Origin of the sequence: uncultured Streptococcus sp., assembly GCF_963525625.1 — a bacterium.
Classification (GTDB): Bacteria; Bacillota; Bacilli; order Lactobacillales; family Streptococcaceae; genus Streptococcus.
This window is the reverse complement of the sequence record NZ_CAURLD010000008.1, coordinates 1-57,671: the sequence shown is the minus strand read 5'-3', so window position 1 is coordinate 57,671 and position 57,671 is coordinate 1. Positions and strand designations below refer to the sequence as shown.

Genomic DNA, 57,671 nt, shown 5'->3' with positions numbered 1-57,671 from the left:
CTTGCCAACAATCCCTTTCGATGAAATATAGACGTAAACTTGAGATAACAAACTGACTAGTATATAAACGATATAGCTAATATTAGCCATCTGCAGATTTTTTCTAACCAAAAAGACGATAGATGCTATTAACAGAGCCGTCATAACGAAAAAAATCAGCATATTCATTCCATTACGAAGAAATTCAAAATAAAGTCTATTAAACTGATTTGTCTGATCGCTCAATTCTTTTGAGAAATTTATTTTTGTATAATCTACCTCAGAAAACTTGGAGAAAAAACGACTCCATACTCCCAGTAAAGTTCCGATTGCTGACAAGCCCAGCAAAACATAAAGATAAATTGGTTTCTTTTTCATGAACGCCTCCTGTAAAGAAATATTTTCACTTATTATACACCGAAAAGAAAAAGCTGACAAGACCGAGAGGTTTTCACCTTGCCAGAAGCCCACACAATAGCTAAATCCTTATTCATTTCTTCGACTAAAAAATCAAAGCCGAAACACTGCTGTCTCGGCTTTTGTTTTGATTTAAAGAATATTAGCTATTCAAGTGCCATACTTCTTCTTCGTATTGAGCGATAGTACGGTCAGATGAGAAGAAACCAGCTTTGGCGATATTGACGATAACTTTGTCCATCCAAGCATCGCGGTCTTCATAGTCAGCCAGCATGCGCTCTTTGACTTGGATATAGTCTTCTAGATCCAGCAGGGTCATGAACCAGTCCTTGCTGATCAGTTCATTGTAAAGACGTTCCAAGCGTTCAGCTTTACCAACTGCCAATACTTCATCGCTGACGATAAAGTCAACCAATGGCTTGATAGCTTCACGTGCATAGTACTCACTAGATTTGTAAGCAGATTTTGCGTAGAGGTCAATAACAGTCTCAGAATCTTCACCGAAGATGTAGATGTTGTCTTCGCCAACCAACTCTGCAATCTCAACGTTTGCTCCGTCCATTGTACCAAGAGTCAAAGCACCGTTAAGCATGAACTTCATGTTACCAGTACCAGATGCTTCCTTAGAAGCCAGGGAAATCTGCTCAGAAATGTCACCAGCTGCAATCAAGAAGCTAGACGCTGTAACGTTGTAGTTTTCTACCATAACTACTTGCAGATGTGGAGCCACTTTAGGGTCATTAGCAATCACTTCTGACAAGCAAAGGATGAGGTGGATGATGTCCTGTGCAATCGTGTAAGCAGGAGCAGCCTTACCACCGAAGAAGACAGTGATTGGACGAGCAGGGATGTTGCCAGCCTTGATATCCAGATACTTGTGGATAACGTACAGAGCGTTCATTTGTTGGCGCTTGTACTCATGCAGACGCTTGATTTGGATATCAAAGATAGATTCTGGATTGATTTCCACACCTTGGGCTTCCTTCAAGTGACGAGCCAATTTACGCTTGTTGTGAGCCTTGATACCTTCCAATTTTTCTTTAACATTTGCAGCACCAGTGAATTCCAACAAGCCTTCGAGCTTAGTTGCATCATGGTGCCAGTCGCGGCCCAGCAACTCATCTAGGTAATGAGATAGACGTGGGTTGGCATGCATGAGCCAGCGGCGGAAAGTAATTCCGTTGGTCTTGTTATTGAATTTTTCAGGGTAGATATCGTAGAAGGCTTTAAGCTCAGAGTTTTTCAGGATTTCTGTATGCAGAGCAGCAACCCCATTGACACTGTATCCGTAGTGGATATCCATGTGAGCCATGTGCACACGATCGTCCTCATCAATGATTTGCACTGCTGGATCTGCGTATTTAGCTTTCACGCGCTTGTCAAGCTCTTTGATGATTGGTACCAGATGCGGTACTACTTCTTTCAAGAATTCCAAAGGCCATTTTTCAAGAGCTTCTGCCAAAATCGTGTGATTCGTATAAGCAGTCATCTTCTGTACGATGGCAATTGCTTCATCCAAATCCAAACCACGCTCTGTCAAGAGACGAATCATTTCTGGGATAACCAGAGATGGGTGGGTATCATTGATTTGGATGACAGCGTAGTCTGCCAAATCATGCAGGTTGCTGCCTTTTTCAATCGCTTCGTCAATAATCAGCTGAGCACCATTTGAAACCATGAAATACTGTTGGAAGATACGGAGCAATTCCCCTTGCTTGTCACTATCATCTGGATAGAGGAAGAGGGTCAAGTTGCGAGCGATATCTGTCTTATCAAAGTCAATACCGTCTGTGATGATATCCGCATCCACTGAGTCCAAATCAAAGAGACGAAGACGGTTCTTAGTTTCTGTCTTGTAACCTGGCACATCAATATCATAAAGAGTAGATGTCAGGGTGAAGTGAGCAAATGGCACTTGGTAGCTGCGACTAGAGCGAACCAACCAGTTTTGCTCTGTCAGCCAGAAGTTAGGAATTGTGGTCTGTTCGTTGTTTTTCAAAACCTGTTGGAAGAGACCGAAGTGGTAGTTCAGTCCTACACCATCACCATTGAGACCAAGTGTCGCAATAGAGTCCAAGAAGCAGGCAGCCAGACGGCCCAAGCCTCCGTTACCCAGAGACGGCTCCAACTCAACTTCTTCTACTTCAATCAAGTCTTTACCAGCATCTGCCAACTCTTGCTTCACATCATCGTAAAGTCCAAGGTTGATCAAGTTGTTAGACAAAAGTTTACCAATCAGGAATTCAGCTGAAATGTAGTAAAGTTTTTTCTTACCAGTATTAACTGGCTTTTGAGCGCTGGCTAATTTAGTGTAGTTCAAAAGAGCCAGGTAGAGTTCTTCGTTGCTGCAATCAGCAAGATTTTTTGAATAAGTATTTTTGATATAAGTTTGTAAGTTTGACATGATTACTCCCTTCAAGTCTAATTAGCTGTTCTTTATTTGTTAATTAAATCGGTATTCATACGACGGTAAGTCTTAGTCAAGCTATAAAGCTCACCTTCGACGATTGGATTCAGCTCTTCAGCTGTCATCCGCCAAGTCCAGTTCCCACCAATTGTGGATGGATAGTTCATCCGTGCTGCACTGTCTAATTCCAGCAGGTCTTGCATGGTTGCAATGGCCATAAAGCTGACTGAAGCAAAGATTGTGCGCAGCATTGCATGAGGTACTGTTTCGTACTCCTTACGGTTGGTATACTGTGCCATGTACTGGCGAGTAGCGTCGTCAATCTCATCCTTGTACCAGCCCAAAACAGTATTGTTATCATGGGTTCCTGTATACATGACTGAGTTGTTTGGCGCCAGATGCGGGCTGTCGATGCTTTCATCATCAGGATTGAAGGCGAATTGCAAGATCTTCATTCCTGGGAAACCAGTGCGCTCACGCAGCTCGATCACTTCATCCGTCATAAAGCCTAGGTCTTCTGCGATGATATTCAAATCACCCAAGGCTTCCTTAACTGCTGCAAAGAGCTTGTAGTCTGGACCTTTGACCCACTTACCAGAAGCAGATGTTTCTGAGCCAGCAGGTACTTCCCAGTAAGACTCAAAGCCGCGGAAGTGGTCGATACGGACAATATCGTAAATCTTGAAGCTTTCACGCAGGCGCTCAATCCACCAAGCATAACCATCCTTATCCATAGCTTCCCAGTCATAGATAGGATTGCCCCAAAGCTGGCCAGTTTCTGAAAATTCATCTGGCGGGCAGCCTGCCACACAGGTCGGCTTGCCAACAGCATCTGTCTTAAAGAAGTGCGGCTGTGCCCACACATCAGCACTATCAGCTGCCACATAGATTGGCATATCGCCGACAATCTCGATGTGATGTTCATTAGCATAGGCTTTTAATCTTAGCCACTGCTTAAAAAAGAGATACTGGGTCACACGATGGTAGGTCAGCTTGTCAGCCAGCTTCTCACGATAAGAAGCGAGACTAGCAGCCTCACGGCGACGGATGGCTTCATCCGGCCACTCTGTCCAAGCTAGATTATCAAAATGCTCCTTGATAGCCATGTACTCAGCGAAAACTTCCAACCAAGCTGCATTTTGCTCTACAAAGCTCTCATAGTCAGACAGATCGTCTGCTTTCAAGAAGCGAGCTACTGCTTTTTCCATGATTGGACGGCGAGCATCAAAAATCTTTGCATAATCCACTTTTCTAGGATCATCTCCAAAATCAGCTCCCTTAACATCCGCCTCATCCAGCAAACCTTCTTCTATCAGAATATCAAAATCGATAAAGTAGGTATTCCCCGCAAAAGCAGAGAAAGACTGATATGGAGAATCACCATAACTGGTAGTTCCCAGTGGCAAAATCTGCCAATAGCGCTGCTTGGTGCGAACCAAGAAGTCTACAAAATCATAAGCACTTTGGCCAAAAGATCCGATACCGTACTTGCCCGGAAGGGATGAAATGTGCATGAGCACGCCGCTTTGACGTTTTTTCATTTTGTCACCTCGTTATTTTTCCTCTACGCCTTTTCATTTTTACTTAATGCAAACGTTTGCGTCGACTTGATTATAACCTATTTTTTTTCTTAGTGCAAGGGGTTTTTGATATTTTTTTCAATTTATTGGTTAATGGATATAATGCTCTTTTAGGACTCTCCTACAGCCCCAATTATTTGCCGTTTTTCTCTTCTTGCAAGCGTTCTCTTTTTGTGTTAAAATGTTCTTACAAACAGAAAACGTTTGCGTTTACTGAGAAACTGCTTTATACTTGCTTTTTCAACCATAATAGTTAGGCAATATAACTGGTTATAATAGCCATTTTGGGCAGAGGTTTGCATGACTCATAGAAAGCAAGTGCTTCTACTACTAGATTTAAAATAGTTGATGATATATCAAGGATTTCCAGCAAATGCAGGCCTTTAGGAGGTTTTTATGCGAGTTACTATCAAAGAAGTCGCAAAACTAGCAGGCGTGTCGCCCTCTACTGTGACCCGCGTTGTACAAAACAAATCAACCATCAGTGAAGAAACCAAAAAACGGGTCCGTGCTGCTATGAAGGAACTGGACTATCATCCCAATCTCAATGCCAGAAGTCTGGTCAGCCAATCCAGCCAGGTCATCGGCTTGGTCCTACCGGACGACTCAGATGTCTTCTATCAAAACCCTTTCTTCCCAACTGTATTGCGGGGGATTTCTCAGATTGCTTCTGACTATGACTATGCCATCCAGATCAGCACGGGGCAAGACGAAGAACATCGCTTGGAAAATATGAAGCAGATGATTTTGGGCAAGCGAGTTGACGGACTGATTTTCCTTTACTCCAAGCAGGACGATCCTTTGGTCGACTTTGCAGTCAGAAACAACTTCCCCTTCCTCATCCTAGGGAAAGCTGTCTCACCTTTTATCTCTCTGGTGGACAATGACAATATCAAGGCCGGCTATGACGCGGCCAGATATTTCCTTGACAAGGGCTATCAGAAAATTGCCTTTCTAGCTGGGAATAAAGAGCTGGTCGTTTCCCAGGATCGTTACACAGGCTACAAGCAAGCCCTGAATGAAGCAGAACGACCTTTAGATGAACGCATTATCAAATTTGCCTTCGGCTTCCTTTTGGAAGACAATAGTTACAAGATTATGGAGGAGCTGCCGCTGGACGAGATTGAAGCCATCGTGACCTCTGATACCTTGGTAGCAGAAGGAGCCCTGCACTATCTCAAAGATCAGGACTACCAGATTCCCATTATCACCTTTGATTCTCTCAAACCGCGCATTGATGTGGATGCCTATATCGATATCAATGCCCTCGAGCTTGGGAAAGAGTCTTTCCGGACCCTCTTCCAAATCATCAAGGACAATAAAGAAGACAAGCAAATCTGCTATCGCCAGTTGATCCCGCATAGCATCAGCACTCGCTAATCCGAGTGCTTTTGCTCATTTATCAACGATTCACATATCGGCCTTTTCCTAAACCAGAGAAGAGCCTGAACTTAAAAGCAATTACCCGAAGAGAAACTGACAAAGAAAGAGGAAAAACATGGCCTTTCGTATTTTTCAAGCCTATTTAGATGACGAAAACATCATCACCATCGAACTGGAAAAGAACTTTGATGCCTATTCCATCCACTTTACACTGGAAGACAAGCACAGCTCCAGCCCCTTAACTATCAAAAATATCAACAATCAGGAAGAGCGAATTATCTACACCGTGTCGGCTAATGAGCCCATTGACCTGACGCAGTCCTACAAGGTCTATGACCAGGACCGCAACCATACCGACCTTCAGTACCGCCATATCGTGAAAAAGCCTATTTTCGATGAGATTTTTGACTATGCAGGTGACGATTTGGGAGCTCAATACAGTCCCCAAGCCACCGATTTCAAACTCTGGGCGCCGATTTCCGAAAAAGTCCTCCTGCATCTGAAAGACCAGGTTCACCATCTCAAACGTCTGGATAGGGGAGTCTGGCATACTCGGATTGAAGGAGATTTAGAGGGAGCCTCCTATTCTTATCTCCATAAGATCAATGGCAAGTGGATTGAAGTCCATGATCCCTACGCCCTATCCTCAGATGTCAATTCGGGAAACAGCTATGTCATCGATCTAGACAAGATTAAAAAGCCTATCAAACGAGCAAAAACACAGCTGAATCCGACAGAAGCCGTCATTTATGAAATGAGCGTCCGCGATTTCTCTATGCAGAAAGAAGCTGGTTTCTCCTATCCTGGGAAGTTTGCCTCGCTGAGCGAATCTCCAGTCGTCCACGGCCAGAAGTTCGGTCTGGACTATCTGAAAGAGCTAGGTATCAGCCACGTGCAGCTTCTGCCTGTCTACGATTTTGGCAGCGTTGATGAAAAGCATCCTGAACTCGTCTACAACTGGGGCTACGATCCTGTCCAGTACAATGTCCCAGACGGCAGTTTTGCCAGCGACCCACGAGACCCCTATGCCCGTATCATAGAGCTGCAGGCGGCCATTACTGCCTTCCACAATGCTGATATCAGCGTCATCATGGACGTGGTCTACAATCATGTCTATGATGCCAACAGCTATGCTTTTGAAAAAATTGTGCCCGGCTATTTTTTCCGACTCAATGACATGGGCTACCGGACCAACGGGACTTTCTGCGGCAATGATGTAGCCAGTGAGAAGGCCATGGCCCGCCGTTATATCAAGCAATCGGTCAAGCAATGGGTCAGTCTCTATGGCTTTGACGGTTTCCGCTTTGATCTAATGGGGATTTTAGATATCCAAACCATGCAGCAGATAGCTGACGAACTCAAGGCGCTCTACCCTAACATCTATCTCTATGGTGAAGGCTGGCAGATGGATACTGGACTGGCAAGTGAGCGATTGGCCCATCAGTACAATGCTGCCCAACTGCCAGATTATGGATTTTTCAGTGACCATTTCCGAGACAGCCTAAAGCAGACCATCGCCCAAGGTCGGCAAATCGAGAGCAAGACTCCTGCCAGTCAGCTTGAAAATGTCCTGACAGCCAATGTCGGACTAAAAGGCGAGACCCACTTCACTGCGCCCCAGCAGGCTATTAATTATGTCGAGTGCCATGACAATGCAACGGTTTTTGATTACTTTGACATCGTCAACCCTGCTATCACCCTGCGGGATCGGCTGGCCAATTCGCGGTTGGCTCTCCATCTCGTCCTGCTGGCTCAAGGTGTTCCCTTTATCCACAGCGGTCAGGAATTTTTCCGGACTAAAAATCTGATTGACAACACCTACAATATGCCTGACGAAATCAATAAACTAGACTGGCTACGCTCCCTGCATTACACAGAGGATATTGCTTTTGTTAAACAGCTGATTGCTTTTCGCAGAGCACATCCGCTGCTGCATCTAAAGACTAGCGCCGCCATCAAGCAAGCCTGTCAGGTCAATTGGCTGACAGACAGTTTATTGGAGTACAAGATTCAAGACAGCAAAGAAAGTATGACAATCGTCATCAACTTTGGCAACCAAGAGGCTGTCTATGAAAACAAAAACAAGCAAAGATTACATCTCAAGTATCCAGCCATTGATGCCCAAAAACCAATCGCACCACTAGCTGACAGTTACAGCCTAGCTGGCAAGCAGTTGATTGTGTTAAAATAGATTATAAAACATCAGCCAATGAATAAGCTGATGTTTTCGTTTTTTATAATCCCAAATAATCCTCGACTGCTACCTGCATTTGGTCTGCAGCGACCGTCGTTTTGTGGCGCACTGGGGCTGTTTCTAAGCCATCCACAGCTGGTGGCAGGGCTACGCCAGAAAGTTCGTGCAGTTGCTCCAAAGCCTCGAAGTCACTGAGTCCTGTTTGACCAGTCACAGCCTCAACAGCCACGACTGGGAATTTATACGGACTAGCGGTAGACGCGATAACAGTCTTGCGCTGATCAGCCGTTTCTGCCAGATATTTTTGATAGACAGCAGACGCGACAGCCGTATGAGGGTCTTCGATGTAGTCAGAGGCCTGATAGACCCGCTTGATTTCAGCAGCTGTTTCTTCTTCTGTCGCATAATCAGCCGCAAAGAGCTCTAAAATCTCAGCGTCAAAGTCCGTCAGTTCATACTGACCATGCTCATTCAAAGCCGCCATCAGGGCAGCTGTTTTCTCAGCGCTGTTACCAGACAGGTGGAAAATCAAGCGCTCCAAGTTAGAGGAAACCAGAATATCCATGGACGGACTAGACGTCACCTTGAAGCTCCGCTTCTTGTCATAAACCTGAGTCTTGAAGAAGTCCGTCAGGACATTGTTCTCATTCGATGCACAGATTAGCTTGCCAACTGGCAGACCGATTTGCTTGGCATAGTAGGCCGCCAGGATATTACCAAAGTTCCCCGTCGGAACGGTAAAGTTGACCTTGTCTCCTGCTGTGATTTCTCCCGTCTTCACTAGCTGAGCATAGGCATAGACATAGTAGACAATCTGCGGCACCAAACGGCCGATGTTCATGGAATTAGCTGATGAAAACTGGAGTTTGTGCTCCAAGAGACGAGCTCGTAGGTCTGTGTCATTGAACATGTGCTTGACATTGGTCTGGGCATCGTCAAAGTTGCCGTCAATGGCCACCACATGCGTATTGGCACCTGTCTGCGTCGTCATTTGCAGCTCTTGGACCTTGCTGACACCGTCTTTCGGATAAAAGACGATAATCTCAGTCCCAGGAACATCCGCAAAACCTGCCATAGCTGCCTTACCTGTGTCGCCAGAAGTCGCCGTCAAAATGACAATTTTGTTTTCCAAACCGTGCTTTTTAGCTGCAGTTGTCATCAAGTGAGGCAGGATAGACAAAGCCATGTCCTTGAAGGCAATGGTCGCTCCGTGGAAAAGCTCTAGATTGTACTGACCATCCAGCTTGACCAAGGGAGCAATCGCCGCATCATCAAACTTGCTGTCATAGGCATGGTTGATACAGTAGTCCAGCTCTTCTTCAGAAAAATCGTCCAAAAATGCAGACAAAACCAGCTTGGCTACTTCCTGATAAGAAGCGTCTTTGAGCTTGGCAAAGTCCAAATCGACCTGCGGATAGGTAATGGGCGTAAAGAGCCCGCCGTCTGTCGCCAAGCCTTGCAGAATCGCCTGGCTGGCTGTTACTCTATTCTTTTCGTCGCGTGTTGATTGATAAACTAAGGTCATTCTCTCTCATCCTTTATCTATAGTTCGCTTTATTATACCAAAATTTATCAGAAAATTCTCGCTTTTTCACAGAGAATATAAGAAAAAGCCCATTTCTGGGCTTGTATTCATCTTATTCATTCATAGATACGTGAACGTGATCGTAGTGGTTTTCAGTTACACTACCACGATCTGGCATTTGGTTCCAAGTATTAGCTGGTCCATAAACGCTTTCAAATGGCGCATAGAATTGTTGTTGCCAGATAACGTAAGAGATGCCTCTTTCAGTCATGTTAGAAGTGACATCGGCTGCGACCTGATTTCCTAATTCAGTATTGTCACCAACGATAAAGTCAGCCGCCAAGCCTTTACCATGGTCACCACTATCACCTGGACGGTAGAGACTAAATTCTGTAATGCCATATTTAGCTGCTATCTCTTCTTTCAGAGCTGCAGTTTGTGGCTGAAGACCCTCATTAGCAGGATTGTTAGTTGTCACGCTAGCAGCGTCTGTTACAGCTGGAGCGTTGTAAGTTGTAGGTTCAACTGCAGCAGTTGCTTGACTGACTTGGTCTTGGCCTAATTCAGTCACTTCAGGAGCTGCCTCTGCTGGTGCTTCTGGACTTGCAGCAACTACTGGCTGTGGTGCTGCTTCTACTGGAGCTGCTGCATTTGCTTCCGCAGTTGGGGCTGCTTCACTTGCAACTTCTGCTACTGGGGCAGGAGCTTCTTCAGCAGGCGCTGGTGCTTGGTCTGCTGGAGCTGCAACAGCTTCCTCAACAGCTGGAGCTGGAGTTTCTGCTGGTTGAGCAGGAGTTGCGGGTGCTGCTTGCTCAGTACCAAAAATCTCGTCAGCTGTATAACTTTCTGTTACATATCCTGCGTTATTTCCTGCTTGGTAGCTTTGGATTTCTACAGAGGCAATTTCATTTTGTCCATTTGTTGTAACGGTCAAAACAGTACCTGGGAAAATCAAGTCTGCATTGGCAATTTGATTGATTTTAGCCAATTCAACAAGGTCAATATTCATCGCTTGAGCGATATTTCCTAAAGTATCTCCATATTGAACAGTGTATGTTTGTTGGTTTTCATTACTAGTAATATCTGCTTTAATTTGCTCAACTGTTCTGGCAGTCCAGTTTTGTGGCTGCTCCTCAGCTTTTGTTGTAAACAAAGGCAATGCTGACAAAGCAACAGTTGAAGCCAAAAGTAATTTCTTATTCATTTTCATATGCAAAATGCACCTTCCTAATCATTCATGATACGAAAACCATCTTACCATAAATCTTCTAAGAAAAAAGCCTTTTTCGACCTATTTAACAAAACTGTCTGCCCCCTGTAATATGGAGATTTGTTTGTAACATATAAAAACTGGCAGCAAGCAAAAGAACCCCATTTAGAGAGGTTCTGTTTTTTGGGACTTATTTGAATTTTTTCTACTCTGGTGAACTAAACCTAACCTAAGAAAAGATAAAATCTCCTAGAAGCTATAGCTTCTAGGAGATTTTCCTATTTTTGCTGTGAATAGATCTATTCAGTCTAGGTTAACTCAGCTAAATCGAGCTTCGGCTAAAAACTCGGAAAAAAGAGAACTGGCTCGGATTCATCGAATCCGTCGTCCAGTTCCTATTTTTCAGTCGTTTTTTAACGCCTCCGCATCTTACTTCACCTTCATCATTCGGACGAGGCTGGCCCGTTCGGCTTCTTCCAGCTTCATCTCGATGTAGTAGATGGTTTCTTTGAGGTCAGGGATGGTAGCATACTCTAGTCCGTTGACCCGACGGCGGGTTTTCTCGATTTCATCCGCCATGAGCTGGCAGCTTTTCTCAATTTCAGCCAGGCGCAGCAGATCAGGAAGCAGATCGCTCATGCTTTCAATGGTTTCATCCATCTGGCTGTTAGACGCCACATAGCTATAAACCACATCTCCCTCGTCATCAGTATGCGGATTGTCAATATGGGCGTACATCTTGGGCACACGCACACTCATGATATTCTCAGTCTCCACATGCAGATTGACCTCCCGTGTGGGCACAGCGAAAATCTCCTCAACCATGAGGTCGCTCTCCAGCGCCTTAGCCATGACAAAATCCTGCAGATGACCGACCAGAGCGGATTCGACCTTTTGGCGGAGCTGATTGTTCTCACGGACTGACTCAATGAAGCGCCGCATCAGCTCATCCCGCTTGTCCTTGAGCAGCTTATGCCCACGGACAGCCGTTTTGAGACGGGCTTTTAAGTTATTCAGCTCCATCCGAGTCGGCTTGACATTGAGTCGCGTCATCTTTCTCCCTCCTTGGCCTGCGGCAGGTATTGGTCAATCATGTCGTCCTTAATCCGCTTGAGCTCCGTTCTTGGCAAGATGGACAGGAGTTCCCAGCCCAGATCCAAGCTTTCCTCAATGGTTCGGTTGGTCTGGAAACCTTGATTGATGTATTCCTGCTCGAAGCGGTCGGTAAAGCGAACATAGAGCTTGTCCGTTTCGGACAGGGCGGATTCCCCCAGAACGACAGCCAGCTCCTTGGCCTGCTTGCCTTGCGCATAGGCGGCAAAAAGCTGGTTTATGGTTGCGGCATGGTCCCCCCTAGTCTTGCCCTCACCCGAACCCTTGTCCTTAAGACGAGACAGAGAAGGCAGGACATTGATGGGCGGACGATAGCCGCTGTTATAAAGGTCACGCGAAAGGATAATCTGACCTTCCGTAATATAGCCTGTCAAATCCGGAATCGGATGGGTGATATCATCCTCTGGCATGGACAGGATCGGAATCTGCGTCACCGAGCCTTTCTTGCCAACCAGACGTCCAGCCCGCTCATAAAGGGTGGACAGGTTAGTATATAGATAGCCCGGATACCCGCGACGGCCCGGCACTTCACGACGAGCTGCGGAAACTTCCCGCAGGGCTTCACAGTAGTTGGTCATGTCGGTCATGATGACCAGAACGTGCATATCCTTTTCATAAGCTAGATACTCGGCTGCTGTCAGGGCAATCCGAGGCGTCGCAATCCGCTCGATAGCTGGGTCATTGGCTAGATTGATAAAGAGCACCGAGCGGTCAATAGCGCCTGTTTCTCTCAAGTCATTCATGAAGAATTCGGCTTCTTCAAAGGTAATCCCCATGGCCGCAAAGACCACGGCGAAGTTTTCATCAGAGTTAAGCACTGTGGCCTGACGGGCGATTTGAGCAGCTAATTCCTTGTGGGGCAGACCAGATCCAGAAAATACTGGCAATTTTTGTCCCCGAACCAAGGTATTGAGATGGTCGATGGCTGAAATTCCAGTCTGAATAAACTCATCCGGATATTCGCGAGCTACTGGATTGATGGCTTGACCGTCAATATCCAGATATTTTTCTGGTAAGATAGCTGGACCGCCATCAATTGGCTTGCCCATGCCATTGAAAATCCGTCCCACCATGTCTTCTGACACTGGCAGCTCTAGCGGACGGCCTGTAAAGCGAACCTTGGCTTTTTCCAGATTGATACCGCTAGATCCCTCAAAAAGCTGGACCATAGCCTTGTCTTCTTGGACTTCCAGAACCTGGCCCTGGCGCTTGCTGCCGTCATGCAGCTGGATTTCTACCAATTCATTGAAATGCACGCCAGCAACTTGGTCGACAATCATCAGAGGGCCGACAACTTCACTGACGGTGCGGTATTCTTTAATGACGCTCATTGTCTAGTCCTCCTTGGGCAAGAATCTGATGCAGGGTTTCCTCAATAGTCTGACTGAGAGCCTGAATTTTTTCCAGCTGGTCTTCGTGGATAAACTTACTGCGGGCAATTCGGTCACGTAGCTCCACCGTTCCTTCCATGATTTCTCGGAAATAAGCCCCCAGCTCCAAAGCACGATTGGCCTCCGCATCGAAGGTCAGGATATTGCTCAATAAAGCCACCTGCTTTTTGAAAGAAGTATAGGTGTCAACATCATCAAAGGCATTCTGCTGCAGATAGTCCTCGCGGATCATCTTGGCCGCATTCATGGTCAGTCGGTCCTTTTCAGACAAGGAATCCAAGCCCACCAAACGCACGATTTCCTGCAGTTCGCTTTCTTTTTGCAGGATATTCATGGCCTTGGTCACCTTTTCTGCCCAAGCAATCTTCTCATGCTGATCGATATATGCTCCCACTTCGTCTAGGTAGAGAGAGTAAGAGCTCAGCCAGTTGATAGCTGGGAAATGCCGGCGTTGAGCCAGCTGGGCATCCAAGCCCCAGAAGACCTTGACAATGCGCAGGGTATTTTGCGTCACCGGCTCAGAAATATCTCCACCCGGAGGTGATACAGCTCCGATAGCGGTTATAGAGCCTTCGCGCGCAGTTGAACCAAGTGTCTTGACCCGGCCAGCCCGCTCATAATACTCAGCAATCCGGCTGCCAAGATAGGCTGGATAGCCTTCGTCACCTGGCATTTCTTCCAGACGGCCGGACATTTCCCGCAGGGCTTCTGCCCAGCGAGAGGTTGAGTCCGCCATGATGGCCACGGAATAGCCCATGTCACGGAAGTATTCTGCGATCGTAATCCCTGTGTAAATCGATGCCTCCCGAGCCGCTACCGGCATATTGGAGGTGTTGGCAATCAGCACTGTCCGCTGCATGATGGACTGGCCTGTCGTCGGGTCAATCAGTTCTGGAAATTCATTAAGTACGTCGGTCATCTCATTGCCACGCTCACCGCAGCCGACATAGATAACGATGTCAACATTGGCAAACTTGGCCACCTGATGCTGAACTACAGTCTTACCAGCCCCGAATGGTCCTGGTACAGCAGCTGCCCCACCCTTGGTCACTGGGAAGAAGGTATCGATGACCCGCTGACCTGTCACCAAAGGCTCAACTGGAATCAGCTTCTGAGCAAAAGGACGCCCACGGCGGACCGGCCATTTTTGCATGAGAGTCCCTTTAAAGATAGACCCATCCGCCTGCTCAATCTCGTAAACAGTCTCTTCAACAGTGAAACTGCCAGCTGAGATATTGGCCAAGCGTCCACTGACGCCGACTGGCACCATGATGCGGTGCTCCACCAGATTGGTCTCCTGCACCGTTCCCAGAATATCGCCTGCCTCAACCGCATCTCCGACAGACAGACTTGGAACAAAATCCCACTTAGTCTCTCGGTCTAGATTTGGCAGTTGAACACCGCGGACGAGGAAGTCGCTCTCCGTGATGGTCTGGAAACGCTCCAAAGGCCGCTGAATTCCGTCAAACATCTGGGAAATCAGACCTGGACCCAGTTCAACGGACAGAGGACTTCCAGTCGTGATGACTGGCTCTCCCGGACCCAAGCCAGAAGTTTCCTCATAAACCTGAATAGAGGCTTGGTCCCGCCGCATTTCAATAATTTCACCGATCAGCCCCAAATCGCCAACCCGGCAAATATCCTGAATATTCGCTTCCTGCATCCCTGATGCCAGCACCAGAGGACCAGAAACTTTGATAATCTTTCCTTGACTCACAATCTTCCTCCATTCTTGGGAGATTTTTGTTCCTTCTCAATGAAAATCAAAGAGCAAACCAAGTAGTAGTTTTAATTTAATTTCCAAAGAGTATTTTTTGATTCTTGCCGCGAGTTTGAAATCTTTCTTAGCTAACTCTAGGGCAAGTATTGTTTCTTTTTATTTTAAAAATCAGATAAGGCTTTTATTTGCTGGCCCTTTTCGTCGAAATTGTCTGGGCTTAGCCATTTTTCTAGACGACTCTTGACGGCCGGCCAATCCCTGTCAATCATAGACAGCCAGTCCGTGTCTCGGTTTCGCCCCTTATAGACAAGGGCCTGACGAAACCTGCCTTCGTAGGTGAAACCAAGCCGCTCTGCTGCCCGCCTTGAAGGCTGATTGAGGGCATCGCATTTCCATTCATAGCGGCGATACTCCAGCTCTTCAAAGACATAGCGTGCCAGTAAGTACTGAGCTTCCGTAGCCAGTCTAGTGCGCTTCAGCTTGGGCGAATAGGTCACAGCTCCCACTTCGATAACGCGGTTATTTCGGTCAATCCTCATCAAGGCAAAAGTTCCCAGAGCCTTGCCGCTCTCCTTGTCCACAATCGCATAGTAGAAACGATCCTGTGCTGTCAGCATCTGTTCTAGCAAGGCAGCCCACTCATCCTGATTTTGGGCAGGATTTTGAAAGAGATAGGTCCACATGTCAGCAGGAGAATCTGGGCCATACACTTCGTATAAATCTTCTCCATGCTTGTCCTTGGACAAACGCTCGATAATAACATACTGGCCTTCGATTCGCTCCAGGTGAGGCAAGTCCCCCGGCTGAAAATCCAGCAGAGCATCCCCAATGGGTTGGCCTAGTTCATTCATTCGCATAAAAACCTCACAATATATCTTGTCCGACAGCCTTTTCGACATTTTCATGAATCCGCGAAAGAGCCAGTCCCGTGCTCCCCTTATGGGTAGGAATGAGCACAAGAGCAGGAACCTCCAGCTGGTCATAGTAGGCCAGGGTTTCTGGAATATCCGCAGCCATATCCTCCGTCAGATAGATAATGCCGAAATCTTCGCGGGCTAGCCGACGCAGGGTATTGACCGTCTCCTGAGCTTCCTTCACTGGAAAGGTCTGAAAACCAATCAGCTTAAAAGGGAGAATGGTATCGCGATTCCCCACGACCGCAATCTTGTAGCTAGTCTTGTCCATAAATCGGTCGCATCCTTTCTCTGATAAGCTCTACGGGCAGCTGATTGTCCATTCCGGTCAAAATCAACCGCAGATTCTTGACTTCCAGCTCCTTACCCAGCAGATAGCGGGCCAGAGGAAGCGGGCCATCTGTCTCAAACTGACCAGCCGCCAGCAACTTAGCCTGCAAGAGGTCCGCTAGATATTCTAACTCTACTGTCGTCAAGGTCTGGTTCCGCATTTTTTCCTCATAGGAGCGCAGTTCCAGATCGTAACCACAGGGATTGATCTGGCTAAACCAAGTCAAGTAATCTCCCTGCTCTGCCATGGCAATCCAGTTGGCAGCAGAAAGACGTCCCTCATCAGACAAGAGCTGCCTCATAAAGCTATGAGGTTTCTCCAAATCAACAGCCCGCTTGACGGTGATGGCATTATAAAAATCAATAGTCAGATTCACCAGCTGCAGCAGACTCTCATCTTCCAACTTCTGTGTCAGACGCTTGAGATGCTGGAAATAAGCCATGTCCATGCCAATCTCCAGCACGCGCACATCCTGATAATCCTGGTATTCCTGCCAGGTCGCAAGCACCTCGTCCAGCATGAAATCTGGACAATACTCAGCCGAAAAGGCCATGACCAAGTGCTCCAAAACCTCCAGCGAATAGGTCCCCACCGGCATCAGCAAATGCTCCAAGGACTGACCTGTCGCCCGACCCTTGAGAAAAACTTTGAGATTGTGGTAAGTATAGCGGAGCGTGAAAATCTCCACCAGCTCCTTACTTGGACTGATCTCAAGCGCCCAATTATAAACGGAATACAAATGCTTCATCAGTACTTGCTCAATGGCATTGAGATCCTTAATCGCTTCAGCATCCATGGCGTAGACCGTTCCCTGCAGAAGAGCCGAACGGCTGGCAGCATCGTCAGCCTGCAGCAATTGATCATATTGCTGGGGCGTCAAAAAGGAAGCCTCCTGCACACTAATGGCTGTATTGACTTGAGAGAAGCTTGTTTCACTCATGGCCCGCCTCCTATTCTGCCTGGTCTTTGAAAATATCCTGAGCCAGACGGTAGCTTTCCTCCTGCCAGACAGAGTCCAGCAAGTCACGATAGAGATAACTATCATCCACTCGTCCTTGGCTCAGAACAAAACCTGCCTGACCGGCTATGGACTGGTCTGAAAAAGACACATTTGGAAAGGCTTTTTTCAAGTCTTCTAACTGGCTGAAGCTGAATTTCTCAGCAGACAGAGCACCGAAAACCAGCGTCAACTCTTCCTCTGGATATTTAGCCAGAACACTCTTCAGAAAATGCTCTTCTTCAGCTGGTGACCAAGCCGCCATCTGAGCATAAGCCTCCTCAAAAAGCTCTCTGAGAACCCGTTGCTTGATGACCAGAGTAGACTGGCGCTTTTGATTTTCTAACTGCTGAATATCGCGCTGACTGCGCCGGCTGATTTCTTTCAGCTGCTGCTCCCGCTGAGCCAGCTTCTGCCGAACCAGCTGGGCCTCACGTTCCTTGGCTTCCTGCTCTATTTTCTCAGTAGCCTCAGCCAAAAGCAAACGCCCCTTCTCGTGAGCCTGCTCCAAGACAGAAGCTTTGAGATCTGATATGTCAGACATAAAAGCCTCCTTACTTCACATTCAGAACCATGATGAAGGATACAACGAAGGCCAAGATGGCGTAGGTTTCAACCATGGCCGCTAGGATAACCCCTTTCATGACCTCTTCTGGACGTTTGGCCAAAATCTGAATACCCGCTGTCGCTACTCGACCTTGGTGCTTAGCTGAAAAGTAACCAACAATCGCAACTGGCAAAGCGGCTAGAAAATAAGCCACGCCTGATTGCAGAGCCAATTCTGGCTTGATATTAAAGAAGACGGTAATCCCGATAACAAAGCCATAGAGACCTTGAGTACCTGGCAAAAGCTGCAAGATTAGAGCTTGCGCAAATTTTTCTGGCTGCTCTTTCAAGAGGGCTGCCGCTGCCTGACCCGTGCTTCCGACACCCAGCGCTGAGCCCATTCCGCTGAGAAAAACCGCTAAAGCTACTCCCAGACCTGCAAAAAAGGCGCCGCCATAAGTTCCAAAATATGATGCTAAATGTTCCATGATTTACTCCTATGAAAATGCTGTAATCGTCGTAAAACCAACAGCTAGTTGAATGAATGATGCTTGTTTTGATGTTGTAGAAAGTGTTTTTCTAAAGATGAGCTTCTCATCTCTTACCATAGTTTCTAATCTTTATTTCTTGCTTTGCTGAACGTATTTCTCGCTAGGCTTGAGCGGAGTGAAAGGCTTGCCACCGCCGTCGTAGAATTTTCCAAAGAATTCCACGAAAATCAAACGCGCTCCGTGCACATAGCCGGACAGAAAAGATAGAAACATATTAACCAAATGCAGGGCAATAAAGAGTAGAATGCCGATGCTAAAGCGAGCGACAGGTGGAAAGAGGCTGACAATCAGGTTAAAAGCCGAGCCAATGCTGGCCCCAGAAAGTCCCAGAGCCATCAGCCGTGTAAAGCTGACCAGATCTCCTACATAACCACTGACATTGTAGAGATTAAAGAGACCTGACCCCAATCCTGCCAAGCTCTTAGCACTGACAATGGATACTGCCAATATGCCGAGCGCATTGATGATAGCCAGCCACTGACCGATCGTTGCCGCAAAGGCCAAGGATGGGAAGAAATTTCCCAGGGCCAAGAGTAGCAGCCCCAGCAAAATCAGCACCCAAGCAAAGCCTGTATTATAAGCTTCTGCATAATCCTTGAGGCGGATATTTTTCAGACCGCTGAGGAAGAGGCCCGCCAGCACTGTAATGAAGCCAAAGACGACCGAAATAACCAGAATCGTCATGGCGTCGGAGCTGGTGCTAATCAGAGCGAAGGGCAGTTCAAAGCCAAAGAAAGAACCATAAACCAGTCCCCAGATGATGACTGCCACACCCAGCAGGCGGAAGAATCGCAGATTCTTAGCCAATCCCGGCTTGACATGCAAGAAGTGCAGCGCCAGACTGGTGCCAACAAAGAGCAAAAGGCCGTAGCCGATGTCGGCAACCATCATGCCAAAGAATACAAAATAGAAGAGGGAAACGACAGGGGTTGGATCCTTATCACCGTACTTAGGCAAGGAATACATCTCCGTCACTAGCTCGAAAGGCTCCACCAAGGCATTGTTTTTTAGCTTGGTCGGAACCTTATCTTCCTCGTCCTGTCGAATCTCTCTGGTCTGGATGAGAACGCTTCGACCAAACTGCTCCTTCAAGCAAGCCTCAAGAGCTTGAACTTGATTGCTTTCAATCCAGCCTTCCAAGGCCGCCAGATTTTGCGTACTGGCTAACTGATTTTTACTTTCTTGACGGGAGGAGAGATTGCAGAGATAGTCCAGCTGAACCTTGAGCTGGTCCAGTTCATTCTTGGAAGCTGCCAGACTCTTAGTCAGAGCTTCTGCCACAGCCTCCTGCTGTCGAATATTGGCCTTGAGCTGGGCTACCCGATCAGCAGGCAGTTCCGCATGGTCATACTCAAAAGGCTTAAAGCCATACTCTTTCAAGATTTTGCGAACTTCTTCCAGAGAGCCTGTCTTGTAAAAAATAAGAACCCCATGCTCCGTATCATCGGTAAAGACTTCCTGAAACTTCAGATCAGGATGTGCTCCCAGAGTCAGGCGCAGAGCATCGTCGTCGGTATTGGGAATCGTCCCAATCAAAGCTCCCAGATGACTGAAAGTCGCGGCTGCTTGCGGTGTTAGCTCCAGCGGCTCCCACTTCTCCAGCGCAGCTACTTCCAAGCGGTCAGCTTCTATCTGATCCTTGGCATCTTGTAAGACCTTGAGCTGCTTGCTGATTCCTTCTAATAGTGCCACCTCATCGCGAGTCTTCCCTGCCTGCTCCAAAGCAGCAAAGGATAGCTCCAAGGGCTCTTCTTTTAAGGATTCCAGCAGTTTCTTTTTGGGCATAAAAGGCTCCAGCTCTGCAATTAGCCGTTCCAATTTCTCCTGACGACTGAGCAAATCCTGCTGAGATAGCTGCCGATCTGGCCGGCCAACTAAAGCCTGCTCAAAGGCTGCCTGCCAGTCCTCTTCCTGCCGTAAGTCATGAATCTGAACCGACTCTAACCCCTGTAGGTAAAAGAGAAGCTGGTCCAGCAGTTCCTTGGGAAGGAGCAGAGATAGCTGCCTCATTTGACTAATGGCCATAGGCTTCTACCACCTTCTCTACAATGGCTCGCGCCAAGTCTGCTTTTTTGTCCGTCAAAGCAGCCGCAACCTTGTCCTCATTTTGCTGGGTTGTCTGCTCCAAGTCTTGCTGCAGGAGCACCAACTGTTGCTGGGAAGTCGCAGTTAATTCCTCTGCCAGCTTCTGCGTTTCAGCGTCATAAGTCAGACCTAGCTGCCTGAGATTTTCATCTACTTGCTGTCGCAGCTCCTGAGTCTGCGTCCTGTAGCCCATCAAAACTTCTTCTGCAGCAGTTTCAATTTCCTGCATTTTTTCAAGTGTTTCATTGGCCATCTATTCACCCCCTCGTTTTCAAAAACCTTTGAAAACGGATTTTAAAATCTGCATTCCTGGCTGACTGTCCAGCATCTGGTATAGTCATCTTCTGGAATACAGTTTCGTACTTGCATAAATTATAACATATTTTCAGAAAAACAGTCAGAGATTGCTAAACAGCCATCTCAAACTGATAAGAAAAGTCAATATAGATTTGATTCATTCCAATACTTACAAATCAGGCTCAGCTGTGCACTCTTGATAAGTTTCAGTCTTGCAAACGGTTTATTTGTCTATAACTATGTTATAATATAAACAAATTCTAAGACAAATATAGAATAGCAGAAAAGTAAAAGTGGCTTCAATGTACCTTCCAGCCAGAACAGCCCTTAAACTTTTAATAAACATTATCCCATGAAGAAAGTGATTTTATGAGTCAGCAGAATATCTTGGCCATCATTGAGAGCCATCTTGACAAGATGACCGACTTAGAACAGAGGATTGGTCAATATTTTTTAAATCCAAATAGTATTCAAGAGGATTTATCCTCTTTGCAAGTCGCTCAAACCTTGCACATTTCTCAAGCAGCCTTGACCCGTTTCGCCAAAAAATGTGGCTTTAAAGGTTATCGAGAATTTAGCTTTCAATATCTACAGGATCTACCAAAGGCACAAACCGAGGCGGATAATATGCAAAGCAGCTTATCTCGTCATGTCTTGTACAACTACAATCAAATCCACCAGCAAACAAAAGAACTGATAGATGAGGAAAAGCTGGAGCGAGTGGCTCAAATCATAGAAGAGGCGGACCGAGTTTATTTCTTTGGAACAGGGAGCTCGGGCTTAGTAGCACGTGATATGAAACTGCGCTTCATGAGACTGGGAGTCGTTTGTGAAGCCCTAACCGACCAAGATGGCTTCGCTTGGACAACTAGTATTCTGGACAAGAACTGCCTCGTTATTGGATTTTCTCTATCCGGACAGACTCAGTCCATCATTGACAGCTTGATTGACGCTAAAAATATGGGAGCAAAAACCATCTTGGTGACAGGACAACCTGAAAAGATTCAAGAAGACTTCACTGAAGTCGTTCCTGTTGCCCTTCAAAGCAAGCCTGAGTTTATCCTGCGAATTTCAGCACAATTCCCCATGCTTCTCATGATCGATCTTATCTATGCCTTTTTCCTCGAGATTAACCGTGAAAAGAAAGAAAGAATCTTTAACAGCTATTGGGAGAATCAGAAACTAAATGGCTACTACCGTCGCAATACCCATAAAAGGTAAAAACGAATCAGGATTTTCTGACTCGTTTTCTTTTTTGGTCTAACTTTTTCCTTTTTCTTTCACAAGGGAAGGATTGGCCCGTAGATTTCTAATTGGGGCTGAACTTTTTCCATATGAAAGGTATCGTAGGCACGCCACTTTTGATACGTAGTCTGCTCCAGTTTGAGGCTACTAAGACCAATTAAAAAACTAGCGCTTTTATGGAAGCTTTCAAGAGCAATTAATAGACGATTATCCAGGACTTTGGTTTTCTCCAAACTCCTCAAAACTTCTTCTAAGCACTCGTAAAAGCGGATTTCATCTCTTGACCGAATTGCCTTCTTTTGAAAATCTTCCATCAAAGAACCTAGAAGCTGAGCGGCTTCCTGAATGAAACTTCTTTCTGTCATTTGATTTTCCTCTTGAAAGACAAGGAACCTGAGAAAAATCTCAGGTTAAACTTGTCTATTTTTGAAATGATAGTAGGCTCCAAACATACCCGCAGTATTTTGATGATGAGCAAAGGCTAGTTTGGTTTTATCAGCAATACTTGGAACCAAGGCATCCTGCAAAGCCGCCTGAATACGCGGTCTAAGAATTGCTTCTTGTCCCATGATGCCACCTCCTAGAATAACAACTTCCGGATTAACAACATAGCAGATATTGGCAATTCCTTGACCCAGATAGCCAACCATGCGATCGATGCCCTCGATACAGAGCTTATTGCCCTCAGTTGCTTCTTTAAAAATCCGCCGGCCATTCCAATGCTCTGTTTCTTCTCCGTGTAGCTCAGCCACATAGTTGACCAGAGCAGTTGTCGATGCCACATCCTGAAAGGCTCCGTCTGGTAGATGCAAATAACCAACCTCACAGGCAGAGTTACTAAAGCCGTGGAAGACCTGACCATCTACGACCAGACAGCCTCCAATACCTGTACCAATCGTCAAACAAAGGGCGATCTTCGCTCCCTTGCCACTGCCCGACATAGCCTCCGCCAGACCAGCACAGTTGACATCATTTTCAATCTCACAAGGCAGGGAGAATTTTTCTTCCAACACTTTTTTGAACTGGGTCCCGGCGTAATTAGGAATCTGCGGCCCCGCATAGAAAATTTCACCCTTGTCTGGATCCACCATACCAGCCGAAGAAATACAAATTCCAGCTAGAGGTACTTTTTCTAAATAGCTTGCAACAATGCTTTCAACCTTTTGCATAATTCCCGGGCCGCCTTTGTGGGCCTCTGTCGGCATTTCATGTGCTTCCACCAAGGTCTCGGCCTCGTTGATTAAGCCATACTTGATATTGGTACCGCCAATATCAATGGCAACATATTGTTTCATAGCACACCTTCTCTCTAGTGTTTATCCTGTTGCTTATAAAAATTGCTCCTTGGTTTGTCTAATCAACTGAGCTGCTTCTTCCACAATCGGCCGATCACTTTCCTGCAGCGGTGTCAGAGGAGAGCGGACAGATCCGATGGTCAAGCCTTCATTAATTTCCAAAACACCCTTAATAACAGCGTACATATTGCCATGGGCGCTGGTTAATTTTCCGATAATCTCATTAATCGCATATTGCAACTCTTTAGCCCGTTCCAATTTCTTGTCAGCAATCAGTTGATTGAGTTTGAGGAAGAGCTCTGGCATAGCCCCGTATGTACCACCGATACCAGCTCCAGCACCCATGAGTCGGCCACCTAAGAATTGCTCATCTGGACCATTAAAGACCACATGATCTTCTCCCCCAAGAGCTACAAAGGTCTGAATATCCTGCACCGGCATTGAAGAGTTCTTCACACCAATCACGCGCTCATTCTTGAGCATTTCCTTGTAAAGGCTAGGAGTCAAGGCTACACCAGCCAGCTGAGGAATATTGTAAATCACGAAATCAGTATTAGGCGCCGCCGCACTGATGTCATTCCAATACTGGGCAACCGAATACTCTGGCAAACGGAAATAAATCGGCGGAATAGCTGCAATAGCATCGACACCCAAACTTTCCGCATGACGAGCCAGTTCCACGCTGTCTTTAGTATTGTTGCAAGCCACATGGGCAATGATAGTCAGACGTCCCTTAGCAACTTTCATCACTTCTTCTAGAACCCGTTTTCGGTCTTCCACGCTCAGATAGATACACTCGCCCGAAGAACCGTTGACATAAAGACCTTGCACGCCCTTGGCGATGAAATATTCCACTAAAGCGCGAGTCCGCTCCGGGCTGATTTCACCGTCCTCGTCATAGCAGGCATAGAAAGCAGGAATGACACCTTGGTATTTGGTCATATTTTTCATTTTCTTTTATCTCCAAATCTAGAATTTCTATAAATTAAGGCTTTTCGTATTTGGCAAAAATCTTCTCTAAAACAGTAATCTGCGTGAAGGCCAATCCAGCAAAACCGATTAAAACAAAGAGCGATAACCCTAGTAAAAGTAGAAGTCCTGAACTAAGAAGCACTGTCAAAATTGCTACTAGAATGGCTATCATCAGGAAAAACCAAGGAAAGTTAAGACTGAGCAAAACTAGACTAGTCTGTAACCCACCTATAAGAGACTGCTCAAATCGGCCAGCCAGTGGATAAACACACAGAAAGAGCGCTGTTGTAAAGATAAGAAGAGCAAAGCAGGCAACTTTCAGTATTTGAAAAGGCAGAGCCTCCTGACCCCAGATAAGAAGGAGGTCAAAAATACTGATAGCAGACAGCATGAGCTCCAACAGGCCAAGTTTGAAACCCAACTGCCAATTTTCTCGGAAGGCCTTGATATAGACAGCCGTTACTTTTACACGACGACCGCCTTTGATCTCAAAAAGAGTTTGATAGAGGCTTAGCTTAGCAATACCGATGGTTAGAAGAGGCAGAGATGTCAGCAGAAAAAGCAAGTTTACTGTCGCTAAATCAAGGATTTTCTCACAAATCTGCATAAAGAAATTATCCGTATCAAAAATAGTCTCTATCAATCGGCTACCTCTTTTATCCATTGCTGGCCTCCTTTTCAAATATTAATCCAACAAAACTTTAAATACACACTTTTTAACTGTCTCTTCTCTGCCAGCAAATTGATTAGGCTGGTGGGCTTCTTCTGGCAAAAAAGCAGCAAAATTGAAACCGTCTAACAAGAGCGGATAAGTCTGTTCGCAAACAACAAAACCAATATCTCGACCTTCATCATAGGCTTCCTGAACTTCTCTAATCTGACAGCCATATTGGATCAGCTCATGCCCTTCCAAAAGAAAGTGCAGGTCCAAGTATCTCTGGTGAAATTCAAAGCTTTCCTCTTGCTGTTGACTAAGAGTATTTTCCTGCAAAAAGAAGAAGACCCTATCACCATCTACTTCATAGCGTCCTGAGTTTAGATTTGATACATTGTGACTCAGGAGATAATCAATGGCTGTATCGATATTTTTGTGAATCCCTTGATAGCGAACGAGATTCTCTAATTGATCAAAAATCATATTTCTATCCCTTAACAGCTCCCATCGTGATTCCTTGTGTGAAGGATTTTTGGAAGATGAGGAAGACTGCCACAATTGGCACTGCAGCCAAAGCAGCTCCAGCCATAATGAGGCCATAGTTGGTTGCCATTTCAGCCTGCATGGTCGCAACCCCGAGAGAAATTGTCAAATTCTGTCGGGATGTCAACATAACCAGCTGCATAAAGTAGTCGTTCCAGGTATTGATAAATGTGAAAATAGCTAAAGCCGCAAAACCTGGTTTGACAATCGGAAAAGCAACACTCCAGAAAGTCCGGATTTCGCCACAACCGTCGATTTTAGCAGACTCAAGAAGCTCTGTCGGGATGTTTTCACTGAACTGCTTCATTAGAAAAACTCCGAAAGGCCAGCCAACCAACGGTAAGATTACCGCAGCCAAGGTATCGTGAATTCCCATGAAATTCACAATACGCACTAGTGGTACCAGCACTACTTGCTTAGGCAAAGCCATGGCCGCAATGAAAATTGCAAAAAGAATCCGTTGACCATAGAACCGCTTCTTGGCCAAAACATATCCTGCCAAAGAAGAAGTGGCGCAGACCAGAAACATGGTCGCAAGCGAAATGAAAACACTATTCCACATCCATTGCATGGCTGGATTTTGCACCATCAATTGCTGGAAGTTTTCAACTGTTGGCATTTTTGGCCACCATTCTGGCGGAATGACAATCGTTGCTGGTTGAGATTTGAAAGCTCCTGTCAAAATCCAATAGAAAGGAAAGACAAAGAGGATGGTTAGTATGGCCAGAACAAAGCCTGATACCACCTTAAAAACATTCATTTTTTTAGTTTGCATCTTCTTTCTCCTTTCTCTAGTATTCTACATCGTTTCCAAGAATCTTGAACTGGGCGAAGCTGATGATGGCGATCATGACTGCTAAAAAGACTCCCATGGTATTAGCATAGCCGTATTCAGATAACTTGAAGGCTTTTTCATACAGATAGTACATGAGCGTACTGGTTGAGTAATTAGGTCCGCCTGATGTCAAGAGCTGAATCAAGGCAAAACACTGGAATGAGTTAATTGTAGTAATGATAGCAATGTAAAGGGTTGTTGGAAGCAGGCTAGGCCATTTGATCTTCCAGAAGACTTGCATTTCTGTTGCACCATCCACTCGCGCAGCCTCAACTAGAGAATTGTCAATATTTCCCATAGCTGCGATATAGAGAATGATAGGTTGACCCACAGAAGTTGTTAAGAGAATAATGATAATCGCTAGCAATGCCCAATGTTTATCGCCAAGCCAAGAAATATTTTGATTGATGACATGGCCTGACTTCAAAACAAAGTTCAAAATACCAGACAGCGGATCGTAGATCCATTTCCATACAACCGTCACAGCTACGCTCCCTGTAACAACTGGCAGGAAGAATACAAAACGGTAAAAGGAACGAGAGACAGCATTCATCTCATAAGTCTGCGAAGCCACAAACAAAGAGAAGAGAACTACAATCGGCACAGAGCCGATCACGATAATGACCGTATTAATCAGCGATTTCATAAAGACCGGATCTTTAAACATCCGAATATAATTATCAAATCCGACAAAAGTAAAGGAGGTCATCGTATAGTTAAAAAAACTAGTAACAAAACCCATAATCATAGGTGCCAAGACAAATACCGTGAAAAATATCAGAATTGGAGCTAAAAACGCGTATGATACTAGGGTTTCTTTCATTCTGATTTTATTGACTTTCACAATGAGGTACCCCTCTTTCAAGATTTTCTAACAAAATCCCCCTTTTTCTACTTCTAGAAACTGTCAACAGAAAAAGGGGAGGATTTCACATTTGCTTATTTTTTAGTAATTGTTTCGTTTGCTTTTTCTGTAAATGTCTTCAAAGCAGGTTCAACCTTTTCATCACCATTGGATACAGATTGGAGCATTGGGAACCAAAGTGTTCTCATTTCCGCAAAGCCATCAATAGTGTTGTAATATGGTGAATAGTACTGAGTCCATCCACTGATGGTTTCCATACGTTTATCATCATAGAGTTTTCCAAATGAAGTACGAACTGGGAAAGCACCTGTGCGAACTACATTCTTAGGTCCCCATTCCTTGTCATCAGCGATAAATTGGACGAATTTCTTAGAAGCTGCTACTTTCTTTTCATCTTTATTGTTAAAGACTGCAAATCCATTTACAAGATATTCAAGAGCTGGTTTGCCAGATTCTGATGGGAACGGTACTTCCACTACATCGACTTTGCTGGCTTCTAAAAGTTGTGCTTGAATACCGTTTTGAGAAGGAGCCCAAAGAAGGGTGTAGGATGTTTGGCCGTTAGCAAAGTTTTGAATATCTGCTCCACCATCATATTGAGAGCCGTTCATCATCAAACCGTCATTAATCCAGCCAACTGCTTTTTCCAGTCCTTTGACAAACTTAGGATCATCAGTTGTGTATTTGGTAACTTTTTCATCTGTAATAGATCCGCCGTAAAGATTAGCGATGAAGGCACGAGTTCCTTGGTCACCACCTTGACCATTACTAAAGAGGGAACCTGGAGTGTAGCCTTTATCTTTCAGAGCTTTCAGCACTTTTTCAAAATCAGATGTTGTCCAGCCTTCCTTGACAAGACTTGCTACACCGGCATCTTCCAACATTTTCTTATTGAAAGCCATATAGAATGGAGCAGAGCTGATAGGATACATGTAAGCTTTGTCTCCTGCCTTGCTAGCTTGGATAATGTTATCATTATTGACATCTTTGACAAAGTCATCAGTAAAGAGATCGTTCAAATCAGCTAATTTACCATTTTTTCCATACTGAATAATCCGACCTGGTGCATCAAACAAAACATCTGGTGCTGTGCCTGCTTCGATAGCTGTCGTAATCTTTTCAGGACCAGATTTAAAGTCAATAGTTTCTAGATTGACATGAATATCTGGGTTCGCTTTTTCAAAAGCTTCGATAATTGATTTTTCATAAGTTCCAACACCATCGTTGGCATTTTCCTGTGTGAAGACTGGGAAAGCCCACCAAGTAATCTCTGTTTTGCCAGAATTACCGCCAGAGCTAGCTGTTTTATCTGATCCGCCATTGTTTCCACAAGCTGCTAAAGAAACAATTGCAGCACCTGTCAATAACGATGCGAATAATTTTCCGAATTTCATATCCTTTTCTCCTTAAAAATGAATTTCTCTTGAATATGGCCCTTTTCTTTACAAAAACTGAAAGACTTATTTGTCTTTGTTTTTCCAGCTTCAAGCAAGAATTGGACTTGGTGATAGACATGGACCTGTTAGCCCTTCTTGTTTTACTGCTTCTTCAGAACAGTAAATAACTATTTTAGAATCTTAACTCGATAAATTCACTCCTTTTTAATAAATCTCTTTTTATAGATAGCGTTTTTATTTTTGTTTAAAATTCTTAAATTTCGATTCGTTCCTGACTATCAAAGTCAAATATATGAGCCTTAGGCATCTTAAAGGTAAAGCGAATCTTAGAGCCAGGCTCCAAATAGTTAGAAGCTTCCACTTTGGCTGAAAATTCTTGTACGCCAGCCTTACAATAGAGAACAGACTCGCTGCCTAGCAACTCAGAAACGGTGACTTCAGCATCTACAGTGCTATCTGGAAAAGTATCTTCTACTATCAACTCAGCCGAGATATCCTCTGGTCGAATACCCAGTATCACTTTCTTTCCTTGATAGCCTTTTTCTTCTAAGATCTTACGCTGACCGTCTGGAAGTCCAACAGCAAAGCCTTGTCCATCTGTAAGCTGGTTACCTTCTAAGTTCACTTCAAAGAAATTCATAGCTGGACTACCGATAAAACCTGCCACAAATTTATTAGCTGGTTCGTTATAAAGTTCCTGAGGCGTACCGATTTGCTCGATTCGGCCGATAGTACCTGTTCCTGCTTCGTTCTTAGTAGCTGACATGATAACGATGCGGTCAGCCAAGGTCATGGCCTCGGTCTGGTCGTGGGTTACATAGATAGTCGTCGCTCCGATACGGCGGTGAATTTTTGCGATTTCTGCCCGCATGGACACGCGCAGTTTGGCATCCAAGTTAGACAAGGGCTCATCCATGAGGAAAACTTTGGCATCACGGACAATCGCCCGCCCCATAGCTACCCGCTGGCGCTGACCACCAGACAGATCGGCTGGTTTACGATCCAGCAACTCTTTCAGCCCAAGGATTTCCGCCGCTTCCTGAACTCTTTTGTCAATATCAGCCTTGTCATACTTGCGAAGCTTGAGTCCGAATGCCATATTGTCATAAACGGTCATGTGAGGATAAAGAGCATAATTTTGGAAAACCATGGCGATATCCCGATCTTTAGGAGCAATGTCATTGACAAGATTTTGATCAATATAGAGTTCCCCCTCTGTGATATCCTCAAGTCCTGCAATCATCCGCAAGGTTGTTGATTTTCCGCAACCGGAAGGTCCTACAAAAACGATAAACTCCTTATCCTTAATATCCAAATCAAAATTCTCAACAGAGTAAAAATCACTATTAGGATATTTTTTATATAGTTTATTTAGTGTTAAGGTTGTCATTCATCTACCTCACTTATTTTAATCCTGCAACAAAGCGCTCTGTAATTTCTTTAGGCCGAGTAATGGCTCCACCGACAACGATGCCTCTTACACCCAAATCATGTATCTGCTTGGCTTGACTTGGATAATGAATCTTTCCTTCAGCGATGACATCAAAGCCTGCTTGGCACAAGCGGCGGATGAGCTCAATGTCCGGTCCGTCAACCTTGGGACTGTAGGAAGTATAGCCCGATAAGGTCGTGCCGACAAAGTCTACACCAGCTTCTACAGCAGCAGCAGCTTCCTCATAGGTACTGATATCTGCCATCAATAGCTGATGAGGATACTTGGCCTTGACCTGCTTGATGAAATCCGCAACTGTCAGGCCATCATGGCGTTCCCGCTTGGTACAGTCCAGAGCAATGACTTCAATATCCAGAGCAGCCAACTCATCCACTTCCCGCATGGTAGCCGTGATAAAAGGCTCTTGTGGCGGATAGTCGCGTTTGATAATTCCGATGATGGGCAGAGAAGTTACTTCCTTAATCTCCCGAATATCGCGAACGCTATTAGCTCGAATACCGACAGCACCGCCCTGCTCAGCAGCCTTGACCAAGAGAGGAATGACTCCTCCAGCTTCAGTATAAAGCGGCTCCTGGGGCAAGGCTTGACAAGAAACAATGATGCCGTCTTTAATCTTGGCTATCAAGTCATCTTTTAAAATCTGTGACATGAATATACAATCTCCTTTCGTAAGACATCGGTCTGATCAGATAGTCTAACAACTACCTAGGACCTCAGGTAGAGCAGGGAAGAAGGCCGCAAACAAATATTTTTACTTCCTTATCCTGGACTCCGTTTTTTAACTCGAGTATTTCATAATGTTATTATAAATAATTTTTAAAGCGCTTTCAATATTGTTTGAGATTTAGATTTTAGTTTCCGAATTTTCCAGAAAAACAGAAATTCCTGAAAGTACTTTCAGGAATTCGTTTTGTAGAAAAGTCAATGAAAGAGCAAGCAAACTTCTAAAAAGATTCTCACTTTCTATACTCCCTCAGGCAAGTAAAAAGGGCTAGGAAAGGCCTAGCCCCAAAGGGGGGACGAATATTATTTCTCGGAATTAAAGTCCGAAACGAGAGAAAGTCTTTTTATTTTGGTTCCGCAGAGCCAGTTAAAGACAGTATCGCTGACACGTACATTCATAGCCTCATGCCCATACTCAGGCAGGAGATGATACTCTTTTTCTCCAGCCAAGCTGTTATAGATGGCAAACTGCGTGATAGGATAGCAAACATCATCCTCTAGGCCAATAATCATCTGCACTGGACAGCTAATACGATGGGCCAGATTTTTCACGTCAATATAAGCAAGTGTCTGCAACAACTGCTCTTCTGTCTCATGAAAAGGATCATGGAATTTGAAATAACGAAAGAGCTCATCATAGGCTTCACTGGTATTGCCAATCTCCAAAACCCGTCTAAAGTCAGCAAGGAAGGGATAGATGGCTACAGTCTGCTTAATCCGAGAATTTAAAGCAGCTGCCACTAGGGCCAAGGCTCCGCCCTGTGAACCGCCAAAACTAGACAAACGGTTTTCATCCACGAAGTCCAAACCAGCCACTAGCTCGACCAAGGTGTAAACATCCAGATAGACATCCTTGAAAAAAAGCTGATCCGGTCCATCTAGAGCCCCGCGGATAATATGTCCTTTAACAGTATTACCGCGGACTTCTCTATTACCATCCAGTGAATAGCCTGACTGACCACGAACATCCATCGACACCACATCCCAGCCCTGCCCCATATAACCATGGAAATGAAACAATACCGGAACTTTTTCTGATAACTTAGGCACAACTAGCTTAGCATAGATTTGTCCACCGTTTCCAGACTTGAAGGTTAGCTCATAGCAAATCGCATATGCAATTTGAAAATCTTTTTCCAGCAACTGGTAGTCCTGAGGCACTTCCACCACTGCCACTTGTTTATTCCAAAAGGTATCAAAATCGTCGGGCATTTCATCTCTTCCGCGATAATCTAACATTTCTTTAAGTAAAGTAGGGTTTTTCATGTCTTATCCTCCCAACGATTCTTGAAACCTCTTTCATCATACCATAGAAAGAGGAAGTTTTCAATAGGTTAATATATAGATTTTCTGTTTTTTCTGAAATTTTACCGATTCGCTGCCTAAGAACCTATATGAAGCAGGAGCAGTAAATAAAACAAACTAAATCCTATGTTTAGCCCTGCTCCGTTAAGGTAGGGGCGTCCGATTCTCAGCTTTTCTACCAGTAAGACAGTCAACAGACTGAGCGGTAAAGGCGTCAGCAGCCCCAGATAAGCAGGCAATATTGTCTGACCGGTAACTATTAGCAGTGAGTAAACAAGCCAGCCTAGACCTGTCAGAGCGATAGCTGTCCGCCAGGTTATATCTAGAAAGAGCACTGCTTCATTGATAAGCCCGCTATCTTCGTCTGAACAGACCTGTCCGTTGCTTCGTTTATAAGCCTTTTTACTGATGATCCCAACGTAGTAAAAGGCCACATGTGCCACCGGCGACAGGGCAAATCCAATTCCTAACAAGGCTATTGACGGGTAGGCCCACAAGCCCTTATTTGTCAAACCAAAGAGAGCATAAAGCGAGACTAACATAAGAGGAATTGAGAAGTTAGCTACCAGAGCGCCCAGACGCAGCCGACCGACAGAGCCAGAAAGCATCAGCATAGCCAGATTCTTATTGCCAATCCGACTCTGCTCCGTAAAAGAGGCATAACTTTCCTTGTCTACTTCAAAGCCAACCAGCAGAATATCCCCCAATAACCAGCAAAGACCACTCAACAGCCCAGCCCATAAAGATAAAAAAATCACATTACTCTCCTTTTTTCCATTGTCCCCTTATCTTAGCACAAAAGCTCACTCAATCACAAGTAATCAGAAGGTTTACATCTGTTTACCCCAGCAAGTTCCTTTCATTAAGAGGCCTAGCACTCATGTCGCTCCGCTCCTCAGCATCAATGTCTCTAAGCTCGGCTTCGACCAGAGGTCTTGCCTGGCTAAGAGATCTAGAAAAATCCCCTGCCAAAGGGCAGGGGATGACCGACGAATTGTCTTATGCTTGATTTAGGGAGCTATCCGCTTATTTGCGGCGTCCTGGGCGTTCCTTGTAGCCATAATATGCGTCTTCGATGATTTCCTGCATGTGGTCAACCATTGGAAGGCGTGGGTTGGCTGGAGAACATTGGTCTTCATAGGCAAGGAAGGCTAATTCGCGTGAATGTTCTTTCCATTCTTTTTCGTCAATACCTTGAGCCTTGAAGTTCATTTCGATACCGACACGTTCTCCCAGTTCATAAACAGCTTTTGCGTAAGATTCAACCCCTTCTTCCGGAGTAGAAGCTGGGAGTCCAAGCATGCGTGCGATATCTTGGTATTTCTCATCCGCACGGTAGTAGTTGTACTTAGGCCATGTCGCTGTCTTAGCTGGACGTGTACCGTTGTAGCGGATAACGTATGGCAGCAAGATCGCATTGGTCCGTCCGTGAATGGTGTGGAATTGCGCACCAATCTTGTGGGCCATTGAGTGAGAAATACCTAGGAAGGCATTGGCAAAGGCCATACCAGCAATAGTTGAAGCGTTATGCATTTTCTCACGTGAGTGGAAGTCTGCATTCTTAACTGAGCTTTCAAGGTTTTCAAATACAAGTTTGATGGCTTGAAGTGCAAGACCGTCAGTGTAGTCGCTAGCCATTTGTGATACGTAAGCTTCAGTCGCGTGAGTCAATACGTCCATACCAGTATCCGCAGCTACAAATCCTGGAACTGTCAATACCAAAGCAGGGTCTACGATTGCCACAGTTGGTGTCAATGAGTAGTCAGCGATTGGGTATTTACGGTTGTTTGCTTTATCAGAGATAACGGCAAATGGAGTTACTTCAGATCCTGTACCAGATGTAGTTGGAATCGCGATGAATTTAGTCTTCTTACCAAGCAATGGGAATTTGAAGGCACGTTTACGGATATCCATGAATTTTTGCACAAGGTCACGGAAATCCACTTCTGGTTGCTCATAGAAGAGCCACATGACTTTAGCTGCGTCCATTGGTGAACCACCACCCAGGGCGATGATTGTATCAGGTTTGAAGGTACGCATAATCTCTGTACCACGTTCAACTGTTGTGATATCTGGATCTGGTTCTACGTCTGCAAAGATTTGGTAAACAACCTTATTACGACGAAGATCGAGTTGTTCGATGATACGATCTAGGAAACCAAGCTCTACCATAGCATGGTCTGTTACGATCATGACACGTTCCACATCGCGACATTTTTGCAGGTATTGGATAGAGTCACGCTCGAAGTAAGTTTTTGAAGGGAGTTTCATCCATTGCATATTATTTCTACGTCTTCCTACTTTTTTGATATTCAAGAGATTCACAGCACTAACGTTATCACCAACTGAGTTGCGACCATAAGATCCGCAGCCAAGAGTCAGTGATGGCAGGAAGGCATTATAAACATCTCCGATACCGCCGAAAGTAGAAGGTGAGTTGCAAATAACACGGATAGCACGAACAGCCTTACCAAATTCCTTAGTCAACTCTTCGTCCGCTGTATGGATAGCAGCTGAGTGACCAAGACCATGGAATTCTACCATTTGACGAGCTTTTTCAACACCGTCTTCACGGGATTCAGACTTGAGAACGGCAATGACAGGTGACAGTTTTTCACGTGTCAATGGCTCTTTTTCACCAACTTCTTTACACTCTGCGGCCAAGATATTCGTATCTTCTGGCACGCTGAAGCCTGCTTGCTCTGCAATCCAAGTAGCTGGCTTACCAACGATATCCGGATTGAGCTTAGCACCAGCACAGTTCTTGCTGTTTGCCTTAGCACCGAAGCAGAATTCTTCCAACAGAGCTTTTTCTTTCTTATTGACAAAGTAAGTATGATAAGATTTGAACTCTTCTACAAATTCATCATAAACTTCCTTGTCAATGATAACGGCTTGCTCAGAAGCACAGACCATACCATTGTCAAAGGACTTAGACATAACGATATCGTGCGCTGCTTGACGGATATTAGCTGATTTTTCCACATAAGCTGGTACGTTTCCGGCACCAACCCCAAGAGCTGGCTTACCACATGAGTAAGCTGCCTTCACCATTGCATTACCACCTGTCGCAAGGATAGTCGCAATCCCTTCGTGGTTCATAAGGGCAGAAGTTGCTTCCATAGATGGTTGCGTAATCCATTGCACACAGTTTTCAGGCGCACCCGCTGCAATCGCTGCATCACGAACGATTTGTGCTGCATGGGCAGATGATTCTTGAGCAGATGGGTGGAAAGCAAAGATAATCGGATTACGAGTCTTCAAGGAAATCAAAGATTTGAAAATCGCTGTTGAAGTTGGGTTAGTTGTTGGAGTAATTCCGCAGACAACACCCACTGGCTCCGCAATCAAGGTCAAACCAGTCACATCATCTTCCTGAATAACACCGACAGTTTTCGTGTGGCGCATATTATTCACAACGTGCTCACAGGCAAATAAGTTTTTAGTCGCTTTATCTTCAAAAACTCCGCGACCCGTTTCTTCATAAGCATGCAGAGCCAACTCACCATGGGCATCCAAAGCTGCTACAGAGGCCTTGGCTACGATGTAGTCCACCTGTTCCTGATTCAGCTTTCTCATTTCCTCGAGTGCAACCAGACCTTTTTGCACCAATTCATCGACATGCTTTTGCGCTGCCAAAGCCTTGTCTTCTTGTTCTACCGTTTTCTTCTTTTCAGCCATTCTATTCCTCCAATGGTTTTGCCTTAGGTTAGACGAAGAACACTAACCTTTGTTAAATATTTCACAATTCAATTATAACCCATTTAATGATTTTTGTAAACACTTTCAATTAACATTCACAAACTTTTCTCTATTAATTTGTGAAACACATAACAAATCCGCTTATTTTACAGTCTATTCTTTTAGTTATTGTGAAAAAATTTTTTACATTTTAAAGATTTCACATACTTTTACTTTCACATAATATATGAAAGCGCTTTCTTGTTTTGGATATAAAAAGCTCAGATGGACCGAGCTGATCTTTACTTTATAAACATCAAAAAGATGAACCTTAATTTCTATTTTTAATGATAATCTCAATCATCATCATAAACTCGTTCACCATGGATTTTGATATATTCTTCGCGTTTTCTATCCAACTCTTCCCAGATGGGATCGTCAATAGCATCAATCATCTGAATTTCTTCCAAACTCATCTCATTTGCTTCCTCAAAGGTTAGAGATAAGATATCTTCGTGTTTTTCCTTGAATTCATCGATTGTTATCCATGTTTTCTTGTCATCTTCGCTAATTTGTCCATTAAAGATTGTGGCAATCTCAATGGCCATGATATAGAACGCTCTTTTATCAAGAGTGAGCAGTTCAAGGTGGGTAGAGGCCAAACGTAAACAGTCTCCATTTTCGCGAAAATCTGTTACATAAGCATGCTCAAATTCCAAATTTAGGTCTTCATCAATTTGTGAATAAAAACGGTATTTTATCCCTTCTTGTATCGGAATATGCAACCAACGTTCGTCATAATCCTGTTTATCTAGTTTTAGATGAATGGCTATATCATTCCTATCTCTGATTTGACGAAAACCAGAATAGGAGAGAGGGATGCTTTCTCCTTGATAATTTTCAAACCACATTTTTTTCGCTAGTTCTAAATAATCAAACGGAATTTCTTTGGTGTAATCGCCTTTGATATATAGTCTCATAAATCTGAGATATCGCCTCCATGTGCTAGGATGTATTCTTTTCGACGAGCAGCTTCTTCCTCCCAAAGAGGATCGTCTACAACATCCATCGTTTGAATTTCTGTCAAACTTAGTTCATTTGCTTCTTCAAAAGTTAGAGATAGAATAGCCTCATGTTTTCTTTTAAACTCCTCAATTGTCAACCAGCTAGCCTTGCCATCCTCACTAATTTGACCATCAATAACCTTTGCAATCTCAAGCGCCATAATGTACATAGCTCGTTTATCAACTGTCAAAACTTCTAGATGGGTGGTTAAAATACGGAGATAGTCTCCCTTTTCATTATAATCTGTAGCAAATGCATCTTCAAAATTAATTTCAATACATTCCTTAATATGTGAAAAGAGTCTTCGTACCCCTTCCTTTAGGGCGACACTAGACCATCTCTTATCAGCAGTGCCTTTCCTCAAGGATAAATTTGAGAAAAAATCTTCTTGTAATGCATCATTGTCCCCAGCATTTGAGTAAGAAACTTGCTCATCTTCTGGAAACCACATTTTACCAGCTAGTTCCAAATAACCATAAGGTACTCTTTTTGTATAATCACCTTTTAAATATAATTTCATTCGTCCTCGTCATCCAACTCCACTTCACCATGGATGGCGATGTACTCTTCATTCCTGCGGTCGTCTTCTGCCCAGACTGGGTCTCTCACATCATCCATAAACGGAATTTCTTCAAGACTCAGCTCATTAGCCTTTTCATAACTCATCGAAAGGATATCTTCATGCCGGTTTTTAAATTCTTCCACACTTAACCAACTTTTCTTATCATCTTCACTGATTTGACCATCAATCGCAGTCGCAATTTCAATGGCCATAATATACATAGCTCGTTTATCAACAGTGAGAAGTTCAAGGTGCTTAGAAGCAATTCTTAAACATTCACCTTTCTCACGAAAATCCGACATGATAGCATCTTCATAGTCTAACTGTATATATTCTGACTTATGGGATAAAAAATCATATTTTATCCCTTTCTTAATCTGAATACTTTTCCACCTATCATCATGAGTTTTCTTGTCTAATTCTAAGTGAATAGAAAGTTTCTCAATTGGTAAATCTAGATACCCAGCATACGACAAATCTGGATCTATTCCATCTTTTTCCTCAAACCACATTCTTTTCGCTAGTTCTAAATAATCAAACGGAATTTCTTTGGTGTAATCGCCTTTGATGTAAACTTTCATTTTCCCTCCTATGATTTTAACCACTTAACAGCTTTTAAAATATATTTGACTAATTGATTTTTTTCATAATTTGATAATTTATTCAATTCTGAAATATCATCAATCCATTCTCTAGCACTTGCTGCATCGACAATTTCATCCATTCCCCTATGGGCATTAACTCTATAACCTGATTTCCCTCCTCCTGACTGAATCTGAACTTTTCCACTATGGGGTTCTGCATCTACACGAATATTCCCTTTTCTACTTCCAATCTTTCCTTCAACAGTCCCAAAAGTCTTACTCGTCGGTTTATTGGCCTGCCAGCTGTCGTAGTTACTAGCTGTATTTATGTTGATTTCACCATTTGCTATATTGGTTTGAACAATAGCTGTGCCTATATTTCTGACACCATCTAGTACTAAACTTCCGCCCAAAACATAGCTCAAATCAGCCACTGCTATTCCAGCAATTGCAGAAGTTCCAGCAGATTCTAGTCCAAAAAATAAACCTCCCGCCCCAGCAAGTGTTCCCCCAAAGTAAACACCAATACCAGCTAAAACTTCTACAATCCCCTGAGCCACTGCTTCTAAATTAGCTTCAGCATTTTCCGCTTCTAGTTTATGTAATGCCTCATTGATCTGATTAGTATACTTTTCATCGTAACGACCATTCTTATTTACAATGTAGAAAGAACTCTCATAATCACTAAAATCAAAAATATCAATTATATTGCCTTCATTGTCAATCTTTAGAGTATGGTTATAATCATCAACAATCTTATCCCATTCTGAACGCGGTTTACCCTTTAATTTTTCCTTAAGTTGGGACCGATAATAAGCATCTCCTTCCTCAGACAACATCATATTTCGAGAAGCTTCTTGAATCAGTCGTTCTTTAGGTTCTAGGTATTTTTTCTTTGAAACAGTCTGAATCTTCTGAGCCTTCATCTTAGCAGACCAACTCATATCTATGCCATCAGTAGAGTAATTACCCTCACTGTCTACCAATACCTGACTAAGCTGCGTTGCGCCCTGAATAGCTAACCCCAAAACCTGCAGACTATCTGTGAAATACTGGGACACCTGAGCCACAAACCATTCCAGTTTGTCAATTTTTTCCTGAATTTCGCGAATGCCGATATTTAGTTGAGTTTCAACTTCCATTAAAGCAGATGTCTGAGATAAAAGGTCTCCCAACTTACCTGTCAGCAGAGCTCCTGCATTACGGAAAAAATCTTGATTATCTGCAATCTGCTTTTCTACTTTTGCCAGTTGCTCATTTTTTATTTTCAGCTGTTCCTTCAGTAGATCCAAGTCCAATTCGCCATATCCAGCCACCTCGGAATCAGCACTTTTATAGGAAGCAAGCTCTCCCTGAATATCATCAATAGCCTCTTGCAACTTCTTGATGGCAGGGATGATTACCTCAGTAAATAAGCCTTTCCCCGCTGTATAAGCCGCTCCCTGCAGCTCACCCGACTCCAAAGAGGCAATCAGATGGTCGCAGCCACTAGATAGACGATCGGTCACTTGATTGGCTACTTGAAGGTTGCTGGTCATCGCTTGGATAAGCTGGGCTGAATCTGCTGCACTATATTTTACTCCCATGGCAGACTATTCCTTTCTTTGGTCAGTTTGTCTCGCTCTTCTTCCATAGTCTTTCTTGTTTGACGACTGAGCTTTCCAAGTTCATCCATCTGAACATCCACATAGTTCTTAACCTGTCGGTTAAGATACTGAGTTTCTGATAAATCACGACTGAGGGCAGCAGAGCTTTGAGGGTGTTCATAAAGAAGATGTTCCATTCGGGTCGTCAAGTATTGGAAATCCGTCGCAAAATTCGCCAGGGAAATCTCGTATTGACGTTTCATCGTCATAAATTCGTCTTCTTTTTGGTCGACTTTGAGGATTTTTTCGTAAAGTGCCTGGCGTTCTTTTTCGCTTTTATCTGCCTTCATCTCAACTCTCCCAGCGCTTGGCTTCCTCTATATCGCGTTTCTCAATTTTTGCAGCAATTTCTGGAAATTTATTGGCCTGAGTCAGAACAGCTGAGCTGAAGTCACTGACAGCCTGTAGCATTTGATTGCAGGCCTGACGGCCAGCTTCCATCCCAGCAATCCCTGTTGTATAGGAAAATTCGACTTGTTGATTTTGTGCATTGCTAGTATCAACTCCAACTAGCTCGCTGATAGCAGAACCAGCTGAAATAGCGTTCGATTTAATTTGTCCCATTATTGCTTCTCCTTTTGGAATTTATGGTTTCACATTGCCAGAATTTGCTTCATCTATGGCTTGCTTAATGGTATTGGCATAGAGAGTCCCCCCCTCAATCATAGACTCTGAGTTCGAGCCAAAGTGGACATAGTCTGTCCCTTCCCAAATCTGCGGATTTTCGATAGCGGTTTGATGCCAGTCAGCCACAAAGACATAGTCGTACTTCTTGGCTAATTCCAGCTCATACTCCCGCTGCTGGGCTAAAACACCGCCCTCTGAGCGACCGTCATAAGGAGTCACGAGGATCAGTTGATGACCTTTAGGCAGGCTGGAAACATATTCATCCAAAAGTTCATTTGAATAACCAGACGAATTGGTTCCAAGAGCTAGGACAACCTGCTTCTTCAGCACCCTATTGGCAATATCTGTCTTGTAGACCTCCAAGCCTGTGCTCAGACTGCGGCTAACGACAGTATCTAGCTCGATTCCTGGTAAAATCTGCTGCAATTGTTCGCTTGAGCGCAGGGCAACGGAGTCACCAATCATGGTAATCCCGTCCGCCACATTGTACTCAGTCGCCTTGGACTGATCAACCTGACTTCGAGTCGTCTGCATCTTAGTGTCAGCTTGATTCAGAGCATTGACAATCAAGCTTTCCTCAAAAGCTCCGACCTTTGGTGCTGTCACCGAGATAAAGAACATAATCAAAGCCAGCGGAATCATACTGTAAAAAATTGGTCTAGTGAGAGATGACAGATCCATCTTGGTTCCCATGATAACTGGCTGACGACCAGCCAGAGTTGGCTCCAAGATATAGAAAGACAAGGCTGCAAAAGTAAGAGACAGCAGCGTGGTCAAGAGAACAGCCAAGCCATTACTCATCAGCTGGGTAAAGATAATATAGAAAGGCCAGTGGAAGAGATAAACACCATAGCTGGTATCTGCGATAAAGTTGATAAGGCTAGGCTCCTTCACATCAGGGAGCTTGTCATGTAGCATCCTAGCTGCCAAAATCATCAGACAGGCCAAGGTAGTCGAAATCAAGAATCCTACCAGGTAGGTCCAAAGACTGTCAAACTTGAGCAGGAAGCTGAGCAAAAGCAAAATAGCTGCGCTGCCCCCCATAATTCCTAGCACTTGCTTGAGAGCCAGCTTTTCCTCCAGCATCTTAAAGCGACTGCTGACATGGCCGACACCAGACAAGGTAGCTAAGATGCTTCCTGCAAAGAAAGGAAAGACGTGGGTCAAACTTGAAAAATAAATGTCAGAGTAATTCTTAGTGGTCAAAGCGCCAGCAAACATTGATACAAAGCTGACCAAAAAGAGACCTGCTGAAAGCAGCGCAATCATACCGCGATAGCGGGCCGTTGACTTAGCAACCTTGCCCAAGCCCCAAGCAGCCAAGCCCCAAAGAACATAATAGTGCACTTCTAAAGCCAGACTCCAAGTATGAATCAGGATGTGCGGCACAAACTGACTCTCATAATTGCCGCCAGATAGCATTTCATAGAAGTTGGTCACAAATCCCAAGGCAGCCGCAATCTGCGTCCCAATCCCAGCCACAAAATCCTTACGAATCAAGAGTGTAAAGGGCATAACGACCAAAATCATAAAGACCAGAGGGGGTACAATCCGATAAAAACGCCGTTTGAAAAAGCCTTGGATATCGATTTCTTTCTTTCTGGCAAACTCGTCAATAAGCAGAGAGGTAATCAAGAAGCCAGAAAAGGTAAAAAAGATATCCACGCCAATAAAACCGCCAGGGAAAACGCCCTGGAAGTAATGATAAAGCAGAACTAGAAGCAGCCCCGTGATTCTGACGAGCGAAAACCATTTAATGCGCATTTTGATAAATTCCTTGTTTAAACGTTCCTTCATAAACGACATTGCCTTCTGTCGTTAGCTTTCCTTGTCCATCAGCCTGACCCTTGCTGAAGTCCCCTTCATATTTCCAGCCAGCCTGAGAGGTAAAAGTTCCTTTGCCGTCAAAGATGCCATTGCGAAATTGACCGCTATAACTGTCCCCATTTTGAAAAGTCATAGTCCCCTGACCGTTCATCTTCCCGCGAACCAAGGTCCCGTCATACTTGATCTTTCCCTGATCCAGCGTTAAAACGCCCTTACCAGGAATCCCCGAAGTAAAGACCAGAATAGCTGACAGTACAATGACCGTGACAGCCAAGAGTTCTAAATTCTGCCGGGTCAGATAGACCTTGTATTTATCGTAAAATTCTTTTACTTTATCCATATTCCTATCCATCCAAACGCTCTAGCCACTTCTTGCAGCCAGCCAAGACCAAATCATAGGTTTGGTCAAAATCTCCTGTGTACCAAGGATCTGGTACACTTTCTTCTTCAAACTGATAAATTTTATGCTGAAAATCTTCAGGCGCCATCCGCTTCAAATCTCGAACATTGCTCTCATCCATACCGATGACGTAGTCAAAATCCGCAAAATCCGCTGCTGAAATCTGCTGAGAAGTCTTGTTCCTATCATAAGCAATGGCATATTTCTTAAAAATAGCCTGTGTTCCCCGATGAATGGGATTGCCGTGCTCCCAGCTCGAGGTTGCCCGGCTCTCGATTTTCAGTTGGTCTGTTAAACTCTTCATGACAAACTCTGCCATCGGACTACGGCAGATGTTGCCCAAACATACAAATACAATTTTCTTCATACAATACCTCGCTATCTATTATAACAAAATAATGGCAAAAACTAGCCCTGAATCGTTTACAGTTTCCTGATTCTCGTTGAAAACTGGCAAGCCCTGCCCCTCTCATGTCTGAAAATAGCAAAAAACCACCGTTTGGTGGCTTTTTGTAGGGAGATTATTTTTTAAAAAGAAAAAAGTTTTAGGAGTTAAGTTAATTTCTTAACTTGGTTATAGTATAATATCCATTTCTTAAAACTTCCTTAAAATAACTTAAACATTTTACTCTTATCTTGTACTTATTTATCAAGACAATGACATTCCAGCTGTGGCCAGCGTTTCTGCCAATTCTTCTTAGCCAAGCGCTCAGCATAGACACGCTGGCGCTCCTTATTGTCAAGAAAATGAGGAGTCGGTCTAACCTGAAAGTTTGAGATATCCTCCAAACCATAGGGAGCAAAAAGTTCCAGTTTGTCATTTGCCAGCAAGCGCAGGCCGATAGCTGTGCAACGCTCAGGATACTTACTCATAGCTTCGCAAGCATTTTTATAAGGTGCTGTTCCAGGACTATGGCGGTGCATATAGGCTTGATTTCTCAGTTCCCATCGATACTGTGGCCAGTCTGCCTTGAGCTTGGCTTCCAGATCTGTCGTCTCTGCTTCAGCATAACTCGGGTCAAAGAAAATGACATCTACATCCGTCTCTGAATCAAAACCTGGTCGCTCTGACAGCATATTCCAGATAAAATTCCTCACACATCCAGCTGCTAACCAAGAATCCTTGAGCTCCAGACTGCGAATAATTTCCAAAATTGCTCGGATGTCTGGATCTTGACCTAATCGGTCTAAAATCTCCTTTTCTGTCATCATTCCTTCATATACTCATATCCTAAATGCTCATAGGCTTTGCGGGTAGCCACGCGCCCAGTCCGTGTCCGCATGACAAAGCCTTTCTGAATTAGGTAAGGCTCATACATGTCCTCCACTGTTTCACGCTCCTCAGCAATATTGACCGAGAGGGTTCCCAGTCCCACTGGACCGCCACCGTAGACCTCTATCATAGTCTTCAAAATCTTCTGGTCCACGTAATCCAGACCTTCCTGGTCCACATCCAGCATGGAGAGAGCCTGGTCGGTTATCTTATCATCAATCAGGCCATTGCCCATAATCTGCGCGTAGTCCCGCACCCGCTTGAGCAAACGGTTAGCAATCCGCGGTGTGCCTCGGCTACGCAGAGCCAGCTCCTTCGCAGCCTCGTGAGTAATATCCATCTCAAAAATCTCTGCCGTGCGCTCAACGATTTCAGTCAGGTCGCCAGCTTCATAATACTCCATGTGACCGGTAATCCCAAAGCGAGCCCGCAGAGGATTGGACAGCATGCCTGCCCGAGTGGTCGCCCCAATCAGAGTGAAAGGCGGCAAATCCAGATGGACGCTGCGACTGGTCTCACCTGAGCCAATCATAATGTCGATGTAAAAGTCTTCCATAGCGCTGTACAGCACTTCCTCTACTGCCATTGGCAAGCGGTGAATCTCATCTATAAAGAGGACATCACCCGGCTCAAGGTCATTTAAGATCGCAACCAAATCACCAGATTTCTCAATCACCGGACCTGAAGTTTGCTTGAGATTAACGCCTAGTTCATTGGCAATAACAAAGGCCATGGTCGTCTTCCCAAGACCTGGAGGGCCAAAAAGCAGGGTATGATCCAGCGCCTCATCCCTCAGCTTAGCCGCTTCAATAAAAATCTTCAGCTGGTCCTTGACCTTGTCCTGACCGATATACTCCTGTAAATACTGGGGACGCAAGGTGCGCTCCACTAATTCCTCATCGCCCATTAATTCATTATCTAAAATTCTACTCATAGAACTATTATAGCAGAAAATAAAGCCGAGGAAGCAAATCTAATTCGCGTCTGAACACAAAAAAAGACCACCGGATTGGGTGGCCTTTATGGGAGATTATTATGAAAAAGTTTAGGATTTCTATCAAATAAAGTTAGGAGGTCTTCATTTGATACTCATAGTATACTGCCCCTAACTTAAAGAAACCTTAACTTTGTATAACGTATCCTTTAAAATTTAACATTTGAGTTACAATCCGATAAACATCCTGTCTTATTCTAAAATTTGAGCAAAAAAAGACCACCGGATTGGGTGGCCTTTATGGGAGATTATTATGAAAAAGTTTAGGATTATCAAACAAAGTTAGGGGGCTTCATTTGATAAGAATAAGTATAGCAGCCTTAGCTTAAGAAAAACTTAAAGTAAAATTCAGTTAGCAAAAAAGATTTTGCTTTTGATAGTGGAGCCTTTTTCCTTGCTTAAGATTAGCTACTTATGAAAACATAGTCTCTGAAAACTGGACCAAGAAAAACGGCAGAAGGAGGTACTGCCGTTTTTTGTGCTCTTTCGCGATTGTTTCTTTATAAAGTTGCTGGTACATCAGCAAAATACACTGTCCTGCTGGTAAAAATCTGACCGGCCTTGAGAATGACATCTGACTGCTGGCTACTGTGAATGGCATCCGGCAGGGCCTGAGCTTCCAGAGCCAAGCCATTATGCTGAATCATAGGTTGGCCATCAAACTGAACGGAATCATCCACGCAATTCGCTGAATAAATCACCAGGCAGGGCGCCTGAGTCTCAATAGTCAGGCGGCGGCCCGATGCTGGATGATAGAGCGTCCCTGCCTGATCTCGGCTTGGGTTTAGAGCAAAAGGATGATCCAAGCCAGATACCAGCTGGATTTGCTCGTCAGGCGCATCGAAAATTTCTTTAAGGGCAGCGCCCTTGGTCAGCTTCTTGACAAAGTCACGCTCTGCATCAACCTTTTTTTCAGGAAGGCCGTCAGCTGCAATAGGATAGACACCACCAGTATTGAGTTGCAGGATATGATCATCAATAGGCTGATTGAAACGACCAGACAGGTTAAAATAGCTGTGGTTGGTCGGATTGACCAAGGTATCCTGATCTGTCTGGACCTGATAGGAGATTTCCAGCTCGCCCTTCTCTGTCAGGGTATAGGAAACCCAGATTTTCAGATTGCCCGGAAAGCCGCCAGTTCCGTCAGTCCGCTCTGTATAAAAGGTGAGCCCGTCATTGCTAACTTCCTCTACTTCAAAAACCGCACTATCCCAGCCGCTGGAGCCACTATGGTTGCAGTTTGGGCCATTATTGACCTCTAGCTGAAAGGTCTGGCCATTCAGCTCAAAAACTGCTCCGGCAATACGTCCGGCCACCGGACCAATACTGGCTCCGTGCTTAGGACTGTTTCCAATATAATCCTCAAACTGATCAAAGCCGACGACGATATTGTCAAAGTGATTATCCTTATCAGGAGTGACATACTGGATGACGGTTGCTCCGTAGTTCATGACTGTCAGACGATAGCCTCGATCGTTTTCAAAAGTATAAGCCAAAATCTCCTGACCGCCCAGCTTTCCAAAAATGGATTCTCGGTAAGATTTCATACCAAACCTCTTTTATCTATCCTATTAAAAATCACGAACTTGCCAAGTCCTGTCTTCAAAAGGCAGGTCAAGCTTGTCCACCCAAGACACAGCTGTTTGGCGCAAGACTTGATTAAGATCCTCGATATTCTGACGGCCTGTCTCGTCCAGCCATACTTGAGCCGCGGCAGCTCCCTCTTGTGCGAAGACTGAGACTGCATCCTTCCAGGTAGCCCGTCCGCACAGAACTCCGTTAAACTGTGAACCCGCTTCATGGGCTAGCCGCAGCGTTTCTTGGAAAAGTTCGGCACTGACACCAGCGCTGAGGAAGATGAAAGGCAAGTGTGTCGCATCTGACTGTTCTTTAAAGAAAGCTTGGGCTTCCGTCACGCTGTAGACTGGCTCAACTCCTTCTTTGGTGAAGCCCTCGACAAAGTTCATATTGACTGGCACTTCAACCTTTAAGACATCTACATGATAGCGGGGATCTGAAAAGTGCTTGACTGCCTCGTTGACCTTATGCGGCTTAAGCTTGGCATAGTTAGCGTCCAAGACACTGTCACTCTTAGCATCATAGGTTAGAATCTCCAGAAAATAGGGAATATCCTCAGCTAAGCATTCGCTGCCCACGCGCTCAACCCAGGCCTGCTTGATGTCGTTGATTTCCGGCTTATCATCTACATCATAGTAAATCAAGACCTTGACGGCATCTGCGCCCATGTCTCGGATGCGACTAGCTGACCAGTTAGGCAGCAAGTCCGGCAGGCGGCCCTCGGCTGTCGCATCATAGCCGGTCTTCTCATAGGCTACTATTAGCCCGCAGGAAGCATCTCGCAGCTTGGCTGCAGGCAGACCGAACTCCGGATCCAACAGGATGGAGCTGGCATAGGGCGTCAGCTGACTAGAGATTAATTCTTTAAACTGAACCAGAGCTTGATCACCAGAAGGCGAATGTTCTCCGCTAACCAGCATTTTCTTGAGCGAGCCACGCTGGTCAATGGCCAAAGCCCCGATAATTCCCTGCTCGTCTGATAGTTTTTTCAAATGGCTCACTTTTTTGTGGCTGATTTGTAATTTCTCCATAGATTTTCCTTTTCTTACTGCCCAAGAGGGTGAATGATAACCCCCTGTACTACACGATTGACCGTTCCTGTCGGAGACGGTGTGTCTGGACGGTTCTTAACCTTGAGCGAGGACAGGAGAGCAAAGAGCTGAGCGTAAACGATGTAAGGGAAGATGCGATAGCTATCTCCCAGAGGCTCTTGGGTACTTAGCACTACTTGCTCGACTCCTTCCAACTGCTCCTCCCGGTCAGTCAGCAAGACCAGTCTGCGGACAATCCCGTCACCAGCCACTTCCCGCACCAAGTCCAAATCATAAGCCTTGGTATAGCCATCTGCCGAACCAAAGACCAGAACGACTGTGTTTTGGTTAATCAGCGACTTTGGTCCATGCCGAAAACCGACTGGGCTTTCGTACATGGTCGCAATTTGGCCAGCTGTCAGCTCTAAAATCTTAAGCTGGGCTTCATGCGCCAGGCCAAAGAAAGGCCCTGCCCCCAGATAAATGACCCGACTGAAATCCAAATCAACCAGCTGCTGCACATCTGCAACGCGTCCCAAAACATCCTGACTGAGCTGAAGCAGAGCCGCAACCTTAGCTTCCTTCTGAGCTAGATCAGCCCGGTCAAAGACCAAAAGGGCTGTCAGCATCATAGAGCTGAAGCTAGAAGTCATGGCAAAGCCAGCATCATTAGAAGCTTCTGGCTGCAGGAGCAAAAGATTCTTTTCATCATCTTGGGCCTGCTGGGCCAGCTTGCCCTGGGCAGCACAGGTAATGGTAATCTGATACAAGTCATCCACCAGCTGCTTAGCCAAGTCCACAGTCGCTACACTTTCTGGGGAATTTCCGCTGCGGGCAAAGGAAACCAAGACTGTCGGCACTTCTGTCTTCAGATGCACCAAGGGATTGGCAACGATATCTGTCGTCGCAATAGCGTTGAAATTCCATTTGCGCTCATCATAAATCTGCCTGAAATAAGGCGTCAAGGTATCTCCGACATAGGCTGATGAGCCTGCTCCGGCAAAAATGACCTTGATGTAGTCATGTTTGTCCTCGATTTTTTTCAGAAAAGCAGCGATGTCTGCGGCCTGAGCCTTGTAATGTTCAAAGGCTTCCTGCCAGACCTCAGGCTGCTGATAGATTTCTCTCGTTGTGATGTCAGCCCCCAGACGCTGCAATTCTTCCTGTGAATAATCTAACATTCTCTTTCTCATTCCTTTCCATCATTTGAAAAAAGGGGGAGCGAGACAGAAATCCAGAAAATCAAAGATTTTCGGCTCGCTGTCCCACCCCCGCGACGATGGCCAGACTTGAACTATGCTTTTAACAAGCTTTTTCAAACCAGACAGCGACTGCATTTTGCAATGCTGAACCATCCATTTTCCTAGGCCAAGAGACAATCTCCCAAATTCCTCTTAGACCAATATGCTTGAATCATCCACCGTGGCCAATCCTTACCTATCAGCAGTCTCCCATCTGCTGACAGCGCAAGGTCTTCACCCAACTAGAAGTGATTGTTCAAGTTTTTATTCATCTTCATCATCCATTAGGCCTGCTAGAACATCATTAACCTTAACAATATTCTCTGCTGCCTTGGATGGATAGCTGACCTCTGCTCCTGTCAAAGATGCATTGATAAACTCAATGACCATGGGCAGATTGACCCCCGCATAAAGCTCGATATCCTGTCCTTCCATAATGAAGCGGCTGACTACATTACAAGGAGTGCCCCCCAAGAGATCCGCAAAAACCAAGTAATCCTCAAAGTCTTTGACCGTTTCTAAGAATTTAGCCGCGAAATCTTCTGGGCCTTCCTCCGGAAGCAGGGCTACTGCATGGATGTCTTCCTGAGGCCCCATAATCATTTCCGTAGTTGTTTTCAGCTCTTCACAAAAGCGACCGTGGCTGACTAAAACTAATTTCTTACTCATAAATTACTCCATTACTCTGGTACTTGTCCCAGCAGGAAGTAGCCGATAGCAGAGAAGCTTACTGCCATGATAATGATAATGAAGATAGCCTTAGTAGAGTTCATTCCTTTCTTGCCCAAAAGCCAGAAGATAAAGCCCGTAAAGACTGCTGGAATCAAACGTGGGAAAATCAGATTCATCATGTCTTGGAAATCAATAGCCTTTTTACCGATGTTCCATACCCAAGATACTTCAAAGTTAATCATAGTAGCAATCAAACCACCCACCATGAAGATACCCAGCACAGAAGCCGCTTCAACAAGAGCTGTCAAAGTACTTTGCATGTTGGTAATGAGATTGACACCTTCTTTGTAGGCGAATTCTAACTGTTTCCAACGGAAAATGTCATAAGCAACTGCTACAGCAATCCAAAGGAAAATTCCCCAAGGTTGGCCTGCAATAGCCATGGTGGCAGCGATAGAGCCCATGATGGCTGGTACAAGTGAGCCAAAGATGGAGTCTCCAAGAGGAGCGAACGGCCCCATAAGACCTGTCTTGATACCGTTGACCGCATCTTTTGATTTAACCCCATCTTTTTCTTCCATAGCTAGGTCAAAACCTGCAATAATGGTGTGGAAGAAAGGTGATGTATTGAAGAATTGCGTATGCAATTTCATCATTTCTTTCAATTCTGGAGTGCCGTCACCATACATTTTACGCAACTGAGGCAAGAGCATGTAGAGGTAACCAGAACCTTGCATCCGCTCGTAGTTCCAGCCTAATTGGAAGGTGAACAAGCTGCGTTTATTGATTTGTTTAAAATCTTCTTTTGTTAATTTATAATTAGAGTTCGTCATCTTCGATTTCCTCACTTTCTGAGTTTGTGCTAGCAGCTGGCGCAGCAGCTACTGTTCTTTGGCTGTATTTGAAATGCTGTACGGCAAGGAAGATACCAAAGATAGCTACACCAATCATAGACAAGCCTTTGAAGTTATTGGCAAATGTGATCGCAGCATCTTTTGGAAGAGTTCCAACAATACTAGATACAGCCCCACCCAAAGTTTGAATGTTTGAGTAAAGCACAGTCAGCATAGCTGTCAAGCCAAAACCAAGAGCTAGGTAATGAAGATTACGTTTAACTGGAAGGTAACGAAGCAAGATGGCAAACCCGAGTCCTGGAAGCATACGACCAGCCAGTGTTAAACCTGCAGCTAGCCATTTCACACCAGCAACACCATCTACTATCGCTTCAACAAATGTTCCACCAAATGCTAGAGCCAGAAAAACTGGAAGGGCACGAGACAAAGCCCAAGGAAGTGCACCTAAGAGATAGTTGCGTTCAATACCTTTATAGTCGAAGCGTTCAATTGCTGCATCCACACGGTGAGCAAAGTAAGTCGTTGTCATACGACCCAAGATATCGAAGTAAGTCAACAAAGTTGCTACCGGTACTGCGATTGTCGCAATAGCCAATTCTGGCTTATACCCTTGCGCAACTGAAAAGGCTGTTGCAAGAACGGCACCTGATGTCGCGTCAATACGAGAAGCTCCACCAAAAGTTCCGACACCAAGAACGAATAATTGCAGGCTACCACCGATAAACAAACCGGTCGTTAAATCGCCCATAATCAAGCCAGTAATGAATCCAGCAAATACAGGGGATCCTGCTGACGAAACGATGGTCAACTCATCACAGATTTGATAAGCTGAGTACAAAGTGAGTAGTAAAATTTGCCACCATTGTATCATAACAATGTCCTCCTAAAATTTTGTCTTATTTTAATAACTTCATGAAATCCTCAACCGGATCGTTGGGAACCATTTGCGCTGTCAGCTTGACTCCTTTTTCATGTAGCTTGTGAAAGGCTTCAACATCTGCATCTACCACGTTGATAGAGCGGGTAATGGAGCGAGTTTCATCTGACTGAGACATATTGCCGACGTTCAGCGTTTCCAGCGGAACACCAGCTTCGACCAACCGCAGGAAGCGGTCTGGCTTGCGAGCGACAATCAAGAGTCGCTGTGAATCATACTTGCCAGCCAAGATATTTTCTGCTGCCTTAGCAATCGGCAAGACACTGAGTTTCACACCAGCTGGCGTTGCGAGCTTGAGCCCGCTCTTTTCGATAGCATTTTCAGCTACCTCATCGTCAATCACCATAATGCGTGAAATGTTGAGCTTGGTAGTCCAAAGATTGGCTACCTGTCCATGGATTAAACGTCCATCGATACGTGCACCTACTATTGTCATAGATTTTCCCCCTTTATTGTTTTAAATGTAGGTTGGTTAACTAAGTGAATGGTTTCGCTGTAGATCCCTTCTATCTCAAAGATAATGATGCGATTATCGCCTTCTCTGAGCAGGCTGTGCGGGATATAGAGCGATAGGGTCGGTCCGACATTCCAGAAACGGCCAATGCTGACACCATTGACAAAGACGACGCCCTTGCCAAAGTCGGACAGATCCAGATAAGTATCTTTAAGCGCTTTCATTTTAAAGTCAAAAGCGTAGAAAGCTGGTTGATTTTCCTGCCACCCTTTCGAAAAGTCAATCTTTTCTGGATGATCCAGCGGCAATGGGTAATGCTGCCAGTCAAGCAGGAAGTGCAGATCCTTGCAGACACCTGTACGAATGCCTTTTTGCTGGGTATCTGCCAAGAGTTTGTGCCCATAATTGACCCGGCCCATATTTTCCATCAAAATATCAATCTGGTGCTCTGCCTTTTTCTGGCCGTCCACCATAATATCCTGACCGATTTCTGTCTGGTACTGGGTTGCAATGTGCTGACCGTCCACATAGAGCTGCATACGGTCGCGGCCGTCAATGACACGGAGCCTTTCCTGATCAGCATCCCAACTAGCCCAAGTCCGATAGAGCAGGTAGCCGACATTTTGCCCCAGCTCCTCCATCTTCATCGGATAGAGACTTTCGATAGGCTGAGCCAAGTCAGGCAGGGTCTCAAAGAGACTGACTTTCTGACTGAGCGGAATATTCCTGAGCTCAAAAGACTCTTTCACCAAGGGCTCCCTCTGCGGATACTCTGGATAATGCTCTTTCAGCATCCTCTGGACTGCATAGTACTTGTCCGTCGGATTGCCTCGCTCATCGAGTAGAGCATCATAGTCATAGGAAGTTACCTGTGGCAGGTCAATGACACCTCTGGCCGAACAGCCGTTCATGAAGCCAAAGTTGGTACCGCCATGAAACATATAGAGATTGATTGAGCCTTGCTGGAGCACTTCGTGAACAGCTTGAGCCAGCTCGTCTGGATCTCGCCTGATGATAGGTTCTTTCCAGCGATTGAACCAGCCATCCCAGAATTCCATACACATGAGAGGCCACTTTTTGCCATGCTCGTCAAAGAATTCCTGCATCTGGGCAAAATTGTAATCTGCCTTGGAGCCGAAATTTCCTGTCACAAAGACATCGTCATCAATCAGCGTACCAGCTTGAAGCGTAGCCCGCCAAGGTCCGTCTGAAGTAAAGAGCGGACAGGTTACACCTCGTTCTTCCATGAGCTGTCTGATTGCTCTCAGGTAGACCTTGTCTTCCCCATAAGAACCGTACTCATTTTCCACCTGCATCATGAGGATATTTCCCCCATTGCCCAGAAGCCTTGGAGTCAGTCGCGGCAGCAGCTCGTCATAATAGCTGGCTACAGCCTGCAGAAAGGCCTCGTCTGATGAACGAATGCGCATATTTTCATTGAGCAGCCAGGCCGGCAGACCACCGAACTCCCACTCCGCGCAGATAAAAGGCGAAGGGCGGATAATGGCATAAAGTCCCAAATCCTGAGCTGTCTGTAAAAATGCCTCAATATCTAAAATTCCTTGGAAGTCAAAGACACCTTTTTGGGGTTCGTGCATATTCCAGGGAAGATAGGTCTCCACTGTGTTAAAGCCCAGAGCTTTGAGATTATAAAGGGAATGATACCAATCCTCAGGCTGTACCCGAAAATAGTGAATGGCTCCCGATAAAATCTTAAACTCCCGATCATCCAAACAGAAGGAATGACCAATTTTGAATCTTGCCATCTGATGTTCCTTCAGGTATAAAACCGCTTTCATCTCTTATTAATATTAATATAATAAATTTTTGCATAAATGTCAACATTTTTTTTTAAAATATGTTAAAATCTTAAGTAAGAAAAGTAAAAAAGAGAGGTGAACAAAATGGCTATTCCAAAATACCAACAAATCAAAGATGAGCTCAAGCAGCAAATCATTTCTGGCAAATTTGAAAATGGCGATAAGTTTTACACAGAGGCTGAACTGATTCAGATGTTTAATGTCAGCTCCATTACCGTTGTCCGCGCTTTGAATGAACTGGCCAATGATGGTTACATCATCCGCCAGCAAGGCAAGGGAACCTTCGTTTCACGTGCAAGAAAGCACAAGCTAGTGGAATTTTCTGACGTTGAGACTTTCCCTATCCAAAAAGATAAGGTGACTGTTCTCTCCATCAAGCGTGGGAATGACCTGAAAATCTTGGATAAGCTAGAACTAGCACCAACGCAGTTCTACTATAAGATTGACCGGATCAGACGGACTGGCGATAAAATCTATATCTATCACCAAACCTATATCCCTGAGCAGTACATCAATCCTAACTATCCAGATATGGACTACTACAGCTCTATTTACAACCGCTTCAAAACTGACTACCACATTCACATGAATGATGAGCATTTTGAAGAGACCAATGAAATTGTCTTCCCAACACCAAAAGATGTTGCGAAAGTGCTGGAAGTTGATACCAACTTCCCGACTGTTCATCAGGTAAAGATTACCCAGCTGGAAAGCACTGGACAGATCTTAGAGTACAGCGAAACTTACAAACGCGGCGACTTCTTCAAGATCAAGTTCATTTCCTGCAATCGGGACCACTAAGATTGAAAACGATGGCTTCTAATCGGCTGTCGTTTTTTGTTTCATCTTGTATGTTCCTATCTATTTTAAATCTATCTATACCAATTTGCAACCCTTTAAGACTTTTTAATCAATAAAATGTAAACATAAGACGTCATCTTGTCCTATTTTTAATCAATTTAAAGAAGAAAAAAATAAGAAACACTGGCTGTTCCCCTGAAAATTGGTACATGATGAAGCAAAAAGCTGGGATTGAATCCCAGCTTTTTGATATAAAATGTTCCTTATTTTGCAAATAAAGTCGTTTATTAAGTCTCTAGAAAACCTGCTATTTCTTTATTTCTAATTCACGGACCTGAAGCAAAACATTAGGTAAATCTGCCCCAGCCTGAAGAAGGGCAGCAGCCGTATAAGTGCCTTCTACTAAGGGAACATTATTGATAATGATTTCCTTGTCGGAAAAGTCTGCGACCATTTCTAGATTCATCCGAGCCGAACCCAGATCGAAAAAGGCCAAAATAGTGTCCTTGTCATTAGCATCTAAAGCTGCCTGAATCCCTTCAAAACTCGTACCAATGCTGCCGTCTTCTAGCCCGCCTACATAGCTGATGCTCACATCTGCCGCCACCTGCGAAATGAGGTCAAACAAGCCTTGGGCCAGGTTTTTGGAATGAGAAACGATAAGAATGCCAGTATCTGCCATCAGCCTGCCTCCGTTTCTAGAAGAGCCTCAAAGAGGAAGCCTGAAGAAGCTGAGCCGGGATCGATATGACCAATGGAGCGCTCACCGACATAGGAAGCCCGTCCCTTGGTTGCTTTCATATCCTTGGTCGCTTCCACTAGTGAGCCAATCTTTTCATGCGTCAAGTCTCCGGACTGCAGAGAAAGAGGAATCCCCGACCAGATATCCACCATGGTCTTCTCACCAGGCACAGCCTTGCCCCGTTTCTGAATCATGTCCAGACCAGCTTGGATGACTTCTGACAAGTCTTTACCGTCTTTTTCAGCCTTAGCCATGCCCATAAAGGCCGAGCCATAGAGAGGACCGGAAGCACCACCGACCTTACTAATCAGCTGCATGGAAACAGCCTGAAAAACATCGGCCGCACTGGCAAAGTCCTTAGCAGCTAGACTCTCTACTGCTGCCGCCATTCCTCTGGCCATATTGCCACCGTGATCACCATCACCGATGGGTGTATCGAGGTCAGACAGATAGGCTTTCTGAGCTTGGATCTTTTCGTTAAACAACTGCATCCATTTTTTTGCTCTTGCTGCGTCCATAAGCACCTCCTTACCAAGCGGCTGTCGTGACAGGACTGTTGAGAGCTGTCAGCCAGTCTGGCTGATCCAGCTGGATAAAGGTCAGAGAAATCCCTGCCATATCAATGGAGGTCATGTAATTACCCAGCTTTTTATAGACAACTTCTACTCCAGCATCTGCCAGAAGATTTGCTACATCGGCCGCAAAGACATACTGCTCCATGAGTGGTGTTGCACCCATACCATTGATGAGAATGCCAATCTTCTTACCAGATTTGAGTTCAACAGACTGACTGAGCTTTTCGACCAATTCCTTGGCTAAGTCCTTAGACGGCTGCATCTTTTCCTTACGATAGCCTGGCTCACCATGGATGCCAATACCGAACTCAATCTCGTCATCAGCCAAAACAAAACCAGGCTTGCCGACTTCCGGTACGGTTGCCCCGCTCAGGGCCAAGCCAACTGTGTGAATATGTTTGACCAGCTCATCAGCCAGAGCCTTGATTTCAGTCAGAGATTTGCCTGCACGCGCCGCATCCCCTAGAATCTTATGGACAAGAATGGTACCTGCCACTCCACGGCGACCTTGAGTATAGAGGCTGTCTTCCACTGCGATATCGTCATCTACGACGACACTAGCCACCTCAATCCCTTCCATCTCAGCCATTTCCTGAGCCATTTCAAAGTTCATGATGTCACCGGAGTAATTCTTAATCACCATGAAGACCCCAGCCCCCTCATCTGCTTCCTTAATGGCCTGCAAGACCTGGTCTGGTGTTGGAGAAGTGAAGACCGCTCCGCAGATAGCAGCCGACAGCATGCCCTCGCCGACAAAGCCAGCATGGGAAGGTTCATGACCGCTGCCACCGCCAGAAATTAAGCCGACCTTGCCTGTCTTCTCACTCTTGCGGGCAATGATATCAAAGCCCTCCACCCGATAAACCAAATCGCTGTGAATATAGGCCAAGCCGTCTAGCATCTCGTCCACAACTGCTGTTGGATCGTTGATAATTTTCTTCATAGGTGTCCTCCGTTTCTCAGCGCTTCTCTAAAATGAGCAATCTGCCCTAAAAAGAAAGCGCTATCATTTTAATGTTATTTTAACATTTTATCTTACCGAAAGCAAATTCTGCCACATCCTAGACTAGAAGGAAGCATCAAATTAGTTGACAAGAAAAAGTAGACAGTGTATACTAAAGATAGATAAGTAGACAGTGTATACTTTTGGAGGAGATACATGAAACGCAATACTGCCCAGCTGAAAGAACAGCTCATCCAAACAGGGATTGACGAAATCGGAAAACATGGAATTGAACAGCTTTCGCTCAGAACTGTTGCCAGAGCCTGCGGTGTAACTCACGGCAGCCCTTATCGCCATTTTGAGAGCAAGGACGGCTATCTCAAGGTGGTTTTGACCCAGCTTTCGCTGTTTCTCAATCAGGAAATCAATGAAAACATTAATGCGACAGGTTCTGCGCGTGATCAGCTGACCCAGCTTGGACTTAATTTCATTCTTTTTGCCAAGACCCACCCTCATTTTTTTGAAGCTCTCTTTATCAAATTTCCTTTTAAATATATGAAGGTGGCGCAGGATACCATTCTCTTGGAGTCTGACCTGCCTGGATTTGATAAATTTAAGGAGCTTGTTTTAAAGCTTCGCAAGGAGGAAAATTTTAGCAATAGCGAAGCAGAAAGCCTTTTTCACTTTTGGAGCTTTATCACAGGCCTAGCCGTTCTGGCCAACAGTCCCATCGGACAAGACCTTGATCCTCAAGCCATCCAAAGCACGATTGAGCACATGCTTGACATTTATATCAAAGGAGAACGATCATGAAAACCTTGATTATTTACACCCACCCAAACCCAACTGGCTTCAATGCCGCTATTCTCAAAGAAGTTCAAAGCAACCTTTCTAAGAAGCACGAGGTGAAAACCTTGGACTTGTATGCTGAAAATTTTGATCCGATTTTGCGCTTTGACCAAGAACATAGACGCCGTGACCTGCACAAAGACCCTGAAATGGCAAAATACCGAGATTTGATCACTTGGGCAGACCATCTGATTTTCATTTTCCCTATCTGGTGGAGCGGTATGCCGGCCATTCTTAAAGGCTTTATCGATCGCGTCTTCGCGGCTGACTTCGCCTACTCTTATAAGAAAGTCGGCCTCCAAGGCCACCTGCAAGGCAAATCCGGCTGGATTATCGCCAGCCACAACACACCAGGTTTTGCCCTGCCTTTTGTCCAAGACTACGGCAAGGTACTTAAAAATCAAATCCTGAAACTTTGTGGTATTTCTCCTGTCAAACTGACCGAGCTCAACGGAGTAGAACGCAAAACAGATCAACAACGCCAAGAAATGCTCAAGAAAATCGGGCAGCTAGCCAGTCAAATTTAAGATAAAGCAAAAGAACCTGAGACAAAATAGTTCTCAGCTACAAAAAAGCTAGAGATTCCC

56 protein-coding genes and 1 pseudogene (1 of these 57 running past the window's edge) are annotated in these 57,671 nt (G+C 44.9%); 6 read left to right on the top strand and 51 right to left on the bottom strand.

Annotated features, from left to right (window positions below; all coding sequences use genetic code 11):
• The 3 genes from RYK49_RS06025 to malQ form a co-directional block, all read right to left on the bottom strand.
• Positions 1-357 carry the 5' portion of a hypothetical protein gene (locus tag RYK49_RS06025; protein WP_048773721.1) on the bottom strand. It extends 162 nt beyond the left edge of the window, so only the first 357 of its 519 coding nucleotides appear in the window; the start codon lies at positions 355-357; its stop codon lies off the left edge, out of view.
• 181 nt (positions 358-538) lie between these two features.
• Positions 539-2,800, bottom strand: coding sequence for a glycogen/starch/alpha-glucan family phosphorylase (glgP, locus tag RYK49_RS06020; protein WP_048773719.1), 2,262 nt, complete (start codon positions 2,798-2,800; stop codon positions 539-541).
• A gap of 32 nt (positions 2,801-2,832) precedes the next feature.
• Positions 2,833-4,344, bottom strand: a complete 1,512-nt coding sequence (gene malQ, locus RYK49_RS06015; protein WP_002926395.1) for a 4-alpha-glucanotransferase — start codon at positions 4,342-4,344, stop codon at positions 2,833-2,835.
• Between the two features lie 435 nt (positions 4,345-4,779).
• Here malQ and RYK49_RS06010 point away from each other — a divergent pair, with 435 nt between their 5' ends.
• Complete coding sequence (locus RYK49_RS06010; RefSeq protein WP_314865206.1) at positions 4,780-5,763, top strand: LacI family DNA-binding transcriptional regulator; 984 nt, start codon at positions 4,780-4,782, stop codon at positions 5,761-5,763.
• A gap of 118 nt (positions 5,764-5,881) precedes the next feature.
• A complete protein-coding gene (pulA, locus tag RYK49_RS06005) occupies positions 5,882-7,957 on the top strand; it encodes a type I pullulanase (protein ID WP_314865205.1) in 2,076 nt (691 codons plus the stop codon).
• 43 nt (positions 7,958-8,000) lie between these two features.
• Here the strand turns inward: pulA and thrC are convergent, their stop codons facing one another.
• The 12 genes from thrC to RYK49_RS05945 all read right to left on the bottom strand — a co-directional run bounded on the left by thrC (position 8,001) and on the right by RYK49_RS05945 (position 20,596).
• Positions 8,001-9,485, bottom strand: a complete 1,485-nt coding sequence (gene thrC, locus RYK49_RS06000; RefSeq protein ID WP_314865204.1) for a threonine synthase — start codon at positions 9,483-9,485, stop codon at positions 8,001-8,003.
• A 112-nt stretch (positions 9,486-9,597) separates the two neighbouring features.
• Entirely contained in the window at positions 9,598-10,695 is a 1,098-nt protein-coding gene (locus RYK49_RS05995; protein ID WP_314865203.1) for a LysM domain-containing protein, read from the bottom strand.
• A gap of 429 nt (positions 10,696-11,124) precedes the next feature.
• Positions 11,125-11,748 carry a V-type ATP synthase subunit D gene (locus tag RYK49_RS05990; protein ID WP_002902008.1) on the bottom strand — a complete coding sequence of 208 codons (624 nt, stop codon included), beginning with the start codon at positions 11,746-11,748 and terminating at the stop codon, positions 11,125-11,127.
• Positions 11,745-13,139 carry a V-type ATP synthase subunit B gene (locus RYK49_RS05985; RefSeq protein WP_314865202.1) on the bottom strand — a complete coding sequence of 465 codons (1,395 nt, stop codon included), beginning with the start codon at positions 13,137-13,139 and terminating at the stop codon, positions 11,745-11,747. Before RYK49_RS05985 ends, RYK49_RS05990 begins: the two co-directional genes overlap by 4 nt.
• Positions 13,126-14,916 (bottom strand): V-type ATP synthase subunit A, encoded by a 1,791-nt coding sequence (locus tag RYK49_RS05980; RefSeq protein WP_314865201.1) that lies wholly within the window; start codon positions 14,914-14,916, stop codon positions 13,126-13,128. The genes RYK49_RS05985 and RYK49_RS05980 overlap by 14 nt, the downstream gene beginning before the upstream one ends.
• A 164-nt stretch (positions 14,917-15,080) precedes the next feature.
• The gene (locus tag RYK49_RS05975; RefSeq protein ID WP_314865199.1) at positions 15,081-15,776 is read right to left on the bottom strand and encodes a GNAT family protein; all 696 of its coding nucleotides are present in this window, start codon (positions 15,774-15,776) and stop codon (positions 15,081-15,083) included.
• 7 nt (positions 15,777-15,783) lie between these two features.
• The gene (locus RYK49_RS05970) at positions 15,784-16,104 is read right to left on the bottom strand and encodes a V-type ATP synthase subunit F (protein WP_295504660.1); all 321 of its coding nucleotides are present in this window, start codon (positions 16,102-16,104) and stop codon (positions 15,784-15,786) included.
• Positions 16,091-17,104 (bottom strand): V-type ATPase subunit, encoded by a 1,014-nt coding sequence (locus tag RYK49_RS05965; RefSeq protein WP_314865197.1) that lies wholly within the window; start codon positions 17,102-17,104, stop codon positions 16,091-16,093. Before RYK49_RS05965 ends, RYK49_RS05970 begins: the two co-directional genes overlap by 14 nt.
• A 10-nt stretch (positions 17,105-17,114) precedes the next feature.
• Positions 17,115-17,705, bottom strand: coding sequence for a hypothetical protein (locus RYK49_RS05960; RefSeq protein ID WP_314831499.1), 591 nt, complete (start codon positions 17,703-17,705; stop codon positions 17,115-17,117).
• Positions 17,706-17,715: 10 nt separating this feature from the next.
• A complete protein-coding gene (locus RYK49_RS05955) occupies positions 17,716-18,195 on the bottom strand; it encodes a V-type ATP synthase subunit K (RefSeq protein ID WP_002898768.1) in 480 nt (159 codons plus the stop codon).
• A gap of 132 nt (positions 18,196-18,327) precedes the next feature.
• Complete coding sequence (locus tag RYK49_RS05950) at positions 18,328-20,283, bottom strand: V-type ATP synthase subunit I (protein WP_314831498.1); 1,956 nt, start codon at positions 20,281-20,283, stop codon at positions 18,328-18,330.
• Positions 20,273-20,596 carry a hypothetical protein gene (locus RYK49_RS05945; protein WP_161543990.1) on the bottom strand — a complete coding sequence of 108 codons (324 nt, stop codon included), beginning with the start codon at positions 20,594-20,596 and terminating at the stop codon, positions 20,273-20,275. Before RYK49_RS05945 ends, RYK49_RS05950 begins: the two co-directional genes overlap by 11 nt.
• Before the next feature lie 413 nt (positions 20,597-21,009).
• Here RYK49_RS05945 and RYK49_RS05940 point away from each other — a divergent pair, with 413 nt between their 5' ends.
• Entirely contained in the window at positions 21,010-21,861 is an 852-nt protein-coding gene (locus tag RYK49_RS05940; RefSeq protein ID WP_314865195.1) for a MurR/RpiR family transcriptional regulator, read from the top strand.
• A 59-nt stretch (positions 21,862-21,920) separates the two neighbouring features.
• Here RYK49_RS05940 and RYK49_RS05935 read toward each other — a convergent pair whose 3' ends face one another.
• The 33 genes and pseudogenes from RYK49_RS05935 to RYK49_RS05775 all read right to left on the bottom strand — a co-directional run bounded on the left by RYK49_RS05935 (position 21,921) and on the right by RYK49_RS05775 (position 53,153).
• Positions 21,921-22,250: a DNA helicase gene (locus tag RYK49_RS05935; RefSeq protein ID WP_314865193.1), complete on the bottom strand. Its 330-nt coding sequence runs from the start codon at positions 22,248-22,250 to the stop codon at positions 21,921-21,923.
• Positions 22,251-22,295: 45 nt separating this feature from the next.
• Positions 22,296-23,180, bottom strand: a complete 885-nt coding sequence (locus tag RYK49_RS05930) for an ROK family protein (protein WP_314865190.1) — start codon at positions 23,178-23,180, stop codon at positions 22,296-22,298.
• 33 nt (positions 23,181-23,213) lie between these two features.
• Entirely contained in the window at positions 23,214-24,131 is a 918-nt protein-coding gene (locus RYK49_RS05925; protein WP_314865188.1) for an N-acetylneuraminate lyase, read from the bottom strand.
• 34 nt (positions 24,132-24,165) lie between these two features.
• Positions 24,166-24,816: a DUF624 domain-containing protein gene (locus RYK49_RS05920; RefSeq protein ID WP_314865187.1), complete on the bottom strand. Its 651-nt coding sequence runs from the start codon at positions 24,814-24,816 to the stop codon at positions 24,166-24,168.
• A gap of 21 nt (positions 24,817-24,837) precedes the next feature.
• Positions 24,838-25,290, bottom strand: a complete 453-nt coding sequence (locus tag RYK49_RS05915; RefSeq protein WP_314865185.1) for a YhcH/YjgK/YiaL family protein — start codon at positions 25,288-25,290, stop codon at positions 24,838-24,840.
• A 4-nt stretch (positions 25,291-25,294) separates the two neighbouring features.
• Positions 25,295-26,125: a carbohydrate ABC transporter permease gene (locus RYK49_RS05910; protein WP_002905745.1), complete on the bottom strand. Its 831-nt coding sequence runs from the start codon at positions 26,123-26,125 to the stop codon at positions 25,295-25,297.
• A gap of 16 nt (positions 26,126-26,141) precedes the next feature.
• On the bottom strand, positions 26,142-27,029 hold the full coding sequence (locus tag RYK49_RS05905) for a carbohydrate ABC transporter permease (protein WP_125330697.1): 888 nt from the start codon (positions 27,027-27,029) through the stop codon (positions 26,142-26,144).
• Between the two features lie 95 nt (positions 27,030-27,124).
• Positions 27,125-28,444, bottom strand: coding sequence for an ABC transporter substrate-binding protein (locus RYK49_RS05900; RefSeq protein WP_314865182.1), 1,320 nt, complete (start codon positions 28,442-28,444; stop codon positions 27,125-27,127).
• Between the two features lie 256 nt (positions 28,445-28,700).
• The gene (locus RYK49_RS05895) at positions 28,701-29,837 is read right to left on the bottom strand and encodes an ABC transporter ATP-binding protein (RefSeq protein ID WP_002928720.1); all 1,137 of its coding nucleotides are present in this window, start codon (positions 29,835-29,837) and stop codon (positions 28,701-28,703) included.
• Between the two features lie 13 nt (positions 29,838-29,850).
• Complete coding sequence (locus RYK49_RS05890; RefSeq protein ID WP_002894429.1) at positions 29,851-30,549, bottom strand: N-acetylmannosamine-6-phosphate 2-epimerase; 699 nt, start codon at positions 30,547-30,549, stop codon at positions 29,851-29,853.
• Between the two features lie 377 nt (positions 30,550-30,926).
• A complete protein-coding gene (locus tag RYK49_RS05885; RefSeq protein WP_314865179.1) occupies positions 30,927-31,889 on the bottom strand; it encodes an acetylxylan esterase in 963 nt (320 codons plus the stop codon).
• Positions 31,890-32,005: 116 nt separating this feature from the next.
• Positions 32,006-32,686, bottom strand: a complete 681-nt coding sequence (locus RYK49_RS05880; protein ID WP_314865178.1) for a DUF6796 family protein — start codon at positions 32,684-32,686, stop codon at positions 32,006-32,008.
• A gap of 82 nt (positions 32,687-32,768) precedes the next feature.
• A pseudogene (locus RYK49_RS05875) lies at positions 32,769-32,873 on the bottom strand (shikimate dehydrogenase); the annotation flags it as partial.
• Between the two features lie 81 nt (positions 32,874-32,954).
• Positions 32,955-35,609, bottom strand: coding sequence for a bifunctional acetaldehyde-CoA/alcohol dehydrogenase (adhE, locus tag RYK49_RS05870; protein WP_314865176.1), 2,655 nt, complete (start codon positions 35,607-35,609; stop codon positions 32,955-32,957).
• A 356-nt stretch (positions 35,610-35,965) separates the two neighbouring features.
• Positions 35,966-36,589 (bottom strand): hypothetical protein, encoded by a 624-nt coding sequence (locus tag RYK49_RS05865; RefSeq protein WP_314865174.1) that lies wholly within the window; start codon positions 36,587-36,589, stop codon positions 35,966-35,968.
• Positions 36,586-37,194, bottom strand: coding sequence for a hypothetical protein (locus RYK49_RS05860; RefSeq protein WP_314865173.1), 609 nt, complete (start codon positions 37,192-37,194; stop codon positions 36,586-36,588). Before RYK49_RS05860 ends, RYK49_RS05865 begins: the two co-directional genes overlap by 4 nt.
• Entirely contained in the window at positions 37,191-37,817 is a 627-nt protein-coding gene (locus RYK49_RS05855; protein ID WP_314865172.1) for a hypothetical protein, read from the bottom strand. The genes RYK49_RS05860 and RYK49_RS05855 overlap by 4 nt, the downstream gene beginning before the upstream one ends.
• 8 nt (positions 37,818-37,825) lie before the next feature.
• Positions 37,826-39,406, bottom strand: coding sequence for a virulence protein (locus RYK49_RS05850; RefSeq protein ID WP_314865170.1), 1,581 nt, complete (start codon positions 39,404-39,406; stop codon positions 37,826-37,828).
• On the bottom strand, positions 39,397-39,756 hold the full coding sequence (locus RYK49_RS05845; RefSeq protein ID WP_048773666.1) for a hypothetical protein: 360 nt from the start codon (positions 39,754-39,756) through the stop codon (positions 39,397-39,399). The genes RYK49_RS05850 and RYK49_RS05845 overlap by 10 nt, the downstream gene beginning before the upstream one ends.
• Before the next feature lies 1 nt (position 39,757).
• Positions 39,758-40,030, bottom strand: a complete 273-nt coding sequence (locus RYK49_RS05840) for a TIGR04197 family type VII secretion effector (protein WP_314865168.1) — start codon at positions 40,028-40,030, stop codon at positions 39,758-39,760.
• A gap of 21 nt (positions 40,031-40,051) precedes the next feature.
• Positions 40,052-41,857: an acyltransferase family protein gene (locus tag RYK49_RS05835; protein WP_314831545.1), complete on the bottom strand. Its 1,806-nt coding sequence runs from the start codon at positions 41,855-41,857 to the stop codon at positions 40,052-40,054.
• Entirely contained in the window at positions 41,847-42,272 is a 426-nt protein-coding gene (locus RYK49_RS05830) for an MORN repeat-containing protein (protein WP_002907692.1), read from the bottom strand. The genes RYK49_RS05835 and RYK49_RS05830 overlap by 11 nt, the downstream gene beginning before the upstream one ends.
• Positions 42,265-42,687 (bottom strand): low molecular weight protein-tyrosine-phosphatase, encoded by a 423-nt coding sequence (locus tag RYK49_RS05825; protein WP_314865166.1) that lies wholly within the window; start codon positions 42,685-42,687, stop codon positions 42,265-42,267. Before RYK49_RS05825 ends, RYK49_RS05830 begins: the two co-directional genes overlap by 8 nt.
• Before the next feature lie 275 nt (positions 42,688-42,962).
• Positions 42,963-43,532: a nucleotidyltransferase family protein gene (locus tag RYK49_RS05820; protein WP_149565728.1), complete on the bottom strand. Its 570-nt coding sequence runs from the start codon at positions 43,530-43,532 to the stop codon at positions 42,963-42,965.
• The gene (ruvB, locus tag RYK49_RS05815) at positions 43,529-44,527 is read right to left on the bottom strand and encodes a Holliday junction branch migration DNA helicase RuvB (RefSeq protein WP_002898800.1); all 999 of its coding nucleotides are present in this window, start codon (positions 44,525-44,527) and stop codon (positions 43,529-43,531) included. The genes RYK49_RS05820 and ruvB overlap by 4 nt, the downstream gene beginning before the upstream one ends.
• Positions 44,528-45,087: 560 nt before the next feature.
• Positions 45,088-46,134: an aldose epimerase family protein gene (locus tag RYK49_RS05810; protein ID WP_314865162.1), complete on the bottom strand. Its 1,047-nt coding sequence runs from the start codon at positions 46,132-46,134 to the stop codon at positions 45,088-45,090.
• A gap of 24 nt (positions 46,135-46,158) precedes the next feature.
• On the bottom strand, positions 46,159-47,196 hold the full coding sequence (gene lacD / locus RYK49_RS05805) for a tagatose-bisphosphate aldolase (protein ID WP_314831525.1): 1,038 nt from the start codon (positions 47,194-47,196) through the stop codon (positions 46,159-46,161).
• 14 nt (positions 47,197-47,210) lie between these two features.
• Positions 47,211-48,389 (bottom strand): SIS domain-containing protein, encoded by a 1,179-nt coding sequence (locus RYK49_RS05800; RefSeq protein ID WP_314831524.1) that lies wholly within the window; start codon positions 48,387-48,389, stop codon positions 47,211-47,213.
• A gap of 312 nt (positions 48,390-48,701) precedes the next feature.
• Positions 48,702-49,106 carry a PTS sugar transporter subunit IIA gene (locus RYK49_RS05795; RefSeq protein ID WP_002894390.1) on the bottom strand — a complete coding sequence of 135 codons (405 nt, stop codon included), beginning with the start codon at positions 49,104-49,106 and terminating at the stop codon, positions 48,702-48,704.
• An 11-nt stretch (positions 49,107-49,117) separates the two neighbouring features.
• Positions 49,118-49,942: a PTS system mannose/fructose/sorbose family transporter subunit IID gene (locus RYK49_RS05790; RefSeq protein ID WP_002907685.1), complete on the bottom strand. Its 825-nt coding sequence runs from the start codon at positions 49,940-49,942 to the stop codon at positions 49,118-49,120.
• Positions 49,929-50,834 (bottom strand): PTS mannose/fructose/sorbose/N-acetylgalactosamine transporter subunit IIC, encoded by a 906-nt coding sequence (locus RYK49_RS05785; RefSeq protein ID WP_314831523.1) that lies wholly within the window; start codon positions 50,832-50,834, stop codon positions 49,929-49,931. The genes RYK49_RS05790 and RYK49_RS05785 overlap by 14 nt, the downstream gene beginning before the upstream one ends.
• A gap of 25 nt (positions 50,835-50,859) precedes the next feature.
• Entirely contained in the window at positions 50,860-51,336 is a 477-nt protein-coding gene (locus tag RYK49_RS05780; RefSeq protein ID WP_002898809.1) for a PTS system mannose/fructose/N-acetylgalactosamine-transporter subunit IIB, read from the bottom strand.
• On the bottom strand, positions 51,333-53,153 hold the full coding sequence (locus RYK49_RS05775; RefSeq protein WP_314831522.1) for a beta-galactosidase: 1,821 nt from the start codon (positions 53,151-53,153) through the stop codon (positions 51,333-51,335). The genes RYK49_RS05780 and RYK49_RS05775 overlap by 4 nt, the downstream gene beginning before the upstream one ends.
• Before the next feature lie 105 nt (positions 53,154-53,258).
• On the opposite strand from RYK49_RS05775, the gene RYK49_RS05770 reads away from it, so the two are divergent.
• On the top strand, positions 53,259-53,975 hold the full coding sequence (locus RYK49_RS05770; protein ID WP_002914224.1) for a GntR family transcriptional regulator: 717 nt from the start codon (positions 53,259-53,261) through the stop codon (positions 53,973-53,975).
• Positions 53,976-54,282: 307 nt separating this feature from the next.
• On the opposite strand, the gene dhaM is transcribed toward RYK49_RS05770, so the two are convergent.
• From dhaM to dhaK, 3 genes are read right to left on the bottom strand one after another with little or no spacing between them, the layout of a single operon-like run.
• A complete protein-coding gene (dhaM, locus tag RYK49_RS05765; protein WP_060976538.1) occupies positions 54,283-54,657 on the bottom strand; it encodes a dihydroxyacetone kinase phosphoryl donor subunit DhaM in 375 nt (124 codons plus the stop codon).
• Positions 54,657-55,235: a dihydroxyacetone kinase subunit DhaL gene (dhaL, locus tag RYK49_RS05760; protein WP_314831616.1), complete on the bottom strand. Its 579-nt coding sequence runs from the start codon at positions 55,233-55,235 to the stop codon at positions 54,657-54,659. Before dhaL ends, dhaM begins: the two co-directional genes overlap by 1 nt.
• Positions 55,236-55,245: 10 nt before the next feature.
• A complete protein-coding gene (dhaK, locus tag RYK49_RS05755) occupies positions 55,246-56,235 on the bottom strand; it encodes a dihydroxyacetone kinase subunit DhaK (protein ID WP_161544018.1) in 990 nt (329 codons plus the stop codon).
• A 216-nt stretch (positions 56,236-56,451) separates the two neighbouring features.
• Here dhaK and RYK49_RS05750 point away from each other — a divergent pair, with 216 nt between their 5' ends.
• Positions 56,452-57,048, top strand: a complete 597-nt coding sequence (locus tag RYK49_RS05750; RefSeq protein ID WP_314831617.1) for a TetR/AcrR family transcriptional regulator — start codon at positions 56,452-56,454, stop codon at positions 57,046-57,048.
• On the top strand, positions 57,045-57,611 hold the full coding sequence (locus tag RYK49_RS05745; RefSeq protein ID WP_314865161.1) for an NAD(P)H-dependent oxidoreductase: 567 nt from the start codon (positions 57,045-57,047) through the stop codon (positions 57,609-57,611). Before RYK49_RS05750 ends, RYK49_RS05745 begins: the two co-directional genes overlap by 4 nt.
• The last annotated feature ends 60 nt before the right edge of the window (positions 57,612-57,671 follow it).

Coding starts and splice junctions, on each gene's coding strand:
- glgP (WP_048773719.1), bottom strand. CDS start 2,800: ATGTCAAACTTACAAACTTATATCAAAAATACTTATTCAAAAAATCTT.
- malQ (WP_002926395.1), bottom strand. CDS start 4,344: ATGAAAAAACGTCAAAGCGGCGTGCTCATGCACATTTCATCCCTTCCG.
- RYK49_RS06010 (WP_314865206.1), top strand. CDS start 4,780: ATGCGAGTTACTATCAAAGAAGTCGCAAAACTAGCAGGCGTGTCGCCC.
- pulA (WP_314865205.1), top strand. CDS start 5,882: ATGGCCTTTCGTATTTTTCAAGCCTATTTAGATGACGAAAACATCATC.
- thrC (WP_314865204.1), bottom strand. CDS start 9,485: ATGACCTTAGTTTATCAATCAACACGCGACGAAAAGAATAGAGTAACA.
- RYK49_RS05995 (WP_314865203.1), bottom strand. CDS start 10,695: ATGAAAATGAATAAGAAATTACTTTTGGCTTCAACTGTTGCTTTGTCA.
- RYK49_RS05990 (WP_002902008.1), bottom strand. CDS start 11,748: ATGACGCGACTCAATGTCAAGCCGACTCGGATGGAGCTGAATAACTTA.
- RYK49_RS05985 (WP_314865202.1), bottom strand. CDS start 13,139: ATGAGCGTCATTAAAGAATACCGCACCGTCAGTGAAGTTGTCGGCCCT.
- RYK49_RS05975 (WP_314865199.1), bottom strand. CDS start 15,776: ATGCGAATGAATGAACTAGGCCAACCCATTGGGGATGCTCTGCTGGAT.
- RYK49_RS05970 (WP_295504660.1), bottom strand. CDS start 16,104: ATGGACAAGACTAGCTACAAGATTGCGGTCGTGGGGAATCGCGATACC.
- RYK49_RS05965 (WP_314865197.1), bottom strand. CDS start 17,104: ATGAGTGAAACAAGCTTCTCTCAAGTCAATACAGCCATTAGTGTGCAG.
- RYK49_RS05960 (WP_314831499.1), bottom strand. CDS start 17,705: ATGTCTGACATATCAGATCTCAAAGCTTCTGTCTTGGAGCAGGCTCAC.
- RYK49_RS05955 (WP_002898768.1), bottom strand. CDS start 18,195: ATGGAACATTTAGCATCATATTTTGGAACTTATGGCGGCGCCTTTTTT.
- RYK49_RS05950 (WP_314831498.1), bottom strand. CDS start 20,283: ATGGCCATTAGTCAAATGAGGCAGCTATCTCTGCTCCTTCCCAAGGAA.
- RYK49_RS05945 (WP_161543990.1), bottom strand. CDS start 20,596: ATGGCCAATGAAACACTTGAAAAAATGCAGGAAATTGAAACTGCTGCA.
- RYK49_RS05940 (WP_314865195.1), top strand. CDS start 21,010: ATGAGTCAGCAGAATATCTTGGCCATCATTGAGAGCCATCTTGACAAG.
- RYK49_RS05935 (WP_314865193.1), bottom strand. CDS start 22,250: ATGACAGAAAGAAGTTTCATTCAGGAAGCCGCTCAGCTTCTAGGTTCT.
- RYK49_RS05930 (WP_314865190.1), bottom strand. CDS start 23,180: ATGAAACAATATGTTGCCATTGATATTGGCGGTACCAATATCAAGTAT.
- RYK49_RS05925 (WP_314865188.1), bottom strand. CDS start 24,131: ATGAAAAATATGACCAAATACCAAGGTGTCATTCCTGCTTTCTATGCC.
- RYK49_RS05920 (WP_314865187.1), bottom strand. CDS start 24,816: ATGGATAAAAGAGGTAGCCGATTGATAGAGACTATTTTTGATACGGAT.
- RYK49_RS05915 (WP_314865185.1), bottom strand. CDS start 25,290: ATGATTTTTGATCAATTAGAGAATCTCGTTCGCTATCAAGGGATTCAC.
- RYK49_RS05910 (WP_002905745.1), bottom strand. CDS start 26,125: ATGCAAACTAAAAAAATGAATGTTTTTAAGGTGGTATCAGGCTTTGTT.
- RYK49_RS05900 (WP_314865182.1), bottom strand. CDS start 28,444: ATGAAATTCGGAAAATTATTCGCATCGTTATTGACAGGTGCTGCAATT.
- RYK49_RS05895 (WP_002928720.1), bottom strand. CDS start 29,837: ATGACAACCTTAACACTAAATAAACTATATAAAAAATATCCTAATAGT.
- RYK49_RS05890 (WP_002894429.1), bottom strand. CDS start 30,549: ATGTCACAGATTTTAAAAGATGACTTGATAGCCAAGATTAAAGACGGC.
- RYK49_RS05885 (WP_314865179.1), bottom strand. CDS start 31,889: ATGAAAAACCCTACTTTACTTAAAGAAATGTTAGATTATCGCGGAAGA.
- adhE (WP_314865176.1), bottom strand. CDS start 35,609: ATGGCTGAAAAGAAGAAAACGGTAGAACAAGAAGACAAGGCTTTGGCA.
- RYK49_RS05865 (WP_314865174.1), bottom strand. CDS start 36,589: ATGAGACTATATATCAAAGGCGATTACACCAAAGAAATTCCGTTTGAT.
- RYK49_RS05860 (WP_314865173.1), bottom strand. CDS start 37,194: ATGAAATTATATTTAAAAGGTGATTATACAAAAAGAGTACCTTATGGT.
- RYK49_RS05855 (WP_314865172.1), bottom strand. CDS start 37,817: ATGAAAGTTTACATCAAAGGCGATTACACCAAAGAAATTCCGTTTGAT.
- RYK49_RS05850 (WP_314865170.1), bottom strand. CDS start 39,406: ATGGGAGTAAAATATAGTGCAGCAGATTCAGCCCAGCTTATCCAAGCG.
- RYK49_RS05845 (WP_048773666.1), bottom strand. CDS start 39,756: ATGAAGGCAGATAAAAGCGAAAAAGAACGCCAGGCACTTTACGAAAAA.
- RYK49_RS05840 (WP_314865168.1), bottom strand. CDS start 40,030: ATGGGACAAATTAAATCGAACGCTATTTCAGCTGGTTCTGCTATCAGC.
- RYK49_RS05835 (WP_314831545.1), bottom strand. CDS start 41,857: ATGCGCATTAAATGGTTTTCGCTCGTCAGAATCACGGGGCTGCTTCTA.
- RYK49_RS05830 (WP_002907692.1), bottom strand. CDS start 42,272: ATGGATAGGAATATGGATAAAGTAAAAGAATTTTACGATAAATACAAG.
- RYK49_RS05825 (WP_314865166.1), bottom strand. CDS start 42,687: ATGAAGAAAATTGTATTTGTATGTTTGGGCAACATCTGCCGTAGTCCG.
- RYK49_RS05820 (WP_149565728.1), bottom strand. CDS start 43,532: ATGATGACAGAAAAGGAGATTTTAGACCGATTAGGTCAAGATCCAGAC.
- ruvB (WP_002898800.1), bottom strand. CDS start 44,527: ATGAGTAGAATTTTAGATAATGAATTAATGGGCGATGAGGAATTAGTG.
- RYK49_RS05810 (WP_314865162.1), bottom strand. CDS start 46,134: ATGAAATCTTACCGAGAATCCATTTTTGGAAAGCTGGGCGGTCAGGAG.
- lacD (WP_314831525.1), bottom strand. CDS start 47,196: ATGGAGAAATTACAAATCAGCCACAAAAAAGTGAGCCATTTGAAAAAA.
- RYK49_RS05800 (WP_314831524.1), bottom strand. CDS start 48,389: ATGAGAAAGAGAATGTTAGATTATTCACAGGAAGAATTGCAGCGTCTG.
- RYK49_RS05795 (WP_002894390.1), bottom strand. CDS start 49,106: ATGAGTAAGAAATTAGTTTTAGTCAGCCACGGTCGCTTTTGTGAAGAG.
- RYK49_RS05790 (WP_002907685.1), bottom strand. CDS start 49,942: ATGACGAACTCTAATTATAAATTAACAAAAGAAGATTTTAAACAAATC.
- RYK49_RS05785 (WP_314831523.1), bottom strand. CDS start 50,834: ATGATACAATGGTGGCAAATTTTACTACTCACTTTGTACTCAGCTTAT.
- RYK49_RS05780 (WP_002898809.1), bottom strand. CDS start 51,336: ATGACAATAGTAGGTGCACGTATCGATGGACGTTTAATCCATGGACAG.
- RYK49_RS05775 (WP_314831522.1), bottom strand. CDS start 53,153: ATGAAAGCGGTTTTATACCTGAAGGAACATCAGATGGCAAGATTCAAA.
- RYK49_RS05770 (WP_002914224.1), top strand. CDS start 53,259: ATGGCTATTCCAAAATACCAACAAATCAAAGATGAGCTCAAGCAGCAA.
- dhaM (WP_060976538.1), bottom strand. CDS start 54,657: ATGGCAGATACTGGCATTCTTATCGTTTCTCATTCCAAAAACCTGGCC.
- dhaL (WP_314831616.1), bottom strand. CDS start 55,235: ATGGACGCAGCAAGAGCAAAAAAATGGATGCAGTTGTTTAACGAAAAG.
- dhaK (WP_161544018.1), bottom strand. CDS start 56,235: ATGAAGAAAATTATCAACGATCCAACAGCAGTTGTGGACGAGATGCTA.
- RYK49_RS05750 (WP_314831617.1), top strand. CDS start 56,452: ATGAAACGCAATACTGCCCAGCTGAAAGAACAGCTCATCCAAACAGGG.
- RYK49_RS05745 (WP_314865161.1), top strand. CDS start 57,045: ATGAAAACCTTGATTATTTACACCCACCCAAACCCAACTGGCTTCAAT.